The 53,076-nt window shown below is 69.6% G+C and carries 57 protein-coding genes and 3 pseudogenes (1 of these 60 cut by a window edge); 24 read left to right on the top strand and 36 right to left on the bottom strand.

The window, feature by feature from the left end:
- Positions 1-243: the 3' portion of a toxin Doc gene (locus ACZ7G3_RS31095; protein ID WP_426600746.1), read on the top strand. The gene continues 144 nt to the left of window position 1, outside the view; 243 of the gene's 387 nt are visible here — the last part of the coding sequence; its start codon lies off the left edge, out of view; its stop codon occupies positions 241-243.
- A gap of 93 nt (positions 244-336) precedes the next feature.
- Here ACZ7G3_RS31095 and ACZ7G3_RS31090 read toward each other — a convergent pair whose 3' ends face one another.
- The 3 genes from ACZ7G3_RS31090 to ACZ7G3_RS31080 form a co-directional block, all read right to left on the bottom strand.
- A complete protein-coding gene (locus tag ACZ7G3_RS31090) occupies positions 337-1,434 on the bottom strand; it encodes a hypothetical protein (protein ID WP_470929596.1) in 1,098 nt (365 codons plus the stop codon).
- A gap of 278 nt (positions 1,435-1,712) precedes the next feature.
- A complete protein-coding gene (locus ACZ7G3_RS31085; RefSeq protein WP_470929594.1) occupies positions 1,713-2,378 on the bottom strand; it encodes a response regulator in 666 nt (221 codons plus the stop codon).
- Between the two features lie 13 nt (positions 2,379-2,391).
- Positions 2,392-4,173, bottom strand: coding sequence for a sensor histidine kinase (locus ACZ7G3_RS31080; protein WP_470929592.1), 1,782 nt, complete (start codon positions 4,171-4,173; stop codon positions 2,392-2,394).
- 134 nt (positions 4,174-4,307) lie between these two features.
- Between ACZ7G3_RS31080 and ACZ7G3_RS31075 the strand changes: the two genes are divergently transcribed.
- Both ACZ7G3_RS31075 and ACZ7G3_RS31070 read left to right on the top strand, forming a co-directional pair.
- Complete coding sequence (locus tag ACZ7G3_RS31075; protein WP_470929590.1) at positions 4,308-5,276, top strand: ABC transporter ATP-binding protein; 969 nt, start codon at positions 4,308-4,310, stop codon at positions 5,274-5,276.
- Positions 5,277-5,282: 6 nt separating this feature from the next.
- Entirely contained in the window at positions 5,283-6,077 is a 795-nt protein-coding gene (locus ACZ7G3_RS31070; RefSeq protein ID WP_470929588.1) for an ABC-2 transporter permease, read from the top strand.
- 414 nt (positions 6,078-6,491) lie between these two features.
- On the opposite strand, the gene ACZ7G3_RS31065 is transcribed toward ACZ7G3_RS31070, so the two are convergent.
- The 4 genes from ACZ7G3_RS31065 to ACZ7G3_RS31050 all read right to left on the bottom strand — a co-directional run bounded on the left by ACZ7G3_RS31065 (position 6,492) and on the right by ACZ7G3_RS31050 (position 9,219).
- Positions 6,492-7,076, bottom strand: coding sequence for a hypothetical protein (locus tag ACZ7G3_RS31065; protein WP_470929586.1), 585 nt, complete (start codon positions 7,074-7,076; stop codon positions 6,492-6,494).
- Positions 7,077-7,246: 170 nt separating this feature from the next.
- Positions 7,247-7,861: a hypothetical protein gene (locus tag ACZ7G3_RS31060; RefSeq protein ID WP_470929584.1), complete on the bottom strand. Its 615-nt coding sequence runs from the start codon at positions 7,859-7,861 to the stop codon at positions 7,247-7,249.
- Between the two features lie 390 nt (positions 7,862-8,251).
- Positions 8,252-8,665 (bottom strand): winged helix-turn-helix transcriptional regulator, encoded by a 414-nt coding sequence (locus tag ACZ7G3_RS31055; RefSeq protein ID WP_470929582.1) that lies wholly within the window; start codon positions 8,663-8,665, stop codon positions 8,252-8,254.
- 209 nt (positions 8,666-8,874) lie between these two features.
- Entirely contained in the window at positions 8,875-9,219 is a 345-nt protein-coding gene (locus ACZ7G3_RS31050; RefSeq protein WP_470929580.1) for a hypothetical protein, read from the bottom strand.
- Between the two features lie 325 nt (positions 9,220-9,544).
- Between ACZ7G3_RS31050 and ACZ7G3_RS31045 the strand changes: the two are divergent.
- A pseudogene (locus tag ACZ7G3_RS31045) lies at positions 9,545-10,036 on the top strand (Tn3 family transposase); the annotation flags it as partial.
- A gap of 290 nt (positions 10,037-10,326) precedes the next feature.
- On the opposite strand, the gene ACZ7G3_RS31040 reads toward ACZ7G3_RS31045, so the two are convergent.
- Together ACZ7G3_RS31040 and ACZ7G3_RS31035 are read right to left on the bottom strand one after the other, a co-directional pair.
- A complete protein-coding gene (locus tag ACZ7G3_RS31040; protein WP_470929578.1) occupies positions 10,327-11,145 on the bottom strand; it encodes a hypothetical protein in 819 nt (272 codons plus the stop codon).
- Entirely contained in the window at positions 11,142-11,684 is a 543-nt protein-coding gene (locus tag ACZ7G3_RS31035) for a SigE family RNA polymerase sigma factor (RefSeq protein WP_470929576.1), read from the bottom strand. The genes ACZ7G3_RS31040 and ACZ7G3_RS31035 overlap by 4 nt, the downstream gene beginning before the upstream one ends.
- Here ACZ7G3_RS31035 and ACZ7G3_RS31030 point away from each other — a divergent pair.
- Positions 11,683-12,591, top strand: coding sequence for a recombinase family protein (locus ACZ7G3_RS31030; RefSeq protein WP_470929574.1), 909 nt, complete (start codon positions 11,683-11,685; stop codon positions 12,589-12,591). The two genes, ACZ7G3_RS31035 and ACZ7G3_RS31030, sit on opposite strands and share 2 nt — an antisense overlap.
- 762 nt (positions 12,592-13,353) lie before the next feature.
- Positions 13,354-13,563, top strand: a complete 210-nt coding sequence (locus tag ACZ7G3_RS31025; RefSeq protein WP_470929572.1) for a hypothetical protein — start codon at positions 13,354-13,356, stop codon at positions 13,561-13,563.
- A 165-nt stretch (positions 13,564-13,728) separates the two neighbouring features.
- Here ACZ7G3_RS31025 and ACZ7G3_RS31020 read toward each other — a convergent pair whose 3' ends face one another.
- Positions 13,729-14,595 (bottom strand): helix-turn-helix transcriptional regulator, encoded by an 867-nt coding sequence (locus ACZ7G3_RS31020; protein WP_470929570.1) that lies wholly within the window; start codon positions 14,593-14,595, stop codon positions 13,729-13,731.
- A gap of 147 nt (positions 14,596-14,742) precedes the next feature.
- On the opposite strand from ACZ7G3_RS31020, the gene ACZ7G3_RS31015 reads away from it, so the two are divergent.
- Positions 14,743-15,786 carry an SDR family NAD(P)-dependent oxidoreductase gene (locus ACZ7G3_RS31015; protein ID WP_470929568.1) on the top strand — a complete coding sequence of 348 codons (1,044 nt, stop codon included), beginning with the start codon at positions 14,743-14,745 and terminating at the stop codon, positions 15,784-15,786.
- Positions 15,787-15,948: 162 nt separating this feature from the next.
- Here ACZ7G3_RS31015 and ACZ7G3_RS31010 read toward each other — a convergent pair whose 3' ends face one another.
- A complete protein-coding gene (locus ACZ7G3_RS31010; protein WP_470929566.1) occupies positions 15,949-16,158 on the bottom strand; it encodes a hypothetical protein in 210 nt (69 codons plus the stop codon).
- Between the two features lie 203 nt (positions 16,159-16,361).
- Here ACZ7G3_RS31010 and ACZ7G3_RS31005 point away from each other — a divergent pair, with 203 nt between their 5' ends.
- The 3 genes from ACZ7G3_RS31005 to ACZ7G3_RS30995 all read left to right on the top strand — a co-directional run bounded on the left by ACZ7G3_RS31005 (position 16,362) and on the right by ACZ7G3_RS30995 (position 19,457).
- On the top strand, positions 16,362-17,591 hold the full coding sequence (locus ACZ7G3_RS31005) for a GH25 family lysozyme (RefSeq protein ID WP_470929564.1): 1,230 nt from the start codon (positions 16,362-16,364) through the stop codon (positions 17,589-17,591).
- A 56-nt stretch (positions 17,592-17,647) separates the two neighbouring features.
- Positions 17,648-18,655, top strand: a complete 1,008-nt coding sequence (locus tag ACZ7G3_RS31000; protein ID WP_470929562.1) for a peptidoglycan-binding domain-containing protein — start codon at positions 17,648-17,650, stop codon at positions 18,653-18,655.
- Between the two features lie 367 nt (positions 18,656-19,022).
- Positions 19,023-19,457, top strand: a complete 435-nt coding sequence (locus ACZ7G3_RS30995) for an Rrf2 family transcriptional regulator (protein WP_470929560.1) — start codon at positions 19,023-19,025, stop codon at positions 19,455-19,457.
- 71 nt (positions 19,458-19,528) lie between these two features.
- Here the strand turns inward: ACZ7G3_RS30995 and ACZ7G3_RS30990 are convergent, their stop codons facing one another.
- The 3 genes from ACZ7G3_RS30990 to ACZ7G3_RS30980 form a co-directional block, all read right to left on the bottom strand.
- Positions 19,529-19,657 carry a hypothetical protein gene (locus tag ACZ7G3_RS30990; protein ID WP_470929558.1) on the bottom strand — a complete coding sequence of 43 codons (129 nt, stop codon included), beginning with the start codon at positions 19,655-19,657 and terminating at the stop codon, positions 19,529-19,531.
- A gap of 130 nt (positions 19,658-19,787) precedes the next feature.
- On the bottom strand, positions 19,788-20,945 hold the full coding sequence (locus ACZ7G3_RS30985) for a ParB/RepB/Spo0J family partition protein (protein ID WP_470929556.1): 1,158 nt from the start codon (positions 20,943-20,945) through the stop codon (positions 19,788-19,790).
- Positions 20,942-22,105: a ParA family protein gene (locus ACZ7G3_RS30980; RefSeq protein WP_426600694.1), complete on the bottom strand. Its 1,164-nt coding sequence runs from the start codon at positions 22,103-22,105 to the stop codon at positions 20,942-20,944. Before ACZ7G3_RS30980 ends, ACZ7G3_RS30985 begins: the two co-directional genes overlap by 4 nt.
- Before the next feature lie 422 nt (positions 22,106-22,527).
- Here ACZ7G3_RS30980 and ACZ7G3_RS30975 point away from each other — a divergent pair, with 422 nt between their 5' ends.
- Positions 22,528-23,175 (top strand): maleylpyruvate isomerase family mycothiol-dependent enzyme, encoded by a 648-nt coding sequence (locus ACZ7G3_RS30975; protein ID WP_470929554.1) that lies wholly within the window; start codon positions 22,528-22,530, stop codon positions 23,173-23,175.
- A 604-nt stretch (positions 23,176-23,779) separates the two neighbouring features.
- On the opposite strand, the gene ACZ7G3_RS30970 is transcribed toward ACZ7G3_RS30975, so the two are convergent.
- The 6 genes from ACZ7G3_RS30970 to ACZ7G3_RS30945 all read right to left on the bottom strand — a co-directional run bounded on the left by ACZ7G3_RS30970 (position 23,780) and on the right by ACZ7G3_RS30945 (position 28,897).
- Entirely contained in the window at positions 23,780-24,316 is a 537-nt protein-coding gene (locus ACZ7G3_RS30970) for a hypothetical protein (protein WP_470929552.1), read from the bottom strand.
- Between the two features lie 14 nt (positions 24,317-24,330).
- Positions 24,331-24,987: a hypothetical protein gene (locus ACZ7G3_RS30965; RefSeq protein ID WP_470929550.1), complete on the bottom strand. Its 657-nt coding sequence runs from the start codon at positions 24,985-24,987 to the stop codon at positions 24,331-24,333.
- A gap of 908 nt (positions 24,988-25,895) precedes the next feature.
- Positions 25,896-26,756 carry a MerR family transcriptional regulator gene (locus ACZ7G3_RS30960; RefSeq protein WP_470929548.1) on the bottom strand — a complete coding sequence of 287 codons (861 nt, stop codon included), beginning with the start codon at positions 26,754-26,756 and terminating at the stop codon, positions 25,896-25,898.
- A 50-nt stretch (positions 26,757-26,806) separates the two neighbouring features.
- A complete protein-coding gene (locus tag ACZ7G3_RS30955) occupies positions 26,807-27,040 on the bottom strand; it encodes a hypothetical protein (protein WP_470929546.1) in 234 nt (77 codons plus the stop codon).
- A gap of 91 nt (positions 27,041-27,131) precedes the next feature.
- Complete coding sequence (locus ACZ7G3_RS30950) at positions 27,132-28,178, bottom strand: hypothetical protein (protein ID WP_470929545.1); 1,047 nt, start codon at positions 28,176-28,178, stop codon at positions 27,132-27,134.
- A gap of 263 nt (positions 28,179-28,441) precedes the next feature.
- A complete protein-coding gene (locus ACZ7G3_RS30945) occupies positions 28,442-28,897 on the bottom strand; it encodes a hypothetical protein (protein ID WP_470929543.1) in 456 nt (151 codons plus the stop codon).
- 28 nt (positions 28,898-28,925) lie between these two features.
- On the opposite strand from ACZ7G3_RS30945, the gene ACZ7G3_RS30940 reads away from it, so the two are divergent.
- Positions 28,926-29,162, top strand: a complete 237-nt coding sequence (locus ACZ7G3_RS30940; RefSeq protein ID WP_470929541.1) for a hypothetical protein — start codon at positions 28,926-28,928, stop codon at positions 29,160-29,162.
- Positions 29,163-29,327: 165 nt separating this feature from the next.
- Here ACZ7G3_RS30940 and ACZ7G3_RS30935 read toward each other — a convergent pair whose 3' ends face one another.
- The gene (locus tag ACZ7G3_RS30935; protein ID WP_470929539.1) at positions 29,328-29,705 is read right to left on the bottom strand and encodes a winged helix-turn-helix transcriptional regulator; all 378 of its coding nucleotides are present in this window, start codon (positions 29,703-29,705) and stop codon (positions 29,328-29,330) included.
- A 133-nt stretch (positions 29,706-29,838) separates the two neighbouring features.
- On the opposite strand from ACZ7G3_RS30935, the gene ACZ7G3_RS30930 reads away from it, so the two are divergent.
- A complete protein-coding gene (locus tag ACZ7G3_RS30930) occupies positions 29,839-30,714 on the top strand; it encodes an NAD(P)-dependent oxidoreductase (RefSeq protein ID WP_470929537.1) in 876 nt (291 codons plus the stop codon).
- A gap of 192 nt (positions 30,715-30,906) precedes the next feature.
- Here ACZ7G3_RS30930 and ACZ7G3_RS30925 read toward each other — a convergent pair whose 3' ends face one another.
- The 4 genes from ACZ7G3_RS30925 to ACZ7G3_RS30910 all read right to left on the bottom strand — a co-directional run bounded on the left by ACZ7G3_RS30925 (position 30,907) and on the right by ACZ7G3_RS30910 (position 34,549).
- On the bottom strand, positions 30,907-31,620 hold the full coding sequence (locus ACZ7G3_RS30925) for an SAM-dependent methyltransferase (RefSeq protein WP_470929535.1): 714 nt from the start codon (positions 31,618-31,620) through the stop codon (positions 30,907-30,909).
- A gap of 115 nt (positions 31,621-31,735) precedes the next feature.
- Complete coding sequence (locus tag ACZ7G3_RS30920) at positions 31,736-31,948, bottom strand: hypothetical protein (protein ID WP_470929533.1); 213 nt, start codon at positions 31,946-31,948, stop codon at positions 31,736-31,738.
- Between the two features lie 613 nt (positions 31,949-32,561).
- On the bottom strand, positions 32,562-33,314 hold the full coding sequence (locus ACZ7G3_RS30915; RefSeq protein ID WP_470929531.1) for a phosphotransferase family protein: 753 nt from the start codon (positions 33,312-33,314) through the stop codon (positions 32,562-32,564).
- A 362-nt stretch (positions 33,315-33,676) separates the two neighbouring features.
- Positions 33,677-34,549, bottom strand: coding sequence for an aldo/keto reductase family oxidoreductase (locus ACZ7G3_RS30910; RefSeq protein WP_470929529.1), 873 nt, complete (start codon positions 34,547-34,549; stop codon positions 33,677-33,679).
- A 165-nt stretch (positions 34,550-34,714) separates the two neighbouring features.
- Between ACZ7G3_RS30910 and ACZ7G3_RS30905 the strand changes: the two genes are divergently transcribed.
- From ACZ7G3_RS30905 to ACZ7G3_RS30895, 3 genes and pseudogenes are all read left to right on the top strand, one after another.
- Positions 34,715-35,152 carry a winged helix-turn-helix transcriptional regulator gene (locus ACZ7G3_RS30905; RefSeq protein ID WP_470929646.1) on the top strand — a complete coding sequence of 146 codons (438 nt, stop codon included), beginning with the start codon at positions 34,715-34,717 and terminating at the stop codon, positions 35,150-35,152.
- Between the two features lie 27 nt (positions 35,153-35,179).
- Positions 35,180-35,569: pseudogene (locus tag ACZ7G3_RS30900) on the top strand (histidine phosphatase family protein); the annotation flags it as partial.
- Positions 35,570-35,835: 266 nt separating this feature from the next.
- Positions 35,836-38,826 (top strand): Tn3 family transposase, encoded by a 2,991-nt coding sequence (locus ACZ7G3_RS30895; RefSeq protein WP_470929527.1) that lies wholly within the window; start codon positions 35,836-35,838, stop codon positions 38,824-38,826.
- 164 nt (positions 38,827-38,990) lie between these two features.
- Here ACZ7G3_RS30895 and ACZ7G3_RS30890 read toward each other — a convergent pair whose 3' ends face one another.
- Genes ACZ7G3_RS30890 through ACZ7G3_RS30880 form a run of 3 tightly spaced genes read right to left on the bottom strand, consistent with a single transcriptional unit; the run spans position 38,991 to position 41,295 of the window.
- Positions 38,991-40,001 (bottom strand): ABC-2 transporter permease, encoded by a 1,011-nt coding sequence (locus tag ACZ7G3_RS30890; RefSeq protein ID WP_470929525.1) that lies wholly within the window; start codon positions 39,999-40,001, stop codon positions 38,991-38,993.
- Entirely contained in the window at positions 39,998-40,894 is an 897-nt protein-coding gene (locus tag ACZ7G3_RS30885; RefSeq protein WP_453528188.1) for an ABC transporter ATP-binding protein, read from the bottom strand. The genes ACZ7G3_RS30890 and ACZ7G3_RS30885 overlap by 4 nt, the downstream gene beginning before the upstream one ends.
- Entirely contained in the window at positions 40,891-41,295 is a 405-nt protein-coding gene (locus ACZ7G3_RS30880) for a GntR family transcriptional regulator (RefSeq protein ID WP_371231839.1), read from the bottom strand. The genes ACZ7G3_RS30885 and ACZ7G3_RS30880 overlap by 4 nt, the downstream gene beginning before the upstream one ends.
- Before the next feature lie 290 nt (positions 41,296-41,585).
- Here ACZ7G3_RS30880 and ACZ7G3_RS30875 point away from each other — a divergent pair, with 290 nt between their 5' ends.
- From ACZ7G3_RS30875 to ACZ7G3_RS30865, 3 genes are read left to right on the top strand one after another with little or no spacing between them, the layout of a single operon-like run.
- Positions 41,586-41,948 (top strand): recombinase family protein, encoded by a 363-nt coding sequence (locus tag ACZ7G3_RS30875; RefSeq protein WP_470929522.1) that lies wholly within the window; start codon positions 41,586-41,588, stop codon positions 41,946-41,948.
- Positions 41,949-41,953: 5 nt separating this feature from the next.
- Entirely contained in the window at positions 41,954-42,232 is a 279-nt protein-coding gene (locus tag ACZ7G3_RS30870; RefSeq protein ID WP_470929520.1) for a hypothetical protein, read from the top strand.
- 12 nt (positions 42,233-42,244) lie between these two features.
- The gene (locus ACZ7G3_RS30865; RefSeq protein ID WP_470929518.1) at positions 42,245-43,120 is read left to right on the top strand and encodes an IS5 family transposase; all 876 of its coding nucleotides are present in this window, start codon (positions 42,245-42,247) and stop codon (positions 43,118-43,120) included.
- Here the strand turns inward: ACZ7G3_RS30865 and ACZ7G3_RS30860 are convergent.
- Both ACZ7G3_RS30860 and ACZ7G3_RS30855 read right to left on the bottom strand, forming a co-directional pair.
- Positions 43,075-43,560 carry an NUDIX domain-containing protein gene (locus ACZ7G3_RS30860; RefSeq protein WP_470929516.1) on the bottom strand — a complete coding sequence of 162 codons (486 nt, stop codon included), beginning with the start codon at positions 43,558-43,560 and terminating at the stop codon, positions 43,075-43,077. The two genes, ACZ7G3_RS30865 and ACZ7G3_RS30860, sit on opposite strands and share 46 nt — an antisense overlap.
- Positions 43,561-43,982: 422 nt before the next feature.
- On the bottom strand, positions 43,983-44,135 hold the full coding sequence (locus tag ACZ7G3_RS30855; RefSeq protein ID WP_470929514.1) for a hypothetical protein: 153 nt from the start codon (positions 44,133-44,135) through the stop codon (positions 43,983-43,985).
- 252 nt (positions 44,136-44,387) lie between these two features.
- Between ACZ7G3_RS30855 and ACZ7G3_RS30850 the strand changes: the two genes are divergently transcribed.
- Genes ACZ7G3_RS30850 through ACZ7G3_RS30840 form a run of 3 tightly spaced genes read left to right on the top strand, consistent with a single transcriptional unit; the run spans position 44,388 to position 46,153 of the window.
- Entirely contained in the window at positions 44,388-45,182 is a 795-nt protein-coding gene (locus tag ACZ7G3_RS30850) for an SDR family NAD(P)-dependent oxidoreductase (protein WP_470929512.1), read from the top strand.
- A gap of 40 nt (positions 45,183-45,222) precedes the next feature.
- On the top strand, positions 45,223-45,822 hold the full coding sequence (locus ACZ7G3_RS30845; RefSeq protein ID WP_426600677.1) for a TetR/AcrR family transcriptional regulator: 600 nt from the start codon (positions 45,223-45,225) through the stop codon (positions 45,820-45,822).
- Positions 45,823-45,865: 43 nt separating this feature from the next.
- Entirely contained in the window at positions 45,866-46,153 is a 288-nt protein-coding gene (locus ACZ7G3_RS30840) for a hypothetical protein (protein ID WP_470929650.1), read from the top strand.
- 1 nt (position 46,154) lies between these two features.
- Here the strand turns inward: ACZ7G3_RS30840 and ACZ7G3_RS30835 are convergent.
- From ACZ7G3_RS30835 to ACZ7G3_RS30820, 4 genes and pseudogenes are all read right to left on the bottom strand, one after another.
- Positions 46,155-46,388: pseudogene (locus ACZ7G3_RS30835) on the bottom strand (hypothetical protein); the annotation flags it as partial.
- Positions 46,388-46,618, bottom strand: coding sequence for a hypothetical protein (locus ACZ7G3_RS30830; RefSeq protein WP_470929510.1), 231 nt, complete (start codon positions 46,616-46,618; stop codon positions 46,388-46,390). The pseudogene ACZ7G3_RS30835 and the gene ACZ7G3_RS30830, both read right to left, overlap by 1 nt.
- Before the next feature lie 313 nt (positions 46,619-46,931).
- Complete coding sequence (locus ACZ7G3_RS30825) at positions 46,932-47,840, bottom strand: NAD-dependent epimerase/dehydratase family protein (protein WP_470929508.1); 909 nt, start codon at positions 47,838-47,840, stop codon at positions 46,932-46,934.
- Between the two features lie 34 nt (positions 47,841-47,874).
- Positions 47,875-48,372: a nuclear transport factor 2-like protein gene (locus tag ACZ7G3_RS30820; protein WP_470929506.1), complete on the bottom strand. Its 498-nt coding sequence runs from the start codon at positions 48,370-48,372 to the stop codon at positions 47,875-47,877.
- A gap of 1,192 nt (positions 48,373-49,564) precedes the next feature.
- On the opposite strand from ACZ7G3_RS30820, the gene ACZ7G3_RS30815 reads away from it, so the two are divergent.
- Complete coding sequence (locus tag ACZ7G3_RS30815; RefSeq protein WP_470929504.1) at positions 49,565-49,714, top strand: hypothetical protein; 150 nt, start codon at positions 49,565-49,567, stop codon at positions 49,712-49,714.
- Between the two features lie 510 nt (positions 49,715-50,224).
- Here the strand turns inward: ACZ7G3_RS30815 and ACZ7G3_RS30810 are convergent.
- Together ACZ7G3_RS30810 and ACZ7G3_RS30805 are read right to left on the bottom strand one after the other, a co-directional pair.
- Complete coding sequence (locus tag ACZ7G3_RS30810) at positions 50,225-51,103, bottom strand: cyclase family protein (RefSeq protein WP_426526573.1); 879 nt, start codon at positions 51,101-51,103, stop codon at positions 50,225-50,227.
- Positions 51,104-51,339: 236 nt separating this feature from the next.
- On the bottom strand, positions 51,340-52,272 hold the full coding sequence (locus ACZ7G3_RS30805) for an aldo/keto reductase (protein ID WP_470929502.1): 933 nt from the start codon (positions 52,270-52,272) through the stop codon (positions 51,340-51,342).
- A gap of 84 nt (positions 52,273-52,356) precedes the next feature.
- On the opposite strand from ACZ7G3_RS30805, the gene ACZ7G3_RS30800 reads away from it, so the two are divergent.
- Positions 52,357-52,998, top strand: coding sequence for a TetR/AcrR family transcriptional regulator (locus ACZ7G3_RS30800; RefSeq protein ID WP_470929500.1), 642 nt, complete (start codon positions 52,357-52,359; stop codon positions 52,996-52,998).
- Positions 52,999-53,076 lie beyond the last annotated feature (78 nt).

Below are 53,076 nucleotides of genomic sequence, written 5' to 3'. Positions count from 1 at the left end.
CACCCGGACGCATTCTGGCGTGCGGCCGTGATGCTGGAGGAGTGCGTCGTACTCCGGCCGCTGCCCGCGCGCAACGAGCTGTACGGCTTCGGCGTGGCCGTGGCCTACCTCGGCATCCACGGGGAGCGGGTGAACACCAAGTTCGAGGCCTGGCGGGACCTGATCGCCGACATCGCCGCCCTGCGCCTCGACTCCTTCGCCGTCGCCGAACGGCTGCGCTCACTGCGCCTGCCGACGGCCTGACCCCGCTGTCGGCCGACTCGCAGCCCCTGCAGGTCGGGGATGTGGCGCCGCTCGCGAAGACGGGCGGCAGGCCGGCCGGCCGGCCCGGCCGCCTCAGTGGAGGGGAGCCCGCCAAGCTACCAGTCCCGGTCGGCCCGCCTCCGCGAAACCCACCGCGAACGGCTTGTCGTCGTCGTCCGTCACCAGGTGGATGCTGCACTCCGTCACGCTGTCGCCCGGCGGGATCATCCGGGCGACCCAGTCGGAGGGACAGCCGGGGATCTTCGTGTCGAGGACGAAGGGGGTCTTCCCCTGTATCTGCCGACCGCCCTCGGTGAGCAGGCGGACGTGGTCGGCTTGGTCGGCGTAGAGGTCTTTCGGTCCGGTGTTGGTGTAGGTGACCGACACGTAGTACGGGACGCCGCGTCGCTCGTTCTCGTTGAGGCCGAGGTCCAGGCCCGCCAGGTCGGCCGCGCTGCCCCGGCGTACGGAAGCCAGCGTGGCGGGCAGTTCGAGGACGCCGTCCTCGCGGGCGTCCCACCGGACGCGGACGATGTCGCCCGGCTCCGCCAGCTCTGCGGACGCCGCCTCGATGCCGCCCTCGACGGGCCAGGTGTCGACCGCCCCGCCCTCGTCGAGGTAGCCGTCGGCGTTGTACGTCAGCGACAGCACGCCGACGCCTTCGGGCAACGCGTAGGTCACGCAGGTGTTGTACGAGTCGCCGGGCGCCAGCGTCTTCGGCGCGGTGTCCGCGCAGGGCAGGTCGCCCCCGCCCGGCCTGCCGCCGCTGACGTAGACCTTCTCCCCACGCGCCCAGTCGGTGCCGTTCAGGGCGAAGTCGCTGTCCACCATGTAGGCGGCGGGGATTTCCTTCCGGCCGGTGTTGGTGACCTCGAAGGCGAGGTAGTGGGGAACCATGCCCTTCAGTTCCTCGTCCACGCGCGCCCCCCGCATGTCCTCCTTCGAACCCCGGACCAGGCTCTTGACCGCAATCCTGACCTTGTACGACCGGTGGTCGGTGTCCGTGTGGACGACGTCCCGTGCGCCGGTCCGCACCGGCAGGTCCGTCCAGGAGGCAGGCCTCTCCGCGGCTCGCTCCACGGCCCCGCCCGTGGCCTGTTCCCCCGCGCCCTGTTCCCCCGCGCACCCTGCGAGGAGGGATATCGCCACCGCGCCCATGGCAGCCTTCCTGAGGTAGCTGGACAGGCGCATGGACTCCCCTTGCCGCACGATGATCCGGATCCGCCGGAGGACTGACGCATCGTAGGACGTCACCACGGAGGCGGAGACGGCGGGCCCGGTGCGGTCGCCGGCATGGGTACCGGTGGGCTCTCGTGTGAATCCCGCCAATGTGGCGTCACCGTCGAGCAGGCCGCCGAGGGCGCGACCCGGCTCGCCCGCTTCGTGAGGGAGCGGACGCGGGGCCACGGCCGGAGCTGAGCTGCGGGCCGATGCACCGCAGTTGACGGTGCGCCGGCCGGCCGTACCGGCTACTCCAGGTCGTCTTTGTTCACCAGCCCCGCCTCGTAGGCGATGATCGCCGCCTGCACCCGGTTGCGGACACCGAGCCGGCTGAGGATGGCGCTGACGTACGCCTTGATCGTGCCCTCGACCAGATGCAGCCGCTCGGCGATCTGCGCGTTGGACAGACCGGCGCCGAGCATCCCCAGCACTTCCTGCTCCCGCTTGGTCAGCAGCGCGGTGCGGTCCCCGGAGGCCTCCGCGCGCGGCGCGGGGGCCCGGCGCAGCTCCGTCATCAGCCGCCGTGCCACCAGCGGGGAGAGACAGGCACCGCCGGACGCCACGGCCCGCACCCCGGAGATCAGGTCACGCGGGTCGGAGGCCTTCAGCAGAAAGCCGGCCACGCCCTGGTCGAGGGCGCGCTCGATGTACTTGTCCTCGCCGAAGGTGGTCAGGACGACCACGGCGCTGTCCGGGTTGGTGGCCCTCAGCTCCCCGGCGGCGGCCAGGCCGTCCATCTCCGGCATGCGGATGTCGAGCAGGATCACGTCCGGCCGGTGCCTGCGGGACAGCTCCACCGCCTCACGGCCGTCCCCGGCCTCGGCCACGACCTCGATGTCCGGTTCGGTGGTCAGGATGGAGCGGACCCCGGCCCTGATAATGGCCTCGTCGTCGGCGAGCAGTACGCGAATCATCCCAACTCCGTTGTCACAGGGTGTCCTTGGCCACCAGCGCATCATCCTTGAAGCACAGGCGGTACAGCGTGTCCGTGAAGCTCAGGACGCTGTCGGCCGCCCGGTAGTACTCACACGCGGCCCCCTGGGGAGCGGGGGGCTCGGCGACGACCGGTGGCGGCTTGCGGATGCGCCGCTCGGGCAGGACCGAGGCCAGCTCCTGGCGTGACTCGCCCAGCCGCATCCGGCCGTAGTCCTCGGAGGAGAGCGCGGTCATCACCGAGGTGAAGACGTAGAGGCCGGCCAGCGCCAGCACCAGCGCCGCACCGAGCAGCACCGGCAGCAGCGCGGCCCGCCGCGCGTTGCGCCGCACCCGCGCCCTGGCTCGCGCCAGCGCCGTCCGGGAGGGACTGCGCCGCGACCGCGCACCCTCGGCGGTCGAGTCCAGGAGCTCCTCCGCCACCGGCCCGAGGACGTCCGGGACGTCCCGCGTGCGGTCGGCACCCGGCCCTGTCGCGTTCGTGCCGGTCCTTGTCGCGTTCATGTCGGGCCCTGTCGCGTTCGTGCCGGGCCCTGTCGCGTTCGTGCCGGGCCCTTCCGGGTCCTCGCCGCGGGTGTCCCCCACCGGCAGCGCGCGAGCGGACGGCTCGTGCGGGAGTTCCGCGCGGACCTCGAAGCCGCCCCTGCGGGGACCCGCCCGCAGGGTGCCGCCGGCCAGCCGGACGCGTTCGTCGAGGCCGATCAGGCCCATCCGGCTGCCGGGCGCCGCGGGCTCGCCCCCGCCGGACGGCAGTTCGTTGAAAACGGACACCACGGTGTCGTCCGCCCGGTGGCTCAGCCGTACGGTGATCGGCGCGCCCGCCGCATGCTTGGTCGCGTTGGTCAGCGCCTCCTGCACCACGCGGTACGCGGCGAGTTCGGTCAGCAGCGGTGGCCGCCGCAGGTCCCCGCCGTCCTCCCGGAACCGCACCGGCATCCCGGGCCGCTCGAAGCGCCGCACCAGGTCGGCGATCGACTCGTGGGCGGGCCGCAGCGAGGGCGTGGAGTCCTCCCGCAGCAGCCCGATGACCTCGTGCAGCCGCTCGGTGGCCATGGTGCACCGCTCCCGCAGCTGCGTCATGGTCTGCCGCTGCTCGTCCGTCAGGCTCCGGGCCAGCTCGAGACCGCCGGACAGCAGGGCCATCACGCTCAGCTCATGGCCCAGCGAGTCATGGATGTCCTGGGCGATCCGGGCCCGCTCCTTGAGCCGGGCCTGTTCGGCCACGAAGCGGCCCTTCCACTCCAGTTGTTCGGCGCGTTCCCAGCCGGCCCGGGTCAGATCGGAGCGCTGGCGCCACCAGTCGCCCGCCCACCAGGGCAGGACGCAGGTGAAGAACTCGGTGAGGAGGAGGCTCAGCCAGTCCTTGGGCTGGGCGAACAGATTCACCAGGAGCAACCCGGCGGCCGCCACCCCGAGGAACACCGCGTGCGCCTGCCAGAGCCGGGTGACCCGGCGGCCCGCCAGGAAGCTCAGCACCACCGTCGCCCCCGCCATCCACAGGTTGGAGCCGAGGACGACGTAGAACAGCACGATCGATCCGGCCAGCACCAGCGACAGCAGGGGCAGGGCCCGGCGCACCGCGACCGCCGCCGTGATCAGCAGGGCGACGGCCGTCCAGCCGACCGGTGAGGCGGCGAGCCCTTCGAGGTTGATCGCGGAAGGGGCCAGCAGCACCAGGAGCAGCGGCAGGTCGCCGCGCCGGGTGAACGGCCGCTCGACGCCGAGCCGGTGGATCACATGGTCCGCTCGCCGTCGGAGGGCCTGTATCAGGTGCATTCCCGCACGCTACAAGAGCGGGCGCGGGACACGGACCTGCCGAAAGTCCAGTCACATCGTTGCCGAACGCCAGATGTTCCCGGGGGCCGCCGCTCCTAGTTTCGTGCTGTGACTGCGGAAGGAGCAGGCAGGAAATGATCACTGTGGACCGACTGACCAAGAGGTATGGGGACAAGACGGCTGTGTCCGACCTCTCGTTCGGGATCAATCCGGGAAAGGTGACGGGTTTCCTCGGACCGAACGGGGCGGGCAAGTCGACGACCATGCGCATGATCGTCGGTCTCGACGAGCCGACGGCGGGCCGCGCACTCGTCCATGGCAAGCCGTATGCGCGGCTGAAGCACCCCTTGCGGGAGGTGGGCGCCCTGCTCGACGCACGGGCCGGGCATCCGGGCCGCTCCGCCCACCACCATCTGCTCGGCATGGCGCGCAGCAACGGCATCCCGGCCTCCCGGGTGAAGCAGGTGCTGGAGACCGTCGGCCTCGCCGAGGTCGCCGAGAAGCGGATCGGCTCGTTCTCGCTCGGCATGGGCCAGCGGCTCGGCATCGCCGCCGCGCTGCTCGGCGACCCCAAGGTGCTGCTGTTCGACGAGCCCGTCAACGGCCTGGACCCCGACGGGGTGCGCTGGGTGCGGGAGCTGATGCGGGAGCTGGCCGCGGAGGGCCGCACGGTCTTCGTCTCCAGCCATCTGATGAGCGAGATGCAGGAGACCGCCGACCACGTGGTGGTCATCGGCCGCGGCAAGGTCATCGCCGACGCCCCGGTCGAGGAGGTCATCGCGGGCAGTTCACTGAACGCCGTCCGGGTGCGCACCCCCCAGCCGGACGTGCTGCGGCGCGAACTGCTCCGGCTCGGCATGAGCGTGGAGCGCGGCGCCGACAGCGCCCCCGGGGAACTCATGGTCGTCGGCGGCACCCTGGAGGAGATCGGCGACCTGGCCTTCCAGCACCGCGTCCCGGTCCACGAACTGAGCCTGCGCAAGGCCAGCCTTGAGCAGGCGTACATGGAACTCACCGCCGACAGCGTGGAGTACGGCTCGCCCTCCCTCTCCCCCGCAGCCGAAGCACCCGTACACCAAGCCCCGGATCACCAGGAAGCGTAAGCAGACATGACAGCGACAACGGCCCCCAGGCTCGTCGGACCCGTCTCCGGCGGTGGATTCAAAGGCGCCCTCGCCTTCGAGTGGACGAAGCTGTGGAGCGTGCGCGCGACGTGGTGGAACCTGCTCGTCGGGCTGGTGCTCACCGTGGGATTCGCAGTGATCGTCGGCATGTCCGCCGACGCGAGCGCCAAGAAGGGCGTGGACGTCACCATGCCCGCCCCGCACCACGCCTCCCAGGCGTTCCTGATCTCCCAGCTGACCGTGGTGGTGCTCGCCACGCTCGCGCTGACCAGCGAGTACTCCAGCGGCTCGATCCGCACCACGCTCCAGAGCGTGCCCCGGCGGAGTCGGATGCTGCTGTCCAAGACGCTCGTCGTCACCTCGGTCGTGGCCGTGACGGGCTTCGTCCTCAGCGTGCTGGCCAGCCTGGCAGCCGCCTCCTTCATGGGGGAGCACGGCGCGTACACCGGCGGTGAGCTGATCGGCACCGCCTTCGGCACGAGCGCCTATCTCGCCCTGCTCGCGACCCTGTGCATCGGCGTGGGCACGGTGCTGCGCAGCGCCGCCGGCACCATCACCACACTCATCATGATGCTGCTGGCGCTGCCTCAGCTCATGGGTGTCGTCGGCGCCAAGTGGCTGGAGACCGCCGGCGACCACATGCCCAGCGAGGCGGGCACCGTGCTGATGACGCAGGAGACCGACCCCTACAGCGGCGGCACCGCGCTCGTGGTGCTGATCCTGTGGGCACTCGCCGCGGCCGTGGGCGGCTACGCCGTGCTGCGCCGCCGCGACGCCTGACCGCTCCCCGGGCCGACGGCCACCCCCCGCCCACCGGCCCGCGGTACCCCCGACGTCGGCCGCCGGACCGTTGAACGGTCCGGCGGCCGACGTCGTTCGCGTGACCGGTGACAACCGCGTGATACGTCCCCCCTAGCGGCCGTGGCGACATGGGGAGCACCTGCTGTCCGTTGCTGTCCGACTCCTCGGAGGTTCCCGCACGCGTCACCGCACCACCGTGTCCGTGACCCTGGCCGGCTGTGCCCTCGCCGTCGGCTGGGGACGAGGTTCTGCCGGACGGTCGACGACTGCTGATCGGTCGAGACCCGACCCTGGTGGGTGGGGCGGGCCCGCCGGGCCGCGATCGGCGTCGGCGGTGAGACCGTGCCGAGCTCGGTCGAGGTCATGGGTTGCCGAAGAGGCTGACCAGCAGCTTCACGCCTCGACGATGATGGTGCCTATGGTCGATTCCGGTCCGGGCCCCTCCGGACGGTCGATCTTCCACCAGCCCAGCACGTCCTCGTACTCCGGCTGTGAGACCGCACGTCCTTCGGCGGTCATCAGGCGTCCCTGATACGCCTGGGCGTAACGTGCTCGAACCGAGTAGACGCCTGGCTCGTCGGGAACAACGAGGTCGCACGACACATTCACCCACTCCGCCGGACCTGGGTTGTCCTCCGCCAGCGCCTCGACGTGCGTGCCGGCATTGACGACCTTCAAGCCGCCCCCGCTGCGCTGCTTGCCGTTCCATACCGACGTCTGGGCTCGCTCCTGGCCCGCCAGACCGACGATCACCTGGTTGACGGCGTTGCCACACTCCGAGCAATCATGCAGCACGTCGAAACTGACCTGGTGCGAGCCTCCTTCGCGGACGTGTACCACGTCGGCCTGGCCATCGATCTTCACGTTGCGGATCTTGAACCGAAATCCCGTCCCGCCCCCGTAGGGCTCGACCATCTCGGCGCCGGGAGTGCGAGCCGTGGTTCCGTGGACATCGCCGTGACTCAACTTGTCGGTCATAGGCCAAGTAAACAGGTGGCCACTGACAAGGGCGGGCCCGGCCTCCCACGCGGTCGACACGTCAGCGTCCGAGCGGAACACGGCTTCTGAGCCGTCGTACAGGCGTCGTACGGTACGACGGCTCAGTCGGTGTCCGACGGCTGACAGAGCGTCGGGGGCCGACGGCGGTCTCACGCCGCCGCAGGTGCCCTCTCGGCCGCGGAACGGCGTCTCCAGTACGCGACGGTCAGCACGCCCAGCAGCGGCCCCCACAGGATCAGCGGCGCGTAGCAGAAGTAGAACCAGGCGGCTTCCCAGCCGCCGGCTCGGCTGGGGTAGTCGGCCGGCAGGTCACTGCCTCGGATGGTGGTGCCCCTGATCTCGGAGGCGATGAACAGCAGGGTGAACAGGAGAGTGAGGCCTGCGGCCCCGATGGCCGCCGGGAGAACGGCTGCCCTTCGCGGGACCCGGCGGCCGCGGAGGAACGGGACCCAACGTGGGAACACCTCGCCCCAGCGGGCGACCAGACCGATCGCGGTGAACGCGAAGACTTCGGAAAGGACCGACAGGGAGACGACGTACGCCCGTTCGCCGAGTCCGAGACCGTCACCGGACGCGGCCGGGAGCCGCCAGATGCTGGAAGGAAGGACGGTCAGCGGAACGGCGTAGGCCACCAGCCGCATCCGTTGTGACACTCCGGCAACGGGCTCGTGGGCCGCCCGCCATGCGGCGCGTAGTCGTCCTGGGCGGATGGGGGTGGGGGTGGGGGTGGGGGTGGGTTCTTTGGTGTGCAGGAGCTGCTGCATGGGCGGTCCTCGGCTGGTCCTCGGCTCGGCTGGTCCTCGGCTCGGCTGGTCCTCGGCTCGGCTGGTCCTCGGCTTCGGTGAACTGCTGTTCGGCCCGTTCAGTAATGAAGATCCCAGTCACGGGGGCCCGGAGCGTCACTCCGAGAGCTGACTCGGCTCCGTCCGACGGCCGACGAGGTGGTGCGACCTGCGGATGACTGCGGTGCCCGTTTGCCGCTTGTTCCCGCGACCAGCATGTTTCACCAGGAGCGTCCCGACGCCGCCCCGGCAGGAGACCCAGTGCCTTGCAGACTCATCGGCACCACACGTCCGTGGAGCGAGGTGCCTTCCACACCCCGTCGACAAGCGACGTCACTACTGCCTGAGTGGCTGTGACCCTCGCTCTTCGTGTCACGTCTGTCGGGCCTCGGCGAGCCGGTTGCTGCGGTCGATCTCCGGCTTGTGCGTCTCGGCCCAGACCCGCAGCGCGGAGAGCGGCCTTTCGAGGGACAGGCCGAGCTCGGTGAGCCGGTAGTGGACGGCGGGCGGCACTGTGGGTTCCACACGGCGCGCGACCAGGCCGTCACGCACCAGACTCTGCAGCGTGACGGACAGCATCTTCTGCGAGATGCCCGGAATGCCACGCCGGAGTTCCGCGAACCGGAGCTCGCCGGGATCCGTCTCGGCCAACACCTTGACCACCATCGACGTCCACTTGGTGCCGATACGGTCGAGCAACTGACGGGTCGGGCAGCGCGGGTCCAGCAGATCACCGCGCTCACCGGAGTGCCGACTGGGTTCGTCGCTGGGCGTGGACGTGGTCACCCGGGGCTCACCACCTGCGGGGGAAAGTTGTTCCGGCCGGGTCGACTTGTCGGCCCCGGTGACGCGGTGGACGGTGAGGTGCTGCCGGGGGCGAGTAGAGCGAGGCGGAGGTGGGGCAATCGTCCCGCTGCTCGGCGGACAGACGGCGGAGGACGGGGTGGCCGCGCCCCGAGGGTCGCGGCCCCCCGCTGCGGGTCAGCGGCGCCGGTTCAGCACCGCACCAGGCCGAGGAACCTCTGTCCCAGGAGGTAGGACGGGTGGACCCACTGGGTGGCCTCCTGCCCGGGCTGCAGCGTGTGGCACTTCACCGGGGTGTCCGCCGACTGGCGCAGGAACGTGGGCAGCACCCGCTGCTCGGTGTCGCAGTTGTTCGTCATGGAGACGCCGAAGTACCCGAACACCTCGTTCATGGTCACGGTCTTCACGCAGTCCGGCACCGGGTCGTCCGCGGCCGAGGCCGGCTGAGCGGCTCCGCCGAGCGCGAGCGCGCCGGCGGCCACGGCCAGTGCGGCACCGACGCCGGCGCCACGGAGTCTCCTGCTCGATTTGCCCATGTTCACTCCCTGTGTCTGGACGGAGCCTCAATTCCACAAGCGGCCCGGACCCGGGAGCAACGGCGTATAGAAACCTCGGAAGAGGTGTCCTTCGCGGCCGGGGCGCCGACGCGGTCACGCGTGAGACGGCCGCGGAGCGCGGCCTCGTCCCGCCCGGCGAAGGGTTTGTCACCGGTCGGCGACAGGAGGGGGTGGCACCGGCGCCCCCTCACCACAAGAGCCCAAGTGGTGTCAGGACTCAGGTTCTGGTCCAACTTCTGTGGCGAGGTGGCAGTGAGTGTTACGCCGAGTACGTGAACATTTGGATGCGGCCCGAGCGCTCCGCCTACGGACCGACGCCGGTCTACGGCCGCGCAAAGGGGCGGCGTTCGCGGAGTACGGCCGGATCGACAAGACCATGCACCTGTTGGCCCTGGTCGGCCCGATGGACGACACCTACCGGCGGCTGATGAACCGGCAGCTGACCGTGCAGGAGTCCCGGCACCGGCTCGCCCGCGCGATCCGCCACGGCGGCCGCGGACAGATCCGCCAGGCGTACCGGGACGGCCAGGAGGACCAACTCGCCGCCCTCGGCCTGGTCCTCAACGCCGTCGTGCTGTGGAACACCCGCTACGTGGACGCCGCCGTCTCTCAGCTCCGCGCGGAGGGCCACGACATCAAGGACGAGGACTTGGCCCGCCTGTCCCCGCTGAAGAACGCGCACATCAACTTCCTGGGCCGCTACCTGTTCAGCATCGCCTCCTCCGGCCCCGCCCAGGGCCTGCGGCCCCTGCGCGACCCGGACGAGGTCGAGCCCGACGACGGGGACGAGGACTGATCCGCGCGTACCGGCCGCGCTGCGCCCGAGGGCCGGGTCAGGCCGTGCAGCGGCGCCACGGCTTGTCGTAGTGTGCGACATCCCGTGAGTTCTCCTGAGCGGCGAACAGCTGCCGTTCCTCAGCATCGAGTTCGTGGACAGGCGTACCCGCAGGTGCCGGTGCCGGCTGGAACCTCGCGTGCCCTTCTCGATGTCCTGGTGCATAGGAACGACGCACTTCGTAACGTGGTGCCCGTCGGGGTTGTTGCCGTGGTTTTTCTGCCCCTCGGGGCGTTGGTCTCCCGCTTGATCTACTTCGTGACCTTGATCCCCTCCAACTCGGTGGACTTCGGCGCCAGGATGGCGAACCAGTCGTAGGGGGAGTGCTTGAGGCTGTGGATGACCGGAACGTCGGCGTTCGCCTCGGTGTCCGCGGACGTACGGCCGACCTTGGTAGACGTGCCGTCCTTCCAGGTGCAGGTGACCTCCCGGGCGGTCTTGGCGACCTGGCCAAACACCAGGCGCGCGGTGGCCGTGCCGTTCCCTGGGAGCAGCGGGAGCGAGACCGTCCCGTGCTCGCCGCCGGTCAGGACGTCGTCCTCGGGTAGCACCAGGTTCCCGATCTCAGTGGTCTTCGCCTCTTCACCGGTGACCCGGTGCACGAAGTGCGCGACCTTGCCCACCAGTTCGGAGGCTGTGGAGACGTCCGGGTGCTCGCCGAACTTCGCCATGGCCGCCAGGGTGGCCTGGGCCTCCGCCGTGTCCGCCGGAGCCTTCCACACGTCGATGTACACCCTCCACGGCACTCCCGCGTCGGTGCCGCTCGCCAGGGTCGTCCGCATGTGCGGCTCGGATGCCTCCGCGCTGGCGACCGGCTGGCTCGCCGACGACACCCCCCGTTCCCCGTCACCGGACAGCCCGTTCAGTGCCAGAGCCCCCGTGGAGCCGGCCACGACCAGGGTGGTGGTCGCCACGACTGCCCAGCGACGGGCCCTGCGGCGGCGGCCGCCGCGAATCAGCGCCTGGGCGGGGGCTGTGCCGATCCTCACCTCGTCGGCGGCTTCGGCCAGCAGGAAGGCGATGTCGTGCTGTGTCATGTTGTGGCTCGTCTCCCAGTCCGCGCTCTTCACGTTCGTCCTCCCTGCGTCACTTTCTCCGCCAGTCCCGAAACGGCGCGCAGCTTCGCGATCCCCTTGGCTGCGTTGCTCTTCACCGTGCCGACCGAACAGCCCATCGCCTCGGCCGTCTGTGTCTCCGTGAGGTCCTCCCAGTAACGTAGGACTACTGCTTCCCGCTGCCGTGCCGGCAATTGGGCCAGCGCCTTCAGCAGCGTGTGACGGTCGTCGGCCTGGGCGATCCGGTCACCGGTGTCGGCCACCTCGTGTGTCAGGCCCGCGTCCCCGCTCCTGGGCAACAGGAACTCCCGCAGCTTCCTTCGATATCTGCGGGCATGCGCGTTGATCATCACTCGTCGCACATACGCCTCAGGGGCGTCGGCCAAGGCGACCCTGTGCCAGGCCACATAGACCTGCTCCAGCGTCGACTGGACCAGATCCTCCGCAGCGTGCTGCTCACCCGTGAGCAGAAATGCCGTGCGCATCAGGCGCGGCCAGCTACCGACGACGAAATCGTGGAACTCTCGGTCCCCGCCCTGCTTTCGAACCCCCATGAGCACCTCCCTCCTAGATGTTCAAAAGAGTCCATACGAAGCCGAGACCGTTGCCTCACCACGGAATCTTCTTCCGCTTCGCACAAACGATCGTTTGCCCGAGCAGGATCAATCACGAGTCGCCGGACCCGCACGGATCCCGGATTCAGTCTCAGAACCCGTTCTCACCCAGAAGCGGGTCGACCCTCGGGCAGGAACTCGACACCCAACTCGACGCGCTCGCGGGGCACGGCATCCCCAGGGACAAGATCTTCAGCCAGAAGATCAGCACCCGAGTCCGCGTACGGCCGAAGTTCGAGGAGGCACGGAGGACCGCACGGGAGGTCAAAGCGCACGCCCCGCACTGCCGGGTCATCTTCACCGCGTACGAGATGAAGCGCTCGGCCGCGACGCCGCCGAACCCACCGCGCTCGCCGACCCCCTCACCGCCCACGGCCCAATCCTGGAGACGCTCGCCAGGCCCCTGCCCGGCATCTACGACCCCACCGGGCCCGGCAAGCTGCTGTTCACGTTCTTCGCCGCGATGGCGGAGACCGAGCCGGAGAACACCCGGGAGTCCACGCTCGAAGGGCTCGACACCGCGGCACACAAGGCCAAGCACGACGGCCGGCCGCCCGTCATCACCGACGACATGCTCCACACCGTGCTCCACCGCCGCCCGGGCGGCGAGTCCGTCGAGCAGATCCAGCCCGACCTGATCACCCCCACCGGCAAGCGCGAGGGACAGAACCCCTCGGTGGCCAGCATCTACCGGACGCTCGCCGAGCACGCCAAGTCCGAGGCGTACCCCGAAGCCGTCGAGCAGGCTCACGCCGACATTGCGGCCCTCACCGGCCCCGAAGTTCCAGAAGCCCGTACGGAAACCAAGGCCTGGAAGGCGGGAGCCGGCTACCCGCGAGCCCGGTGACCTTGGCCAGGAAGGCGGCGTTCGCGGCCACGTCGTGACCGAGGACGACCGAGTGGTGCGGCAGCTCCGCCAGGCGCTGGGCGACGTTCTCGCGGGCGGCCACGGTGCCGCCGCCGAGGGCCAGGGCAGGACGTCCACGCCACCCCGCTCGTTGGACCGGACGAACACGCGGTCGTTGGCGAGGAGGCCGAGGCGGTGGCGGGAGGCCAGGGCGAGAGCGGTCGTCGTCTTGCCCGCGCCTTGCCGCCGAAGGTGAGGACCGTGCGCCCCGTCCTGGGCGACGGCGGAGGCGTGCAGCACGGCCCAACCGTCCCGCAGCAGCAGGCCCCGCACCATCTCCCGGGCCAGGCGGGCGGTCACCGTGGCGACGTCCTCGGTGCGGCAGCCGACGACGTCCAGCCGCGGCACCCTCGGCTCCGACCGGTAGGCGAGCGCGCTCTCCGGCGACACGGCCCGGACCACTCCCCCGGACGCGTCCGCCGCAAGGAGCAGTTGGGACCGCGCGTACGTGGTGCGGTCGAGGTAGTCCAGGGAACGGAACTTTTTCAACTCGTGAACCCCGTTGGGGCAGACCCATCTTCATGGTCTACGAGCCGCTCACCTGCATAGACGCCCCTTGCGGGACCACGATCCGACGGGCACGCTTCTGTGACGGGCATTCAGCCCGACCGCGTAGCGGGACCTCCCGCCCCTCAAAGCCTGGCCGGGCAACAGAGCGGCAGATCCCCACGCGGGCCACCACACCAGAAAGGGTGACCAGTCATGCACGACGACACTAGCAAGACCGGCAGCGACGACAAGCAGGACGAGCCGGAGAACCGCAAGCAGGACGAGCCGGAGACCCGCAAGCAGCGGGCCCGCCGGCGAATTCGGGAGTGGCAGATCCGGCAGCACCTCGCCCGCGGCCTGGCCTACGGCGTCGGCTCCGGCGCCGTGAGCCTGCTCGTCGTCTGGGTGCAGACCCGGTACTGACGCCGGACTCCGGGCGGGCCCCTTTTCCGGGCGTTGGGGGCGGCATGGGGAGCAGTGCCGTGAGCCTGCTTGTCATGTGGTGGCACTCGGTGGAACGCCGGAGTGATTCGGCGTCAGCGGTGAGGTCGCCCGTCCGGCGTGGCGAGTCCGCCCAGCAGCCGCCGGTCAGGGGAGCGCGGTGGCGGTACGGCCGCCTGTGACGCGAAGAAGGTCCAGTTTCCCCGCGTCGATGCTTCCGCTCGCTGCCGTGTAGGTGACCATGCGCAGGTCTGCGCCGGGGACGATGAGGACGTCGCAGTCGAGCAGGATGTCGCCGATCTCCGGATGCCGGATCGTCTTGCGGTCCGTCGTGTGCTGGGCGGCGGCCGTCTGCGTGGCCCAGTGCTGGGCGAACGCATCGGATACTTCTCGCAGTTCCCGCACGAGACGATCGAGCTGGGTGTCCCGGGGATAGCGGGACACGGCGTCCTTGAGGTCGGCGACGATCGACTCCGCGAAGGCGTCCTGTCCGCGCTCGGATCGGACGGGAAGCATCGAGGCGTGTGCGGCGCCGTCGCCGAAGAGTGCACGGGCGAGGTTCCGTTCGGCGGCCGGGAGGGCGGCGGGGTCGCCGTGCAGGGCGCTCCACGTGGTGTTCCACCACACCAGGGTCCAGTCGGCGGTGAACACCCCGATCGGTACGTCGCCCAGGCGCGCGGCGAGCCGTTGGATGCCCGGGGGCACATGGGTGCTGACCGTCCCGTCCTGGGGCGGCAGGAGCCCGGCGCTTCGGTACAGCTGGTCGCGCTCGGCGTGGGAGAGCTGAAGGGCCCGGCCGAGGGCGCCGACGACCTGGGCCGAGGGATGCTTCGCGCGTCCCTGTTCCAGGCGCAGGACGTAGTCGACGGAGAGCCCGGCCAGCTGTGCGAGCTCCTCACGGCGCAGTCCCGGGGCACGACGGCCGTCCGTCGTCGTGAAGCCGGCGTCGGCCGGGGACAGCCGGTCGCGCCAGGCGCGCAGGAGGGCGGCGAAATCGGAGCGGGGGGAGGCCATGGGGTCATTCTCGCCGCGCTGCGCCGGATGAGCCTGGGTACTGCCAGTCCTAGTGACGGGGACGGCACTGGCCGGCGGTGGCGCCACCGGCGAACGTGGCGATGCGCCCGAGCCGGGCCCATCGTCCGACCAGTTGAGGAGCCTTCCATGCAGCACACCATCGTGATGACGGGCGCGAGCCGCGGGATCGGCCGCGTCGCCGCGGAGCACATCCTGCGCCGGTCTCCGGACGCGCACCTCCTGGTCGTGGCCCGCGGCTCCTCCGGCGCGCGGCTCGCCGCGGAGCTCGGCGCGGGCGGGCACCCGGTCTCGCACGTCTCGGCGGACCTCGGCTCGCTGGCCGCCGTCCGCTCGGCCGCCGACGAGATCCGCGCCCGGCTCGACCGCGCCGACCTGCCGCCGCTGCGCGGCTTCGTGGGCAACGCCGGCATGCAGTACACGAACGCGCTGACCGAGGGACCCGACGGGTTCGAGGCCACCTTCGCCGTCAACGTGCTCGCCAACCACCTGTTCGTCCGACTGCTCCAGGACCGTTTCACCGCTCCCGCCCGGATCGTGATCACCGCCAGCGACACCCACTTCGGCGACTTCAAGCACAACATGGGCATGGTGCCCGGCCCGGCCTGGACGACCCCGGACGTCCTCGCCCGCACGGGCGCCTTCCCCAAGCCGGACACCGCGGCCGGCGGGCGTACCGCGTACTCGACGAGCAAGCTGGCCACGATCTACCTGGTTCACGAGTACGCGCGCCGGCTGCCGGCCGGGATCGACGCCGTCGCCTACAACCCGGGGTTCGTTCCCGGCACCGGCCTCGCCCGCAACGCAGGACCCGTCTCCCGGTTCGCGATGCGCCGCATCATGCCGGTGATGACCCTCACCCCGTTCGCCACCAGCCGCAGCGCCGCGGGCCGCTGCCTCGCCGACGTCGTCCTCGGCACGATCCACGCACCGACCGGCTCCTACGTCGACCGCAGCCGTGCGGCCCGCTCCTCGCAGGAGTCCTACGACCCGCAGCGCGAAGGCGAGCTCTGGGAGGCCGCCGAGCGGTTCACCGCGGCACACGCAGCCAGGGCGGACACGTTCCCGGGCGACGTGACCAGGACAGGCGACGTGACCAGGACAGGCGACGTGACCAGGACAGGCGACGTGACCAGGACAGGCGACGTGACCAGGACAACACCAGCGTCCTGACCTTCCGGCTGAGCAAGAGAGCTGCCCGTGCCCGACCGGTGTGCCTGCCGGCCTGTCTGAGCGCGAGGGCGTGTGCGAAGGGGTCGTCTCCGGGGAAACTCACGGACGCGGCCCGTTCGAGGCGGTGGTGGAGGACCTCGTAGAGCTCTCCGAGCGTGACGGTCATGAGGCGGCCCCGCCACTGTCCTGCCGGACGGTCACGAGGAGTTCCGTGGCGGCTGCCGCGTGGCCGGCCACGCGGTTGAGCCGCTCCGCGTCGTCCGCGCATTCCGGTACGGAAGCCAGCCGTCGCAACGCCGCTCCGACATGGCGCAGCAGCGCCCCGAGTTCGTGTCGTGCCGCGTTCGCGTGCTGGTCACACTCCACGCCCATTAATGCACCGTCCCTTGCTTGCCCGCGCATAGCCGCAGGTCAGCGACGTGCATAAGGCGTCATCCATGAATGAATCAGCTGACCGGCCGGAAGTGCAGGAGCCGCCCCGGAAGTCGGGGCAGGGTTGAGCCATCCCCCACTCGGTCGTTCGACCACTTCTTTCCGCGCCTTCATGGCCTCTCGAAGGAGATCCGCCTGTGTCCATGCGCCCTTCACGCGCCCTGCGGCTGGCAGCGATCGGTATCGCCACCGCCTCCCTCACGAGCGGCGCGCTGCTGACCACCGCACCCCAGAGCGCCGCCGCGCCGCCGAGCTCGTACACCGTCAAGGGCGTCGACACCAGCCACCACAACCACGACGCGACGGGGAAGGGCATCGACTGGAAACGTGTCGCCCAGAAGAACGCATTCGCCTTCCTGAAGGCGACGCAGGGCTCCCGCTACAAGGACCCCTGGTTCGCACGTGACTTCAAGGCCGTTTCCGCGACGCCGCTGCTGCGGGCCCCGTACCACTTCTTCGACCCGAAGAGCCCCCGGGACGGCGCCGCCCAGGCCGACCACTTCATCCGCACCGCACGCGCCGCCGGATACAGCGGGACGAAGGCGGGAGAACTGCCCCCGGTGCTCGACGTCGAGAGCGTGCGGGTGAACGGGAAGGAGGTGTGCCCCAAGGCCCTGCGCGCCGGCCAGCTCGACGTCTTCCTGAAGCGGGTGAAGACGGCGTTCAAGGTGACGCCCATCGTCTACACCCGCGCCTCGTTCGTGAACGACTGCATGGGAGGCAAGGGGCAGGTCTTCAAGGACTATCCGCTGTGGCTCGCCCGGTACGGCAGTGGCGCCCGCGAACCGCAGCCCGTACCGGGAGCCGGCTCCTGGACGTTCTGGCAGTACACCGAGAGCGAGCGCGTCCCCGGCATGCCGGGCGCCAGGAACACCGTGGGCACCGCCGACCGGAACGTCTACCGCGGCACCCTCGCCCAGCTGCGCGCCATGGCCAACCTCGGCAGCACGCCTACTCCCCCTCAGCCGGAGGCGTCCTGGCCCACGGTGAAGTCGGGGCAGCGCGGTGTCGACGTGACCACCGTGCAGCTGCTGCTGACGGCCCGCGGCCACGCGACCAAGGCGGACGGCGTCTTCGGGGCCGGGACGGCGGCGAAGGTCAAGGCCTTCCAGAAGACACAGCGCCTGAAGGCCGACGGAGTCGTCGGCCGGGCGACATGGACCCGGCTCGTCGTCACCGTCAAGACCGGCTCGAAGGGCGCGGCGGTCAAGGCCCTCCAGCACCAGCTCACCGCCAACGGCCACACCGTCAACACCGACGGCAGCTTCGGCGCGGCAACCACCACCGCGGTCAAGGCCTTCCAGAAGACACACCGCCTGCCTGCCGACGGCATCGTCGGCCGGGCCACCTGGGCTGCCCTGGTGGCCCGATGAAGCCCTCAGCCACGCCCTACCGGAAAAACTTCGTCCATAACGTAAGGAAGCACACCATGCGTACCGCGACACACAGGATCCGTCTCATCGCCTCCGCGGCCCTGCTCACCACCGCCCTCTCGACCGGTGCCGCGGCGACAGCCTCGCCCCATGCACCAGCCTCCGCAGCCACGGCCGTGGCACCCGCGGCCGTGGCACCCGCAGCCGCCGCTCAGGCGTCCTGGCCCACGGTGAAGTCGGGGCAGCGCGGTGTCGACGTGACCACCGTGCAGCTGCTGCTGACGGCCCGCGGCCACGCGACCAAGGCGGACGGCGTCTTCGGGGCGGGCACTGCGGCCAAGGTCAAGGCCTTCCAGAAGACACAGCGCCTGAAGGCCGACGGAGTCGTCGGCCGGGCGACATGGACCCGGCTCGTCGTCACCGTCAAGACCGGCTCGAAGGGCGCGGCGGTCAAGGCCCTCCAGCACCAGCTCACCGCCAACGGCCACACCGTCAACACCGACGGCGTCTTCGGTGCCGGGACGGCAGCGAAGGTCAAGGCCTTCCAGAAGGCACACCGCCTGAAGGCCGACGGCATCGCCGGCCCGGCCACCTGGGCCGCGCTCGTCCGCGGAGGTGGCAGCGGTGGCGGGAGCGGCACGCCCGGAGGCGGCGGAAAGCTCAGCGACGCCCAGGCGTCGGCCAAGCTGAAGGCGGCCGGTATCAGCCGCGTCTCCAGCGGGAACTGCACCGACCGCAACCGCAGGAACTGCACCAGCCTGCAGGGCATCCGTGTCGGTACCGTCAACGGCGTCATCTCCCTGAAGAAGAAGAGCGGCTGCAAGGTCGTCGTCACCGGCGGTACGGAAACCGGCCACGCCGGTGGTAAGTACAGCCACTGGAACGGCTACAAGATCGACATCAGCCACACCCCCTGCGTCACCAACTACATCCAGAGCCACGCCAAGAAGCACCACAAGCGCGGCGACGGCGCCTGGGTGTGGCGCGTGACGTCCGGCGGCAAGACGGTTGTCGACTACGCCGACGAGCGCCGGGCGAACCACTGGGACATCACGTACTACTGACCGCCGAACGGGACCCGCCGCTGTAGCCGGGCGTGTCGGCTCCCGGGTCCGGCGGCGGAGGGAGGGGAGGCTCCCGGTGGCCGCCGGCGCAGGCGGGGAGCCTCCTGTGCGGCCTGAAGGCGTGCAGCGTGTGGTTCCGCTCGGCGCCCGGATGCAGCGGCGTCGCAGCTCGGTCGCGGCTCCCAGTCCGCGCGATCCCCCGGTGACCAGGGCAACCTTGCCCATGAGTGGCTTGCTCATTCTTCTCACCTCGTTGATTGACCTTCCCGCCTGTCGCAACATTAATTGTTACGACAGGCGGTTGCGACCTTAACTGTTACGAATGAACTGTCGTAACATGTAGCGTTGCGGCCGGGAGGAGGAGCCCATGAGCGCCAACAGCAGGCTGACCATCGCCGCCCACGCGCTGGCCTGGATCGGCCTCTACCAGCGCCAGGGCCATGAGGTCGCCACCTCCGAGCAGATCGCGACCAGCGCGAACACCAACCCGGTGGTGATCAGACGGCTGCTCGGCGAGCTGCGCAGGGCCGGGCTCGTGGAGTCCCGGCGGGGCGTGGGCGCGGGCTGGTCGCTGGCGCGCGAGCTGGGGTCGATGACCCTGCTCGACGTGTACGAGGCAGTGGAACCCGGCCCGCTGTTCGCGATGCACCGCACCACGCCGGACCAGGGATGCGTGGTGGGTCACGGCATCCAGCCGGTAATGCGGAGCATCTACGAGGGCATCGAGGAGACCCTGAGACACGAGCTGGCCCGCGTCACGCTCGAGAACGTACTCCGGGACGTACTCGCGGCACCTCGCTAGCCTCCCCGTGATGCCCTGACAGCACCAGAATCCCCATCCATGCCCAGGCCGGCGGGCAGCCCGGCAACCAGTCACGCCGAAGACCGGTGCGGTATCAGGCCGTGTCCTGCGAGCTCGTACGAGCTCGTAATGGGCAGTGCGTCGAGCCGGATGTCGTTCTCGTGGGCACCGAGGAGGTCGGCGAGCTCCCGGCTGGTCATGCCCGTGCTGCGGAGGCGGGGGCCCACCCACGGGTTCCGGCCGCCCGCTTCACGGCAGTCGCCCCATGGCCCCGCTCGCTCCCGCTCCCCTGTCACAGGGGAAGGCGATCGGGACCATGGGGCAGCTCTGCTATCGGGCTCCCAGCTCGGCCAGCAGGGCCTCGTACTCGTCCGGGTACTGCTCCCGCAGGATGTCCAGCCACATCCGGGCCCCTTGAACGAACGTCTCGTGCTTCATCTTCTGGTGGAGATGGCGAACGCAGTAGAAGGCGTCGTCGTAAGGGAGCCGCTTCGGCTGCGCCGGCTGCGCCGCTTCGGCGTGCGCCGTCCCGGGTTCGACCGAGCTGGTGCGGGGTTCCGGGATGGACTCGGGAGCCTGCTCACGCCCGGTGGGCGGCGTGGGGAGGCCGGGCCGAAGCGAAGCGGCAGGCGAAGTGGCCGGGGGAGCGGCTGGGGGAGCGGCCGGGGCTGGGGGAGCAGCCGGGCCGGTGGACGCCTCCGGGATTATCACGCCGTGATAATCGGCGGGTCCCGCTGAACGCTCGACGACCTCGCGCGCCGCCTGAGCCTCCGCCTTGATACGGGCCGCTTCCGCCCGTTGGTCGGCCTTGGCCTTCTGCTCCTCGGCGGACAGCCTGCCGAGGTTGCGGACGTGCTCCACCTTCCGCGTTCCGGTCACCAGGTCCTTCTGGAGCTCGGGAGTGAGCTTCAGCAGGGACAGCTTGCTGGAGATCGTGTTCTGCGGGATGCCCAGCCGCTTGGCCGCCTTGGTCTGGGAACCGTAGTAGTCGACCAGGGCCTTGAGGGCGTGGGCCTCCTCCAGGTCCGTCATGTCGTCGCGGTGGTAGTTCGCGACGAAGGCGGCCTCGAGGAGGGCTTCGTCGGTGGCGACCCGTCCGTTGTCGACGCGGACCGGGATGGTGGCCATTCCGACGCGGCGAGCGGCCTCGAGGCGCCGGTGGCCGTCGACGACGATGTACTTCGCTCCGTCGTCGAGGTCATGGGAGCGATCCGACCGGTTGCGCAGGTAGGCATCGACCGTGGCAACGGCGATGGGGATGATGATGCCGACCTCGCGGACGCTCTGCACCGTGTCGTCGAGGTTGCGCAGGTGATTGCGCGGGTTGTCGGGGTTGTCGCTGATGAGGGTGACCGGCAGCTCGGTGATGGCCGCCGTGGTCGACTCCTCACCTGCGATGGTCTGGTCGATGAGGTTCCGTCGGGAGGACCGGGCGCCGCGGGCCGCGCCGAACGCGGGTGCCGATCCCAAGGTGTCGGCCTTGCTCACCGGGTGGCTCCCCTCGCTACTTGCCGCATGGCTTCCGCCTGGTCGCTGTGGGGCGCGTAGGACAGCAGCGGCATCCGCTTGCGGACCGCTTCGCGCTGTTCCTTCAGGTCACCGATGACGGCGAGGACCTTCGGGTCGCCGAGCGACTTCCAGTTGTCCAGGGACGAGGTGGCGACGTAACCGCGGCGGGAGTCGTACAGGTTGACGACCAGGCCGAGGTAGTCGATCTCGAGGGAGAGGTCTTCGCAGAGGTCTTCGATCTGCTGGGCGAGCATGCCGTAGGCGGTGGCGGAGGAGTCCTCGGCGAGTACGGGGATGACGACCCCGGAGCCGCCGGCGGCTTCGCCTCGGCGTCGGCGCCCGTAGTAGAGGGCGGCGTCCATGGCGATACCGAGGCTGGGCGGGCAGTCGACGATGATGACGTCGTAGTCGGCTTCCAGGGGGCGCAGGGCCAGCTCGAGCGCGGCCTCCTTCTGGAACCCGCGCTTCTGCGTGGCCACGACGGCGATCTTCGCGTCGAGGAGGAAGCCGTCGAAGCAGGCGGGCAGTACATGCAGACGCTTTCCGAACCGCGGATCCTCTATCTCCACGACGAGGTCGCGCAGATCTCCTCCGCCGTCGCCACACATGTGGGAGACCAGGCTGTCGTGGTCGGGTTCGATCTGCGGGACTCCGAGCTGTTCGCTGAGGTGGCCCTGCGGGTCGAAGTCGACGACGAGGACGCGCTTGCCCGCCTCGGCGTAGGCCTCACCGATACCGGCGGAGATGGCCGTCTTGCCGACCCCGCCCTTCTGGTTGCCGACGATCTTCCGTTCGGGCTCGGTTCCGCGAGCGCCGTGCCGGGGGGAGGGGTTCGCGTCGAGCCAGTCACGGACCGACTGGGCAAGGCCCTGGGTGTAGGAGACGCCACGGGCGGTGCAGGTCTCCTTGAACTGCTCGTACAACCCTGGCGGAAGCCATGTGGAGAACGACTTCGCACCAGCGGTGTCCACTTCGGCGCCGCCGCTCGTACTGCCGCGCCAGTCGTTGATGGCCGCCTCGACGGCGTCCTGGATGTCCAGGCTGAGTTCGGCGGCGCGGACCTTGAGTGCTTGCTGGAGCGCGGAGGGCAGCTTGGACGCTACCTTTTCCCGGTCTCCGTCGGGGTATGGGAAAGCCATGACGTCAGCATACTGACTTCTGTAGGTGTGTTGGCACCCGCTGTGCAGGTTCTGACGGGGTTTCACCCGTTGGGCGTCCGGAACGTCCGGAGAGCATCCGAGACACCTCGCCCACGGCGACCCGGCTCCTGGCCCGCCTGGACCATCTGGACCATCTGGACCATCTGGACCGTCTGGTCGCTCGTCTCGGGCACCCCTGGCTGGCCATGACGCCTTCGGCGAAGGCGCGACGGCCGTGTTCCGTTCGTCCGCCTGCCGGTGCCGTGGCCCGATCGTGTGGTCGTGTGGTCGTGTGGAGATCACGCGGAAGGCGGCGCGGGACGTGGTGGCGCAGGTGGAGGGGTGCTTTTCGCGATGAGTTTTGCGGTGATCGTGAGTCTGTGTCTCTACGAGGGCAACAAGCCGATCATCGAGGAGAGACGATGGCCATGGGAAATCCCGAGCGTGTCAGAGATGTATGGCCGATCGTGCACGCGGAGCGTGCGGCACTGGTCCGCGACCTTGAGGGTCTCGATGACAAGCAGTGGGAGCAGCCGTCACTGTGCGAGGAGTGGACGGTGCATGACGTCGTTGCCCACCTGGTCGACTCGGCCCGCACGACGCGTCTCGGCTTCGTGGTCGGCCTGGCCCGGGCACGGTTCGACTTCCACCGCCAGAACGCTGACGGTGTGACGCGCCAGCGCGGTGCCTCACCGCTGGAGACGTTGGCGCGGCTTCGTCAGGTGACCTCGCGGACGTCGACCCCTCCGGCGCCCCTTGACAGCCGGATCGCCGAGGTGGTCGTCCACGGTGAGGACATCCGCCGCCCGTTGGGACTCACCCGCCTCTATCCCCGGGATGCCGTCGTCAGAGCGCTTCGCCTGCAGTCTCACACCCCGGTGTCTTTCGGCGGCGCCAAGGAACTCGTGGCCCCTCTCCGCCTCACGGCAACCGACGCCGATGTATCGATGGGCGATGGTCCGGAAGTGACCGGGCCTGCGCTTTCACTGCTTCTCGCAATCATGGGACGGCGGGTGGCGCTCAACGACCTGGACGGCCGGGGAGTGGGTGCGCTGAGGCAGCCGACCTGACGATCCGCCACCCGCTTCTCACCGAGAAGACCCGTCGCTGGGCACGGCATCGACGTGGTGGGCCTTCACTGCGGCGGGACAGACGGGCGTCCGAGCAGATGGGCGTCCGAGCAGATGGGCGCCCGACGCGGATTATCACGCCGTGATAATTGCCGTCCGACGCGCGCCGCGCCGCGCCCCGTGCAACACGACGACCGCTGCCGCTGCCGCTGCGTCCTGGTCCGCGGCGTCTCACCACCACACAGCGGTGTGCTGCGAAGTGCTGAGCATCTGCTGCCGTTCCTACGGACGGGAATGAACATGGGGTGGACAGGAAGCCCACCGGGGGGAGCACCCGGGGGAGTCCGCCGGGAGGAGTCCACCGGGGGAGCACCTCGGCCGGATTATCACGCCGTGATACCTGCTGGCGCTGCCTCGTTCCTCCAGCGGCCAGTGCCAGGCGAGCGTGCAGGGTGCGCGCCAGGTCGTACGCGGTGTGCGCGAAGGTCAAGAGATCGGTCCTCTGTGGTGCGGACGCCAGTGAGACGGTAAGCTTTCTCCGGAAACCTAGACACATTGAGGCCCCCGCTCCGGCGGGGGCCTCAATGTTGTGCCGGTTGGCAGCTCAGGAACGGGACGGCCTTCGGCGTGACCGGCTGCGCGCCGTCGAAAGGCTCAGTACCTCTGCGGACTCGTTGTCCGCGGGCTTGGCCGACACCGTTTTGGAGTGACCGGGCGAGCTCCTGCGGCCCAGACGCTTCTCCTTCTTCTCCTTCTCGGCCTGGGCGACGGCAGCGTCGTAACGCTCTTGGTAGTCGTCAACGTCGAGACGGTCGGCGGGGTCGAGCGTCCCGATCGCCTCCAGGTGCTCGGGAACGCTGCGTGCGCCGCTGATCATCGGGTTGAGAAGGTAGATGCCCTTGGCCTGGCGGAACACGAGCTTGGAGAGGATCAGGGCTTGCAGGCCCCTCCCCACCATGGAGCGGTGCACGTCCAGGGCCTCGGCCAACTCCTCTTCAGTGACCAGGCAGCGCCCTCCCGGCTCCTGGGTCCCGATGAGCCTGAAGAGCACTCGGTAGGCAATCCCTGGCATCGCCGGCATGTAGGCGAAACCGTTGAAAGTGCCGTACGTCAGCTCCGGCGGTTCCGGGTTGGCAGACACCGCAGTCCTCATCCTCACGCCTCCGGCTTCTTCTTCGTACGCGCACGCTTGCGCGTCCTTGACGATGGTTTGGGCAAGCTCGCACCAGGAAGAGCCATGCCTCTGAACTCCTCCGGGACGGCTGGGTCGAGCACAAGCTCGTTGAGCAGGCTCAGCTGTTCCACCTGGACTTTGGCGCTCTTGGCCGCCGCCCCCCTGACCGGCTTCTCGATCAGTCGGTAGCCTCCCCGAAGAGTCACCGCGGGCTGAAGCTGGATCGACCCCTTCTTCGGCGAGTACGCCAGCCCCAGCCTCTTCAGTTTGGTCTGGGCCCGTGACACCTGCGCGGGATCCATGTCCAGCTCGGCCGCGATCTCGCTCTGCTTGAGCTCGACAGCTCCTCCGACTTCCTGACTCCCCATCATGTAGAGCAGTACGCACAGGGTCACGTTGTCGCCCCTGAAGTACCTGGCTGCCCAGCGCAGGAACTCCAGGCTGTCCTGGGCGAAGTACTTGCCGATGAAGTCGCCGGCGGTGACCGGGGGCTTGACTTGCGCCGTGTGGCCGACGGGCAACTCGACGAGGTTCTTCCTCGGACCGAGATTCCGGGCGTAGGGGCTGTTGGGACTCGGTGCGCGAGGTGGAGACGTGCCAGGGACCCTGCGAGGGCCCTCGTGAGGCTGTGCTGCCATGGCGCTGCGTGCTCCTCAAGATCGAAACCTAGACGCACGGCACAGTAGTGATTGCGCAGATAGATAGCAACGACGCGACCTATCTGCGCGTTACGCGTGTCGAACATGATTCCTGAGTCATGTTCACGGCGACTCGGACACCTTCCGCGAGATTGCGCATCTAGGTCGCAATGAATACGGAGAACCTTGACGCCCGGCACAACTTCCGCAAGCCCAAAATGACTTGGGAGTCATCTTCCGAGAGTCCGCCATGCCCTCTGACCTGGGGCGATGCAAACGTCTCTAATATCTATAAGGTGCGGCTCCGTGCATGGCGCGCCCTTCTGCGGTTCATGTCGAGCGTCGCCTGTTCGACAGCGTCACGTTGCTGAGGGCCTGTGGCACCAGGGAAAGCCCTTCGGCCAACAGCCCTTCTCCGTCCGGTACTTGCAGCACTCCGCCTGCCCCTTCGACCTGCACCACCGAAAGCAAGCCACAGCGCTGCCTGCAGTCGAGGGGCCAGGCGCGCGTGTGTCTCAGCAACCTGGTTCCGGTCCCAGCCACGCTTCCGTCTTGAAGGCCCCGACACCTCGGTCGGCCGCCTGCGGCGAGTTACCACCCCGTCGGGGCACCGCAAGCCCGCCAGGGCTGAGGAGCTACCGACCCTGGGCGACTGTCAACCGTTTCTACTTCGAGGTTCGTCAGGACAAGCAGGGCGTGCAGGAGGCGGGTTGCATGGGCGGGTTCGGTACGGAGCTTGGTGAGGGTCCCCGCCAGTTCTTGAGGTGGGCGATGCCGTGCTCGTCCTGCGCGCGTCCAAGGACGAGGACGCGGTTGGCGTCCTTGAGCCGCCGGGAGCACCGGGGTTACGCTCGCGCCCCACCAATCCGGGCTGCTCTTGCCCGGCTCGCTCCGGGCGCCGATTCCACTCAGCAGGTCCGTGGGTCCCTGTCTGCGTCCTGATCGGCCGAGTGGCACAGTTCCATGACACGTTCCTCGTAGCGGACGCGGGCCGGGGAGAAGTCGTACGGCATCTTGCCGAGGGCTTCCATCACACTCATCCTTGCCCCGTCCTCTTCCTCGCCGGCGTGCTCGTCCTCCTGGTCGAGGAGGACGTCGAGGGCCTCTTCCAGGCCGGATCTTTCGATAGCGGCTGCCAGGGCGGTCTCGTGATCACATCGCTGGACAGCCAGGTCTTCGATGCGAGGGTCGTCGGGGGACATGGTGTCGTCCAGGGCCGCCTCGGCCTCGGCCAGTCGGTCCTCCTCGGCCCGCAGCTCGTGGTGGGTGGCCAGGACGATGAACCGGTCGGCCTGGATAGCGGCGCCCAGGGGGCCGAAGACGCGCTCCGTGACCAGGAGGCTATCGAGGTCGGCGGAGCGCAGGGACCCGGGCGGCAGATCGCGCAGGCGGCCGGTGACCAACGGTGAGAGCAGGCCCAGGGGGCTGCCCACCTCACGGAGCCGGTGCACGGCGGCCCGCTGAGCCTCGATGACGGCCGCCTGGGAAGCGAGGGACTCCTCCAGACGGGCCAGGGACTGCTCGATGCCGGTGGTGCCCTTGAAGGCGGCGTGGATGTCATCCAGGGAGATACCCGCATCGGCCATCCTGCGGATCCACAGCAGGCGGATCATGTCGTCGTATCCGTAGCGGCGGCGGTCATCGCTGCCGCGTTCCGGTTCGGGGAGGAGCCCGATGGCATGGTAGTGGCGGATGGCGCGGGGTGTGGTCCCGGCGAACGCGGCGGCATCGCCGATCTTGACCCGGCGGGGAATCGCAGGAAGGAACATGCGCGGGAACCTTTCGATGTCGTGCTCGCCGCCTACTGGACCACATGCCGCTACGGCACATGCAAACCCCGCTGCCGTAGCGCGCCCCGCGCTTCCGCACCATCAAGGTCGTACGGACCGCTGCACGGGCGGAGAAAACCGCTCATCCGCTCAAGGCCCTTCTCGGCAAGGGCGAGTTCATCGCACTTGGCCCGGACCTCCGCCAGCTGATGGGCCAGCTGTTCTTCGAGTTCGTCCAGTTCCGCATGGCGCGCGGTAATCCGCTCCAGCAGTTCGGGATCCACACACCGGATCGTAGAAGGCCGTCCGCTCGCCGAGGGCTCAGGAGATCTCCTGCCAGGGCGGTATCGGGAGGCACTTGGTGAAAGCTGCTGGTCATGCCGCAGATACGGAACGGGTCCGGAGCCAGTACGAGCGGGTAGCGGCAATCAGCGCGACCCCGTAGACGGCGAACGCGACCATGCCGATCCAGGCGACCAGCAGCGCATCGCTCGAGGACGGGAAGTCGCCGCGCCGCATGGTGACCACACCGGCCGTGGCCAGGGTCGCGTAGCCGACCCCGAACACCCCGTACGGAGCCAGGGTGGCGGCACCGATGAAGGCCGGGGTGAGGGGAAGCCAGCGGGGGACCTGCCGGCCGCGCAGCCACAGTGTCCAACGGGGGAAGACCTGGCCCCACGGGCGGACCAGGCCCCACAGCAGGAAGACGCCGAGCGCGGCCAGCAGCACGGTGGCGTCCAGGCCCCAGGACTCCAGGGTGAGCCAGATTCCCGACGCGCCGTTGCGCTCGGAGATCGCGAGCATCTCCTCTCCGGCAACCCCGGCGAAGGTACCGCCCGACGCCCAGACGAGCTTCATCGCCACGTAGGGGAGAAAGGCCACCGTCCCCGCGCAAGCGGCGAGTTGAACCGTCCTGGAGCCGGCCGACGGGGCTGCCGCGACGGCCTCGTCGGTCCCGTCGGCCCCTGCGGACCGGTAGCGGACGGGCCGGGCAGTGGCCGCGAGGAGCAGGACCCCGGCGGCGGCCAGAGCGTGGTTCGCAGCGGCCACCCCGCTGTCCACTCCCTGACCGAATACCAGGGTGATGACGTCCATCAGCAGCCCGAACGCGGCGATCCCGGCCAGCACGCAGGCCACCCACAGCAGCACACGCAACATCGGTCGCAGCCCTGACCGGAGCACCGCACCACAAGCCACCGCCGCCAGCGATCCCACCGCCACGACCCCCCAGCCCAGCGCGGAAGGTCCCGGGGCTTCGCCCAGGTAGAACAGCGGCGTCCCGCTCAACGCGCATGCCAGGCCGAAGCAGGCATAGACCACCGCCCACACCATGGCGGCCCGGCCCACCCAGCACGGCCCCCACGTGCGCCAAGGCGCCCTCGTCGCCCACGTCGTCCATGTCGTCCATGTCGTACGGTCCATGCACCGAACATCGCACCGACCTCAGCGGCACGACATCTACCGCCAGAACGATCCGCCTCCCCCTGTCGGGTGAGCGACCTCCTGTACGTCGCACCGGCCTGTTCCAGGCACCTTCCGGAAGGCGCCGACGCCCGACCCGCGACACTTGCCGGGGGCCGTGCTGCTCCAGTGGTCCTCGGTCGGACCGCCGGAGCAGCACCACGGGCCGGATTATCACGCCGTGATACTTGCTTGGGCTCGGCAGATCCGTGGCTGCTGGGAACTCAGGCGTTCCTGCCGACGGTTGGGGCGTCGTCATGGAGTTGGCTGCTCAACCGCCGCCTCTTCCTGGAGTCTCCCTGGAGCACGTATGCGGAGCCGCTGCCGGAGACGGCGATGATGGCGGGGTGAATCCCCGCGACCTCGAACTCACGCTTGCCGCCGCTCGCGCGGTCGGCCCTTGCCCGCCCGGCGAGGAGGCCGCCTGGACCGAGCAGGTACGCGCCCGGGCGGTCCACCTCTACACCCTCGCCGACACGGTCGGGTAAGACCTCCAGCGGCTCGACTCCGCGAAGCAGTTCACGGCGACCCTGCTGTCGGTGCACGTCGAGGCCACCAGCACCCGAGGCATCCTCGTTCTGCGCAACACGTCCGGCGAACTCGAGCGCCTGCGCACCGATCGTGGGGACAGCGAAGCCGGCCGGGCGATGACCGAGCGCGCCCGGGCCCTGGTCGGGCACCGGCTGCGGGTACCGGCTCAACGAGCAGATGGCCTCCGACGCCAGGCTTCAGGTCCGTACCGTCGTCCACCTCGCCGACTACGGACCGGACACCGACCCGATCCACGAGAACAGCGCGAAGGAGAACGTGCTGGCCGCCGCCGAGGGCGACAAGGAGTCCGCCCGCCGAGCCTGGCTCGAGGCCGGTCTTCCCGACACCGGCTCGGTGTCCGTACGTCAGCTTGCTGAGGCCCTGGCTCAGCTGCCCGCCGCTGACACGCCGTAGCGCGTGCCTCGCCCGGCCGGCAGCCCCTTTCGGCCGTGCCATCGCCGGGTGCCGGAAAGTCATGTTCGGCGCGGCACGGCTCCGTCCTGCCCCGGCCTACATGTCGAAGATGGCGGAGACGCTGTGACGGAGCACCCCGGGAGCAGGACGGCTCAAGGCCCGCTTCTATCGCCGAACTGTCGCGCCAACGTCGCCGGAGACCCTTTCCGCCCCGATCCGTCGCATGCGTTCGGTGCCCCATTCTCCCAAGGAGGCCAGGGCCGCGTTGAGCGAGACGCCGTGCTCCGTCAAGGAGTACTCGACCTTCGGCGGCACCTCGCGGTACACCTCGCGATGTACGAGCCCGTCTTCTTCCATCTCGCGCAGGTGCTGAATCAGCATCTTCTCGCTGACACCGGGCAGACCGCGGCGAAGCTCGGCGAACCGGCGGGTCCCGTGGTGCTGCAGCTCCCAGAGGATGAGCGACTTCCACTTCCCGGCGACCACGTCCATCGCCGCGTCGATGCCACAGAAATAGGGGCCACGTCGCGCTGCAGTCGCCATCCGCCCTCCAAGGGGTGCTCCAAGGGATGCTTACTCACAGGTGAGTACCTGACTAATTAGTCCGTACTGGTCAACCCTACTGGCTGCGGAGAAGATCGAACGGAAGGAACGAACACGAGGGAGAGCGCCGGAAATGACAACTGACAACAGCGTCCAGGTGAGTGTTCTCGGGCTGGGGGCGATGGGCAGCGCTCTCGCGGACGCCCTGGTGAAGGCCGGCTACGCGACCACATGCTGGAACCGCTCACCGGGGAAGGCGGACCACCTCGTCGCGCAGGGGGCCAAGGCCGCCGACACGGCCGGCGACGCGGTCCGGGCCGGCCGAGTGGTGATCGCATGCCTGCTGGACCACGCGTCGGTCCACGAGGTGCTCGATCCGCTCTCCGGCGAACTGGCCGGACGAACCCTGGTCAACGTGACGACGACGTCACCCGCTCAGTCACGGGAGATGGCCGACTGGGCCGCCCAAGCCGGAATCGCGTATCTGGACGGCGGCATCATGGCCGTACCGCACATGATCGGCCGGCCCGGGGCATCGGTCCTCTACAGCGGATCAGCCGAGGTGTTCGATCAGTACAAGCCGCTGCTCGACCTGTGGGGAACCAGCAGCTACTTCGGTGAGGACGCCGGGCTGGCGTCCCTGTACGACCTCGCCCTGCTCGCGGGCATGTACGTCATGTTCGCCGGATTCATGCACGGCGCCGCCATGGTCGCCCCGGCCGGCGTGACGGCGACGGAGTTCGCCGCGCACGCCACACCTTGGCTGACCGCCATGACCGGCGGCTTCGAAGGATTCGCCGCAGTCATCGACGGCGGGGACTACACCGTCGAAGGGCAACAGAGCCTCCGGTTCTCCGACCTCACTGACATCCTGGCCGCCAGTTCCGACCAAGGCATCAGCACCGAGGTCGTCACCATGGTCCAGCGGCTCATCCAGCGTCAGATCGATGCAGGCCATGGGGAGGAAGGCTTCGCCCGGATCATCGAGAGCATCAAGCAGCCGGGCTGACAAGTCATCTCGATCGTCGTCCGTGCCGGTGAGTCCGCGGCAGCGGACGGGGGTGCGGCAGCGGACGAGGGTGCGGATCAGGGCGCGGATCAGGGTGCGGATCAGGGTGCGGGCGATGCCGGGGTAGGCCGGGAGGTGGCCGGCCTTGCCTTCGTGGCGTCGGTGGAGGCGTCGGCATCCGGCGATCGGCGGTCAGGCCTGCCGGCCCGTGCGGAACGCGGTCACCAGGAGTGTGCCGGCGGCGCGGGGCCCGGCCCCGCCGGGAAGTGTCTCGGTGCCGATCCGGATAAACCCGGCCTCGTCGAGGAGCTTGGTCCACACCTGTTCCTGGAGGACCCAGCGGCGCATGGTGGCCGCCCCGCCCTCCGGCGTCTTCGCACTGATCTCGGTGTGCTCCACGCCGGCGTGGGCGGGCTCGCCGCCGAGGTGGTGGGCGAGGGTGGAGAACACGAGACGGCCGCCGGGGCGCAGCGCGGTGGCAGCCGCCGGGAGCAGCGTGCGGGGCTCGGTGAAGTCCACGGCGCCGAAGACGCTGTAGAGGACGTCGTAGGTGCCGGCCGTCGCGTGCAGGTGCCGCGTCACTTCGGAGTGGACCAGGCGCAGCCGTGAAGCGAGGTGGCCGTGGCCGTAAAGGTCTTCGGCCATGGCGTGCTGGGCGGGTGAGGAGTCGACGGCGACGATGCGGGCGGGCCGGTGGTGGACGGCCAGGTGGGCGGCGTGCCGGGCGGCACCGGCGCCGAGGTCGCCGACGTGGCGTCCGGTGATGTCGCCGAGGGTTTCGGCTCCGGGACCGCTGTCCTGGCCCCAGCTCCAGAAGAAGCGGTCGGGCACGATGCGGTCGGTGGCGTGACGGGTGCGGCCGTAGTGGTGCCAGAGGTCTGCGGTGGGGATGGTCACCCTGCTCATCCTGGGGGGCGCCGCCGGCCGGCGGGGCGGTTCGGGGGAATCCCGCCCGGGGGTGTGCCGAGGGGCCCCGGCCGGGCGGCCGGGGGCCCAGGTCATCGTGCCGGGTCAGTGGGAGTCACTGCCCGGCTGGCAGGGGCCGCACCTGGCGGCGTCCGCCCACAGCGGCAGGCCGACCTCCCCAGCCGTCCGCGGCGAGCAGGTCCGCCGTGCGCAGGACCGAGCCGTCGTCCTTGACGTCGACCTCGGGCACGTGGTGGAGGCAGTGCCCGCCGTTGAAGCGCTCGCACAGCTCGAAGTAGCCGACCGTGTCGAGGATGACGGTGTGCACGCCGACGTCGACGAGCGTGCTCGGGGCGAGCCCGAGGCCTTCGCCCGCCCCGGTGCCGCATCGCGGTCAGCAGGTAGGCGTAGCCCGGGCCGAGGACCCGGGCCGAGGACCCTGGCCGCCATGACGGAGTCGTAGGGGTGGTCCCGCATGAGGAGTCCGACCTGCTTGTCCCACAGGGCGGGCGGCACGACCTCGCGGGCGGACCGGGCCGTGCCGGTCGTCGGGTCGGTGGCCACAGGGGGTGCGGCGACGGTTGCCATGTTGCCTCCGGTGGACGGTGCCCCGCGGTTCGGGGCGAGGCGTCAGCACACCGCGACGGCCGGTCGCCCGGTGGTCATCTGCCGGACGGCGCAACGGTTTCGCACGAGGTGCAAGCGGTCTCGACGCAGGTCCGCAGCCCCCTTACCGTGGGACGCCCCCGGTAGTGCGGCGTGGGAGGGTCCAGTGCCCGGAGACCCGCTCTGGAACAGCACGACGGCACGGCAGTTGTCCGCGCAGCGACGTCCCGGAGCCCTGATCCAAGGGCAGGCGAACGCCCAGGGGATGGCCTGCTCGATGCCTCGGAACGCATGCGCGGCAGTCGGGCCCGCGCGGCAGTCGGGCCCGCGCAGCCTCACATACGGGATCTCAGCACGTCGACCTCACAGCCCGGCGCGAACGGGTCGAAGCCGTGCTCGACCAGCCAGCGAACCGCCAGCAGGCTTCGCAACGACCACCACGCGTGGATCACATCGAGGTCGATGTCGATGTCGGTGCCGTAGCCGGCGACGACGTCGTCGAGGTGCTCCTCGTGCCCGAGCGTGAAGGTGGCGAGGTCGTACAGGGCATCACCCTGGCCCGCCTCGGACCAGTCGATGATGCCCGTGACGTCGTCGCCGTCGACGAAGACGTGCGCGATCTGCAGGTCGCCGTGCGTGAACGCCGGAGTCCACGGCCGGAGCGCGGCCTCGGCGACCTGGCGGTTGCGGGTGACCAGGTCGGCGGGCAGGAGGCCGTTCGTCACGAGCAGCTCGCACTCGTCGCCGAGTTCCGCCTCCAGCGCGACGATGCTCCGGCCGGCCCGGCCGGGCCGGGGCGGCAGCGGCGCGTCGTGCAGCTTCCGGATGGCGGCGCCCGCCGCGGCCCACGCCGCCGACGACCCGGTCGACGGCCCGCCCAGGCGCCCAAGCGTCGTCCCCGGGAGTGCGGCGATCGCGAGCACGGGCGGCTTGCGCCACAGGACCTCCGGGGTCGGGACCGGTGCGAGGGACATCGCCTCGACCTCGACGTCGATGCGCGCCTGGTCGGCGTCCACCTTCAGGAACACGTCGCCGACGCGCAGGGTCGCGCGCTCGGAATGGGCGACAACGACTTCGACCTCGTCCATGGGCGACCAGTATCCCGGGGGGGGCGATCGCCGACGTCGCCGAAGCCGTGGATGCGGTCTGGCCGGAGCCCCGCGAGCGCGGGCGAAGCCGGCCTCAGGGGTGGTGTCGTGCGACGTCGAGGTCTTCCGGACGGGCTCGGTGTAGGAACCTCCTTCCTCGGGAGACCCCGACGCCTACCCGGCCACCGACGCGGGGTGAGCTGCCACCGCCGGTGTGACACAGGTTCCTGATGATCCGAAGTCAGCCGGATGAGGGGCGAATCGTCCTGCTTCGGCCCTGGTCACGCGAAGGCGACCGGGGCCGAGACGTGAACGGTGGCTTCGGTCGTGGCTTGTGGGCCGGCCGTTCTGCTCCGGGGCATTCAGCGGCCGATGTCGTCCAGCTCGGTCAAGTCCTCATGAGAGAGGGAGAGTTCCGCGCCGGTGATGTTCTCGCGCAGGTGAGCTGTCGATGAGGTGCCGGCGATGAGCAGGATGTTCGGTGATCGCCGCAGCAGCCAGGCCAGTGCGACGGACATCGGTGTCGCCTCCAGTCGAGCGGCTACCGCCGAGAGCGCCGAGGACTGGAGCGGGGTAAAGCCCCCGAGGGGGAAGAAGGGCACGTACGCGACGCCTTCGGTGGCGAGCCGGTCGATGAGCTTGTCGTCGTGGCGGTGGGCGAGGTTGTACATGTTCTGCACGCACACGATCGGCGCGATGCTCTGTGCCTCGGTGACCTGTTCCTCGGTGGCGTTGCTGACCCCGAGGTGGCGGATCAGGCCCTGCTGCTGAAGTTCCACGAGCGTCTCGAACGCCTCGGCGAGCGAGCCGGGCTGAGGACCTTCGGCGTTGCCGAGCCGGAGGTTGACCAGGTCGAGTACGTCGAGCCGGAGGGACGTGAGATTGTCGTGGACCTGGCGGCGCAGATCCTCGGGTCGCCGGGCCACGGGCCAGCCACCCTGTTCGTCGCGGGTCGCGCCCACCTTGGTCACGATGTGCAGCGACTCGGGATAGGGGTGCAGCGCCTCGCGGATCAACTCGTTGGTGACGCGTGGTCCGTAGGCGTCGCTGGTGTCGATGTGTGTGATACCGAGGTCGACCGCTTCACGCAGAACGGCCAGGGCACCCTCGCGATCGGCGGGCGGCCCCATGACCCACGGGCCGGCCAGTTGCATGGCGCCGTAGCCGAACCGGGTGACGGTCAGGTCACCCAGAGGCCAGGTGCCGCCGGGAAGAGAGAGGGAGGGGGTGCTCATTCTGTTGCCTTTCGTCGTGCACTTGGGGGTTGGCTGGGGGGTGTGGCTGGGGGGTGGCGTCTGCTGCCTCCCTGACTCAGCATTGGAGAGAAACTTCCTGCCGGGAAGTAGGCACTTGGAAGTGCGTAACCCACCCATCGGTGAGAGGTGCGATCAGTGACGACGATGAAGGCGGCCCAGAAGAGGGCTCAGGCCAAGGTGGAGTACAACGCGTTCCTGGCAGGGTGCCCCAGCCGGCAGCTGCTCGACCGAATCTCGGACAAGTGGGTCGTCCTGATCCTCTGTGCGCTGGGTGGCGACACCAGCCCTGGCGAGCCCGGTGCAGCACGCGCAGACGCTCCGAAGGCGATGCGTTACTCCGAGATCTCCCGTCTTCTGGCCGGGGTCAGCCAGAAGATGCTGACCCAGACGCTACGGTCGCTGGAGCACGACGGTCTGCTCACCCGTACCGTGAAGCCAACCGTCCCGGTCACCGTCTCCTACGAGCTGACCGACCTCGGCCTCTCGCTCCACCACATGACGCGCGGGCTCAGGAACTGGGCGCAGACGCACATGGCCGAGGTCCTCGCCAACCGCGAGAACCACGACGCCCGCACCTCCTGACGCCTCACATCCAACCGTTCAGCAGCTCTGCGTTCCCGGCCCTGCCCACCCTCAACTGCGAAGAGCCGGCATGCCTCGCAGCTGACGCCCGCCGGCGTCCGTGCGGCGGTCTCCCTCGCCCAGGCGTCGCGGGCCCGGATCCCGGAGGGCGCCGAGGCGGAGCTGTTCTCCTCGGAGCTGCAGCGCACCCGGCGGACGGCCGATGAGGTGGCCGACGAGGTGGCCGAGCTGTTCGGCGTGAAGCCGGTCCTGGATCGCAGGCTGGGGGAGAGGGAGTCCTACGGCGAGGCGGGAGGAAGGCCGCAGGAGTGGCTCGACCGGCGCTTCCTCCCACCGCCGGCTGTCCCCACCGAGCGCTCCCCTGGCCGAAGCGGCCTGGAAGCTGCAGGGACAGCGGGAAGTGTCACCGGCCGGGCTCAACGAGTTCTGCCCGAGTGGGGTCTCACCTCGCGGCGCAGCGGAAGCTGCCCGCGTCGTTCGTGTCGCCATGGCCCTTGTAGCGCGCGGCGAAGGGGTACATGCACAGCGGCCTTTTCAGGCCCCGGTCTCCTAGCTCAGACACCGGCCGCAAGGTAACCGGCGGGTAGCTTCCGCGTCGTCAGACAGCCCGTTTCCCCGGTCCCGGACCCCTCGTTGGGCCGATCGAGTGACTCGATCGAGGGTTGGCATGGGGAGGGGCGGGCGTGCGTCAGGAGTGGTCGCCGGAAGAACTTCTGGCGAGCTGGACGCTGGTGGACGGCGACTGGAAGTTGGTGGCCAACAAGACCGGGGCGACGCGGCTCGGCTTCAGTCTGCTACTGAAGTTCTTCGAGCTGGAGGGCCGGTTCCCGGATCTTCTGGAAGAGGTCCCGCAGGTCGCAGTGGAGTACGTGGCTGGGCTGGTGAAGGTCCCGTCCGCCGACTTCGCGAAGTACTCCCTGACGGGACGGACCGCCGAGTACCACCGCGCGCAGGTACGGGAGGCTCTGGGGTTCCGGCCCGCGACGTTGGAGGACGAAGAGCAGCTCACCGTGTGGCTGGCCAAGGAGGTCTGTCCGGTCGAGATGGTGGAGGACCGTCAGCGGGAGGCCCTGCTGGTCGAGTGCCGGGCACGGAGCATCGAACCGCCGGGCCGGACCCGGATCGAGAAGGTACTTGTCGCGGCCCGCAACCGATGGGAGGCCGCGTTCTGCGCGCGGGCCATCGAGCGCCTGGGCGAGGTCGGGGTGGGCCGGCTGCTGGAGCTGGTGGCGGAGGACAACGAGGAGGGCGCTGCGCTGCTGGCTCTCCTCAAGCGGGACCCGGGCGCGGTCGGCCTGGAGTCGCTGCTGACGGAGATCAACAAACTGAATGACGTGCGGAAACTCGGCCTGCCCGAGGGACTGTTCGCGGACTGCTCGGAGAAGCTGCTGGCCGCGTGGCGGGCGCGGGCGATCAAAATGTATCCCTCGGACTTCCGTGACACCGCCGAGGACGTGCGGATCACGCTGCTCGCGGCGCTGTGCTCGTCCCGGCAGGCGGAGATCACCGATGCCCTGGTGGACCTGCTGATCGCCCTGGTGCAGAAGATCAACGCCCGTGCCGAGCTCCGGGTGGAGAGGCAGCTCACGGCGGAGCTGAAGAAGGTCCGCGGCAAGGAGGGCATCCTCTTCCGGCTGGCGGACGCGGCGATCGGCAAGCCGGACGAGATCGTGCGCACGGCCCTGTACCCGGTGGTCGGGGAGAAGACGCTGCGCGACCTGGTCGCCGAGGCGAAGGCGAACGAGAAGGTCTTCAAGGCCAAGGTCCGCACCACGCTGCGCTCGTCGTACAGCAACTACTACCGGCAGATGCTGCCGCCGCTGCTGCGGACGCTGGGCTTCAAGTGCAACAACACCGCCTACCGGCCGGTGATGGACGCCCTCACGCTTCTGGCGAAGTACGCCGGGGTCGACGGCAAGACGCGCTTCTACGACGCCGCGGACACGGTGCCGATGGACGGCGTCGTACGCAAGGACTGGCGCGAGGCCGTCGTGGACGACAAGGGCAAGGTCGAGCGGATCCCGTACGAGCTGTGCGTCCTGGTCGCGCTGCGGGATGCGATCCGCCGCCGCGAGATCTACATCGAGGGCGGCCTGCGCTGGCGCAACCCGGAGGACGACCTGCCCGGCGACTTCGAGGCCACCCGTACCGTGCACTACGCGGCGATCCGCCAGCCCACGGACCCTGAGGCGTTCATCACCGACCTGAAGCGGCGGATGACGGATGCTCTGGACCGGCTGTCCGGGGCGCTCGCGGACGGCTCGGCGGGCGGGGTGAAGTTCACCACCCGGCACGGGGAGCCGTGGATCAAGGTTCCGAAGCTGGAGAAGCTGGACGAGCCCATCGGCCTCCAGGCGCTCAAGGACGAGGTCGTACGCCGCTGGGGGGTGCTCGATCTGCTGGACGTGCTGAAGAACGCCGACTTCCTCACCGGCTTCACCGACGAGTTCGCCTCAGTCGCCGCCTACGAGCGCATCGACCGGGATGTCCTCCAGCGCCGCCTGCTGCTCGCTCTGTTCGCGCTGGGCACGAACATGGGGATCCGCGCCATCGTGGCGACCGGCGAGCACGGCGAGAGCGAGGCGGCGCTGCGGCACGTGCGCCGGCACTTCATCACCGTCGACAACCTGCGGGCTGCGGTGCGGAAGCTGGTGAACGCCACCTTCGCCGTCCGGGACACCGCCTGGTGGGGGCAGGGCACCGCATGTGCGTCGGACTCGAAGAAGTTCGGATCCTGGTCGTCGAACTTCATGACCGAGTACCACGCCCGCTACGGCGGCAACGGCGTGATGATCTACTGGCACGTCGAGAAGAAGAACGTCTGCATCTATTCCCAGCTCAAGTCCTGCTCGTCCTCCGAGGTCGCGGCGATGATCGAGGGCCTGCTGCGGCACTGCACGGACGCCGAGATCGAGTCGAACTACGTCGACACGCACGGCGCCAGCGTGGTCGGGTTCGCCTTCACCGAGCTGCTCAACTTCCGCCTGCTGCCCCGGTTGAAGAACATCGGCAGCATCCGCCTGTACCGCCCGGACGACGACCCGACCGGCTGGTCGGCGCTCGGCGCCTCCCTGACCCGGACCGTCAGATGGAACCTGATCGAGCAGCAGTACGACCAGATGGTCAAGTACGCCACTGCGCTCCGGCTGGGGACGGCGGAGGCGGAGCAGGTCCTGCGCCGCTTCACCCGCGGCGGGCCCAAGCACCCCACGTACGCCGCGCTCGAAGAACTCGGCCGCGCGGTTCGTACGGTCTTCGCCTGCGACTACCTCGCCACTCCCGGCCTGCGCCGGGAAATCCACGGCGGGCTTCAGGTCGCGGAGAACTGGAACTCGGCGAACACCGTGCTCCACTACGGCAAGGACGGCGCGCTCACCGGCCCGGACAAGGAACACGCCGAGACCTCTATGCTCGCCCTGCACCTGCTCCAGTCCGCGCTCGTGCACGTCAACACGCTGCTGCTTCAGCAGGTCCTCGCTGAACCGGCCTGGGCGAAGAAGCTCTCGGACGAGGACCGGCGCGGGCTCACCGCGCTGTTCTGGTCCAACATCAACCCATACGGCACCTTCCGCCTGGAGATGGACAAGCGGCTCGACCTCGCGCCGCTTCTCTCGGTGCCCCGTCCCCGCACCCCGGCGGACGCCTCCGACCAGGCCCTGGCGGAGCCGAGGTGAACCCCGTGCCGACGGGCCGGGGCCTGTACCGGCCTTGGGGGCCAACGGGACAGCCGATCTCGGCGAGATTTATCTTGAATGGTGAGACGACTTGCCGACGCCGTGAGGGGCAGCCGGGTCCCGGCTGTCCCTCACGGGTGCTCCCGTAGCGGGACTGGCGTCTGTCAGGTCACGCGGCGGCGGATCCACCAGGCGCAGAACCCGGTCAGGGCCAGGGCGAGGCCGAGGTAGAGCCCGGTCTCGGCCCATTGAAGGGCCCAGAAGTTCCCGGCGGGCTGGTACGTCACCTGCTGCTTGTAGCCCAGGGCGCCGAGGTCGGCGACGCAGCCTTCGACCTGCTGCAGAGGGGGCGGGCCCGACTCGGTGCGCAGACAGTCGGCGAAGGACGACGGCACGGGGGCCGGTTGACCGGCGGCGTTCAGCGTCTGCTGGGAGGTGACCCAGGATCCGGGCACTTCTTCGAGGTGCACGATGATCTGCTCGGTGCCGTCCTGGATGCTGACGGGGGCGCCGTCGGGCTCGATCGTCAGGGTGGTCCGGTCCGCGGCGGCCAGGTGGGACCGGATCCACATTGGCACGGCGATCTGGACGGCGGTGTAGAGGGCGAACGTGGTGGCCATCGCGGGCAGGGTGCGGCGGATGACCAGGCCGAGGGCGACGCCTAGGACGAAGGCGAAGGCGGCGTGGGCCATGGGGACGACACCTCGTGCGGCGAAGGCCACGGGGTCGAGCCGTGGGAAGTACGTGTCCGTCGCGCCGCCGCCGTTGATGGCCCGGTCGATGGGGCTGCTCCACCAGCTCACCGCGAGGCTGGTCAGTCCGGCAGCGGTCATGGAGGCCGCCGCACCGAGGCCCAGCTTGGTCGCCAGCCAGCGGGTGCGGGTGACGCCCTGGTTCCACGCGAGGTAGTGGGTGCCGGTCTCCAGTTCACGGGAGATCAACGGCGCGCCCCAGAACATCCCGATGACCGCCGGCACGGCGAGCACGACCAGCAGTCCGGTGTAGTAGAGGGTCTGGTCCGCACTGGAGACCTGGTCCACCAGGCTGCTGCCGGCCGTCCGGTAGAGATCGGCCAGCTGCGGGCCGGAGACCGCGAGTGTGGCGGCGAGGAGGGCCACGACGGCGAACAGCACGGCGGCCTGGGTGCGGAACTGGCGCCAGGTCAGCCAGATCATCGGAGTACCTCCAGTGCGGGCCGAGTGTCACGCACCGCATCGGCGGGTCGGGTCATGTAGGCCAGGACGATGTCTTCCAGACCGAGCGGGCTGACGGTCCAGGTCGGATCGTGGACCGCGGTGTCCGTGCGTACCAGGAGGGTGGTCTGCCGGTCGGTGTGGCTGGCGGTGATGACGTGCTGGCCAGCCGGGAGCGTGTCCGGGTCCCGGCGCGGTCCGGTGAGCCGGTGGTGGCAGGCGACCAGGTCGTCGATGTCGCCGGCCACCTGCACCCGGGAGTCGACCAGGACGATGACGTAGTCGCAGGTCCGTTCCACGTCGGAGACCAGGTGGGAGGAGAGCACGACGCTCAGCTCGTGCTCGGCGACGGCCTCCATCAGGTCCTGCATGAACTCCCGTCGGGCGAGCGGGTCCAGGGCCGCGACCGGCTCGTCCAGGATGAGCAGTTCCGGGCGCTTGGCGATGCCCAGGGTGAGAGCGAGCTGCGCGCGCTGGCCGCCGGACAGCTTGCCGGCTCGCTGCTTGAGGTCCAGGCCGAGGCGACGGATCCGGTCACGCGCCACGGCGTCGTCCCAGTTCGGGTTGAGGCGTTTGCCGAGGTCGAGGTGGTCGGCGACGCTCAGCGCGGCGTAGGTCGGGGTGTCCTGGGCGACGAAGCCGACCTTGGCCAGCTGTTCCACCCCTGCGGCGGGACGGCCGCCGCACACCTCGATGGTGCCGGCCGTCGGGGTGAGCATGCCGGAGGCCAGGTTCAATAAGGTCGACTTGCCGGCGCCGTTGGGGCCGACCAGGCCGACCACCCGGCCGGCGGGGATGTCCAGGTCGCAGTTCTGCAGCGCCCAGCGCTGTTTGTACCTCTTGCCCAGGCCCTGGGCTCGCAAGACGGCGCTCACGCTACGTCCTCTCCGGCGGCGTTGCGAAATGTGTTCATGAACAGCGCCTCGATGCTCTCGTCGTCGAGCCCGGCCAGGCGGGCCTTGGTCAGCCAGCGCTGCAGGTCCTTGCGGAGCGGTCCGTGCGCGGCGAGCGTGCCGTCGGCCAGCGTCCGGGTCACGAACGTCCCGACGCCGGGACGGGCGGCCACCAGGCCGTCGTGCTCCAGCTCTCGGTACGCCTTGAGCACCGTGTTCGGGTTGACCGCCATCTGCTTCGCCACGTCCTTGACGGTCGGCAGCCGGTCCCCCTCGTTCAGCAGGCCCAGGCGCAGTGCGTGCCTCACCTGCTGGACCAATTGCTGGTACGGGGACAGGCCCGACCGGCTGTTCAGGTGGAACTCAATCACCGGTTCCTCCATTTATCTAGTTGACTAGCACTATAGCTCCTTGCGTCGACCATTCGGCAAGGCGTGCACTGCAGGCGCCAGCCGCCCGGCGCCGAGGGGAGCCAGCCGCGGAATCCTGGCGCTCGCCAGACCTCGCTCGGGTGTCAAGAAACGATCGAATGACGACAGGGGTGGCGGGCATCCAATGAACCCGGGGTTTTCGGGGCCTCGCGGCGACTCGGATCCAATGAGATCCGATGGCGACTGATGACAGGGTTTGATGACAGTTCAGGTCCGATGCGCCGACAGAAGTGGGGGACAGCGTGGCCAACCTGGTCTACAAGCGGGTGTCGACCGACCAGCAGTCGACCGACCGTCAGAATCTCGTCCTCGCCGAGGCCGGGATCGACGACCCGGTGACGTTCGAGGAAGAGACCGGCACCTCCAGCCGCCTCCACCCGCTCCAGCGCCCGAAGTTCGGCGAACTGCTCACGTACGCGCGACCGGGCGACACCGTGCACATCTCCGAGATGTTCCGCCTCGTACGCGGCACCCAACACGTCCTCGACGTGCTCGACGTCCTTCACCGCGACCGCCTCGCCCTGCGCATCCATGACGGCGCGTTCTCCGCGATGGACCTCACCGCCCGCCCCCCCCGCGCACCGGCGAGCTGCTGTCCACCGTGAAGTTCATGGTGCAGACCCTCGCCGCCGCCGGCGAACTCCAACGCGACCTCCAGCGCGAGCTGGCCTACGACGGGCTGCGCGCCGCCGAGGCCAAGGGCGTGAAGGGCGGGCGCCGCCCCGCCGTGGCAGCCGCCCAGACCACCGATGTACGCACCGCGTACCTGGAAGGCCGCTCCATCGCGGCCCTCGCCCGTGACCACGGCGTCAGTCGCGGCGCCATCCGTACCGCCGTCGCCGACCTCCTGCCCGAGGGCCTGTTGCGAAAGTCGATCTTGGTCGTGTAATGATCACGTGCTGTGGCACGTGGAGACCTGACGGACGAACAGTGGGCCAGGCTGGAACTGCTCTTGCCGAAGGGCAAGAAGTCCGGCCGCCCGCCGATATGGCCCAGGCGGCAGCTGATCGACGGCATACGGTGGCGGACCAGGGCCGGGACGCCGTGGAGGGATGTGCCCGAGCGGTATGGGCCGTGGGACCGGGTCTACGACCTGTTCAGGCGCTGGCAGCGGGACGGCATCTGGAAGCAGATCTTCACCCAGCTTCAGGCCCAGGCGGACGCGAAGGACCTGTTCACTTGGGATGTGAGCGTCGACTCGACGGTGTGTCGGGCTCACCAGCACGCCGCCGGGGCGGTGAAAAGGGGGATCTCCAGAAGGAGCCACCCGGTGGTGTTGAGACCGAGCCGGACGACCATGGGCTCGGGCGTTCACGGGGGCGGGCTGACCACCAAGCTCCATCTCGCGGTCGAGCAAGGGCAGAAGCCCATGTCGATCTTGATCACGGCAGGTCAGCGTGGGGATTCCCCGCAGTTCGAACCGGTCCTGGAGAACATTCGGGTGCCCCGGCAGGGGCTGGGGCGTCCACGCAAACGGCCCGACAAGGTGCGTGCCGACAAGGCGTACGGCTCCCGGAAGAACCGCGCCTATCTACGCCGACGCGGGATCCGCTGCACGATCCCGGAGAAGAAGGACCAGATCCGCAACCGCAGGAAGCTCGGCTCCCGCGGCGGCCGGCCGCCGAAGTTCGACAAGGCTGACTACCGCGAGCGCCATGCAGTCGAGTGCGGCATCAATCGCCTCAAACGCCACCGGGCCGTGGCCATGAGGTACGACAAACTCGCCGTCCGTTACGAGGCCACCGTCCTCGTTGCAGCCATCAACGAGTGGCTGTGACCAGTACCTTCAGCCTGCTCAAGTATGCGGAGCGCGTCGGCAGCTGCTGGTGACAGCACAGTGTCGTCCTGCAAGTCCGCCAGAGGAATCCATACCACCGCATCGGTGGAGCCGTCGATCTCCGTCACCGCCGGCGCCCCGCCCTTGAGGGCAACGACGTAGAACAATGCCGTGAGGCTCCAGCTCACTCCATTTCGCCGGACCGCGTAAGTCCGCGCGTCGAGCAGTCGAGCATCAGCGAGTTCAAGCCCTGTCTCCTCAAGGAGCTCACGGGACAAGGCCTCCACAGGCTGTTCGCCCGGGTCGATTCCGCCGCCTGGCATGTGCCACAGACCGGGTGTGAAGACTGGCGAGGAGTCCGACAGCCGGATCATCAGCAGCCGATTGTCCTCCACCGCGATTGCATACACCGAAACACGGGTCTGTACATGAGCGCCCACGGTTCCCGCCCCTCCCTACACGAAAGCCGACAGGTAGAAACCCTAGCGTCACCAAGATCGACTTTCGCAACAGGCCCGAGTACACCGTCGTCGACCTGGACGCCCCGGCTCCGGAGCTGCCAGTCCTCCTCGACATGCCGGGCAAGGTCGCCGACTTCCTACGCGCGGCCGACCTGGAGCCCGTCGAGCGCGCCGTGCTCGACCAGGGCGTGACCGTACGGCGAGGCCAGGGCTACACCCTGCGCGTCAGCGCCGCGCCCGCGATCCACCGCCAGCTTCTCGCCCGTTGTCAGCCCCTCGACGGCACCCCAACGCCCCGGCGATCCCGGCACAGCGCAAGGCCCACCGCGAGTATGAGAACCGCGTCAACACACTCGGGTGAGTGACACCCGACCAACCTGTGGCCTGAGCTTCACTCGTCGCTACTTTGCGGCTGGTGTCTGAGCTAGGACACCGGGGCCTTTCATGCCGGTCTCTCCGGTCGGTCCCTCGCCGACGCCGAGCAGCGTCGTGGGCTTCTTCTTCTCGACCCAGCCTCTCCGCCGGGGGCCGGGCGGGTAAGTCGCATTGGTCATGTGCGCTTCCTCCTCGGGACGACGGAGCGACGCTCCGACCGTGAGGTGCACCGTATGCCATCCTGGCACCAAGTGCCAGGATGGCATACGGTACCCGTGAAGGTCGCGGACCTCGGGCCGCTCGGCGAGTCGCGGGAGCGTGTCGCAGGAGCGTTCAGGTCGGTTCAGGACAGTTCAGGCAGGTTCAGATCTGTTCAGGCCGCTTCAGGCCGGTTCAGGTCCAACCCACTTACAGGAGAAGGCGGGAAAGCTATGGACACCACTGGAGCGGTAGTCGTGACCGGGGCGAGTGCGGGCATCGGTGCGGAGTTCGCACGACAGCTCGCGGCGCGTGGCCATGACACCGTGCTCGTCGCCCGCCGTGCCGAGCGTCTTGAGGCGCTGGCCTCGGAGCTGTCCGGCCACGGTGCTCGCGCCACGGCCCTGCCGATGGATCTGACGGAACCGGGGGCGGGACGAGCGCTGCGTGCCGAGATCGACCGGCTCGGGATCGATGTCGCCGGAGTGATCAACAACGCGGGTTTCGCCAACCACGGGTTCTTCCGCGACGAGCAGCTCGACCGGCTCAAGGCCGAGATCGCGCTCGACGTCCTCGGGGTCGTGGAGATCAGTCATGCCTTCCTCCCGCGCCTTCGCGAGCGGGGAGAGGGCTTCCTGATCAACATCGCGAGCATGGCCGCGTACAACGCGAGCCCCACCATGGCCGTCTACGGCGCGTCCAAGGCGTTCGTGCTCAGTTTCACCGAGGCGCTCTGGTACGAGGAGCTGGGCTCGGGGGTGAAGGTCTTCGCCGTCTCGCCAGGGGCGACGCAGACGGAGTTCTTCGACGTGGCCGGGGAGAGCGCGAGCGGCAACGCCCGGCGGATGACGGCGTCGGCGGTCGTCCGGACCGCGCTGGGCGCACTCGACCGCCGCGATCCGAAGCCGAGCGTCATCGTCGGGGGCGGGAACCGGGCCGCCGCTGGTGGCTCGCGTCTGCTCGGCCGCCGTCGGATGACACGAACCATCGGACGGATGATGACCCGCGCCATGGCGCAGCGCCGATGACCCCCGAAAGGCCGTCGTAACGCGTGGCTATGCTGGTCGCATGACGGAGAGCGCAGGTTCGGTGGAGCGGCTGTGGGACCGGACCCGTCGTTCCGTCCAGGCGGAGATCATCCAGGTCGCCATGGACCTGTTCCTCCAAAAGGGGTTCGAGCAGACCACGATCGACGAGATCGTCGCGGTGGCGGGCGTGTCCCGGCGCTCGTTCTTCCGCTACTTCGGAACGAAGGAGGACATCGTCCTCGGCGGCCTCGCCGATGAAGGCACGCGGGTGAGTGCCGAACTCGCGAAGCATCCCGATGACGAGGACCTCTGGACAGCGCTGCGCTCCGCGATCCTGGCCGTCGGAGACGCGGAGGCGGACGAGGAACGCACGCTCGCGGTCGCACGGATGATGTACGGCAGCCCGTCCCTGCGCGCCCGCAGCATCGAGAAGCACCTGCGCTGGCAGTCCGACCTCGTCCCCGAGGTACGCCGACGTCTCGGCCCGCCCGAGGAAACGGCCGACCTGCGTGCCGCGGCCGTCGTGGCAAGTGCGATCACGTGTCTCGACGTCGCCGGAGAAGCCTGGACCCGAGCCGGCGCGGACCGGCCGCTCGCCGTCTACTTCACCGAAGCACTCGACGCCGTACATGGCCGCTGATTCGGACGGCGCGGGTGACAGGGGCGGGTTCGACGGTCCCGCCATGCCCGGCCGCCGTCCAGGGCTGGGCTGGGGCAGGCGGGCTGGGCTGGGGCGGGCCGGCCCGCTGAGCGTGAAGCCCTTCGCCAGGTCGCGCCAGAAGGGCAGCACCACGATCGGCGTGATGGCCTCGACGAGGTCGGCGCCGCTCGGTGTGGCCCGGCCCTCCGAGCCGGCGTACGAGCCGGCATCGAGCGCGCTCGCGGGGGCGAGGGCGGCGTCGAGCGGCGGACCGAACGCGCCCTCGTGCGTGATCCACGGCGTCCGCGGTGACCACCAGTCCCCGCAGTAAAGGCCGTGACCCAGTACAGGAGGCGTACGCGTTCGACTTCGTCGGCGTACTCGCGCAGCTGGGGGCCGGCGGCGCTGCCGGGGATCGGCTCACCGACCTCGGGGTCGACGGAGACGACGACCAGGGCGCGGGCCAGGGCGTGGATCTCCGCCTCGCTGGTGAGGTTCTCCAGCTGCTTGGCGGCGGAGTCGGAGAACGCGACCCGGGCCCGGCGCCGGCTGTGCTGCGGGGGCATCAGGCGACGGCCGGGCCCTGCCGAGCGAGGCGGGCGAGGTGGGCCTCGCGCAGCTCCTCCCAGGGGGTGCACTGCTCGGGGTCGGGCAGGCCGTTGGTGGCGATGTCCTCCAGGACGGCGGCGAACCGGTCGGCGTCGGCGCGGGTCTTGGCCGCGTACGCGCGGACCGCGTCGGCGGCCGCGGGCTCCAGCTGCCGGGCGGTGTCGGCGGGGGCCGGCTGTTCGCTCATCGAGGGCTCCAGAGGAGCAGAACTGGTGTTGCTCACCACGGTATCGCTGGGCCATGGGGCCGGGGACCGCTCCGGCTGAATTGGGCATCGGTTGCGCTCCGTAGCCACAGCCGAAGGGGTGTCGCGCTGTTCGGTGCGAGGCCGAAATCCGGGAGCCAGTGTCCCGTGTCGCCGAACTTTGACCGCGTGCCATCGAACCTTGACAGAAGCGAGTTCGTGTCATCGAGGATCGATCGCGCTGGTCAAAGCCCTGACAGCGATCACCCGGCCCCATCCTTGACCGCGCCACCACATCACCGACGTGCCGACCGCCTCACGGCAAGGGCATTTCCTGCTCAATCCAGTGCGTGATCGATGGGCGCGAGGGACGCCAGCCAAGGTCGTGAGCCCGGGTGGCACGTACGCGACTGTTGGCGCCGAGGGCGTACCGGGAGAAACCCTCCCCCCACGCGGCCGCAGCGGAACCCAGATCCCACGGCTCCACCGGCCCCAAGCCCAGCCGACGGGCGATCGCCTCACCGATATCGGCGAACGAGGCGTCCTCGCCGCCCTCCACGAAGTAGAGGCCCGTGGCCGCGGGGTCGGTGAGCGCCAGGTGATACAGGTCGGCCATGTCATCGAGGTGCACCGTCGACCAGCGGTTCAGACCGCGTCCGACGACGCGGACGGTCTTGCCGGCCTGGGCCTGTGTGACCAGCGGCGGGATCAGCACGGTCTGCGGGCGCGGTCCCGTGCCGTTGCCGTAGATCAGTGAGTTGCACAGCACCACCGAACGCACTTCCGCCGCGGCGGCATCGACGACGGAGCGGTCGATGGCGTACCGGGCCCGCCGGATCTCGTGGTCCCCCGGGCTGAAAGGCTGCGCGTCGTCGAAGACCACCTCGGATTCGTACTGGCCCTGGGCGTCATCACCGATGACGCTGGTCCCGCTGGTGTGGATCAACACCTTGCCCGAACCCCGCAGGGCGTCGACGAAGGCGGCCACAGCGCCGCGGTGATCGCTGTGCGCGGCATTGATGACCGCGTCGGCGCGGTCGGCCTCTCGCTTGAGCAGCGCCGCGTCGTCGAGGTCCCCGACGACCGGTGCGATGCCGGCGGCGGCGAGAGCATCGACCACGCCGGGCGTGCGGGTCAAGCCGCGCACCGTGTGCCCCTCTCGGATCAGACGGCGGGCTACGGCTCCGCCGATATAGCCGCTGGCACCTGTGAGAAAGACGTCCATGATGACTCCTGACGATGTTGGGGCGGTGGGGGTGTCAGCTGCGGAAGCGGCCTGCGGCGCGCAGGGCTTGATCCAGCGGCAGGCGCTGCTGTTGGTCGCCGAACTCGCAGATGCGAGTGATGTGCCCCTCGTGGACCGTCACCTGGAGGCAACGTGAAATGCGCACCGGGGTGCCGTTTTCCAATTCGCCCGAAGCGGTGGCGGCCAGAGCGAAGCCGTGGTGGTCGACGTGGAGGGACCAGATGCGGTCGGCGTGGTTTCTCATGAGGTCGGCGGTCGCACGGAGCATCCGCAGCATCGCACCCGCGAACTCCTTGCCGGGAAGTGACACGGTCTCGTGATCGAAGCTGTGCCAGACCTCCACGGTCTCCGCGAAGAGCAGATCGAACTCGGGGTCGACCTGCGTCAGGCTGTATGTCCCGGTGAACCGATTGGCGACTTGGCGCACAGCGGCCAAACAGGCGGACGACTCGGAGTCCTGCTCCTCGGGCCGGCTCGCAACGGCTGCGGCTATGTCACTGCTGGTCATCATTGCCCTCTCGTACCTACCCCAACGCAGTTAGGGGCGCTCGAGAACCAGCGTCCGCGTAACCGCGCCAATGTGCGAAGGCGCCTTGCTGCTATGGCAAAAATTGCCGATCGGGTGGTCTCAGGTAGCGCGGGGGCACATGTCCCTGGGCCGAACATGGGGCCCTGACCTGCCCATCCCCGCCGGTCTATTCCCACAAGGCCAGAGGAAGCGCACTCGACACTGTCCTCAACGTGGCTCTCGTGGGCTCGCCCGCCCACTGCCACGACCGCACCTGCCACCTCCCGTGACCTGCGCCACTCAAACTACGATGGCACGCGCTCAAATTTCGATGGCACAGGACAGCCAGCCCCGTAATCACGGGCTCGACTGGCAGCGTGACACACGGGCGTGACAGTGTGACAGTCACCCTTGGTGATCAGCAGGTGGGGCGGGCGCGTGTCCTCTGACCTCCAACCTGGACCGGTTGTCACCCAAGTCGGACCGGTTGGCCTCAGAAGCCGTTGTCGTACCGATCACGGTGGGCGTGAGTTCGAGACCGTCGACTCGGTCGGGTGTTCTCGTGGCCGCCCGGGCATGGAAGCGGGGCCTCCCGTACAGCTCGTGGGTGTCTAATCCAAACGAGTAACAGGAGGCCCCTGGTGCTGCAGCTTCCGTGCCGACGCCGGTGGCGTCCAACTCGGTGTCTCCGTCGTGTGATTGTCTCGCTCACCGGTTCGGGAACGCCGCGGACCGGCCGCAGCGGGACCAGGGCGGCCTCACCGTCCGGGAAGCCGTGAACCGGATGCTCGGTCTCGACCGGATGTGAGGGCCTCTTGGCTCACCGGCCAGTCCGGGCAAGCCCGCCCTTGGACCTCAGCACATGGTCAGCTGCTCATGCTCGGGCAGGTCGAGGTTCGTGGCCCGGCCTCCGGCCATCACTGCAGCCAGTCCCCGGGCCTCCTGGGCACTTCTGGCCAAGGCGTGCAAGCGCTGCATTCCGGGTGAGGAAGCGACCAGGCTGGGGCAGGGCCGTACTACCGCCCGACCGGTCAGCTTGTGCGGGGCGGCAGCTGTCGCCGCATCGCACGATGCGCGCGCTGCCCCCGAGCCTGCCGCGCCCCGTCGTGCCGTCCGAGCGGGTGGGGCGCGCGGCGGGAACGCCGGTGGCGGGCCAAGGAACTGCTGCAAGCGCTGGGAATCTTCCCGGAAGGCGATGCCTGATCAGTTGTGGAGGCTGACCCGCCCGGGCAACCAGCACCACAGGCTCAGGCGGGGCAACCTCTTGGATTTTCAGAACCACCACCTGGTGGGGATCGAATCGGTCCAGGACGAGCGGCGGCAGGTGGGGGTGCTGGCCGGCTGAGGGCATCGTGAGGCGAAGCGGCTGTTGGAGCCGGAAACATACAGGGCTCGGGGGGCGCCAAAGAAGAACGAGGCTGGCACATCCACCCACGAGCATCGTCTACCAGGACCTCACAGCCCGCATCTGTAAAAGAACACGGGCCTTGACCCCTGATCTTGGACACGCGAGACACTGGATCCTGAGGGTCTGAGAACGGACATCTCGTGGTCACGAAGCATTACCCGCAGGAGTTGGGTATCCCCGCCGCCGTGGTCGCCGTGGTCGCCGAATTCGCCGGGCACCCGTTGACCGGGCCGGCCTGCCGTTCTTCACCCCGAAGACGGCGACGACCGACCACGTCTATTCCACTTCGTCACACCCCTCGCCGCCTACGGACGGGCCGCGCCTCGGCCGTGCCGACTCGAAGTCGCTACCGTGTCATGAGGTTCGTGCTGCCTGACGCTGCAACATCAGCGTGAGGCAGCCCCGTTGCTCCCCCGCCTCGGGCGCGGGGAGGGCGCCGACGCTCGGTCAGAACATCGCGATGGGGTTGACCGGTACGCCGGTCAGGCCGTGGATGCGGGGCGGGGCGACGGTGAGCAGGAAGCTGTAGCGATGCAGCCGCCGGCACATTCGCGCGAGGTCATCGAGCCGGGGCACGTCGATCAGCGGCATCGCCATCCGGCCGAGCGCCACCTCGTGCAGCGGGGAGGGTTCGTCCGGATTCAGGGGAGGATGCGCGTCGCCCCTGTCCGGGGCGACGACGGCGACCCCTCGGCGGTGCATCCACCGGACCGCGTCCATGCTGATCCCCGGGCTCGGTACGTCATGGGGCCCGCCTCCCGTCCAGCCGAGTCGGACCACCAGCGCGTCACCGGAGCCCACCACGACTCCCTGCCGCTTCTCGGCCTGTTCGAAGTCGTGCGACGTCACCGCGTAGGCAGGGGGGAGGGGTCCCTCGGCCGCGAGGTCGAGCAGGACCCCACGGGTCACCAACCCGGCGGCGAAAGCAGTCGTCGACGCGTGCGTGATGCCGAAGGGGGTGACGACCTCCTCCCTCGGGCGGCCCGGATAGACCTGGCCGTCGGTCGACCAGTGTGCGAGTGCGTCGAGGTGCGTCGAGCTCCAGTGGTGGTTGTAGATCACCGACAGATCGGCCGCCACTGGTCCGCCGGTGTGGGACACCATCTGCTGCACCGGCGACGCGTTGGCCGTCTCGGGCGCGAACGGGCTGAAGAACATCGCGCTCGGCTCGATCGGCTGTGCCAGTGACACCCACTGGCCGGTCCGCGCCTCCGCGGCGGCCCTGGCGCGCACCTCGTCGGTGATCAGGTTGAGGGTGCCGAGTTCGTCGTCCGCTCCCCAGCGGCCCCAGTTGTCCGGCAGGTCCGTCTCATGCGTATCGGCCATGTCGATGGCCCCTTTCGTTCTTCCTGATGTGCTCGGACTGCGAGGGTCCGCGCGAAGGCACGTACGCGCGGTGGACGCGCGGCCCCGTCGAGGGCCGCGACGTCGTGGAGCGGTGCTTCGACCGGTCGAAGCGGTGGCGGGGCAGCGTCACCCGCTGTGACAGGACCGCCCGTTCCGGCGCGGTAGCCGTCAAGCTCGCGCCACGTCTGACGGGGGCGCGAGCGGACGGGGACCGGTCAGGGGCGCGGAGGGGTGGCCGGCCGGGCGGCGATCGCGTCGAGCGCGGTGATGGCCTCCTCGTCGAGGGTGATCGCGCCGGCTTCCAGGTTGTCTTCGAGGTGGCTGATGGTGGCGGTGCCGGGGATGAGGAGGATCTGGGGGTCGCGGTGCAGCAGCCAGGCCAGGCCGACCTGGGCCGGGGTGCATCCCAGGCGCTGGGCGGCGGCGATCACGGCGGGCTCGTCGGTCACCTTGGCCATGCCGGGGAAGGCGCCGCCGAGGGGGAAGTAGGGCACCCAGGCGAGCTGTTCCTCGGCGCAGAGCCGGAGCAGTTCCTCGTCGTCGCGGGCGACGAGACTGTAGGTGTTCTGCACGCACACGATGCCCGCGGGCAGGGCGCGGCGCGTCACGTCCACGGAGACGCTGCTCAGGCCGATGGCGCCGATCTTGCCGGCGTCGCGCAGGGCGGTCAGCTCCGCGAGCTGGTCGTCGAGGTCGACCTTCTGGTCGTCGGGGAAGGGGATGGTTATCCCGGCGTCCGTGCGGCGGAGGTTGACCACCGGGACCTGCTCCATGCCGAGCGTGGCGAGTTCCGCCTCGACGCCGGCCCGCAGTTCCTCGGGGCGCTGCGCGATCCGGAACGGGAACGGGCCGCCGGGGTCGGGGGTGGCGCCGACCTTGGTGACGACCAGCACGTCGTCCTGGGGGCGCAGCGCCTCGCGGACGAGACCGTTGACGAAGCCGTCGCCGTAGAAGTGGGCCGTGTCCACGTGGTCGACGCCGAGGTCGAACGCGCGGCGCAGCAGGGCGATGGCCGCGGGGCGGTCCTTGTGCAGGCGCTCCAGCTGCATGGCGCCGTAGCCGATGCGGGAGACCGTGCGTCCGGCCAGTCGGCCGGCGCCGCCGGGGCGCGGGGCGGAGACGATGGTGCGGGTGGTTCCAGCGGGCATGGCTTCCTGCTCTCATGAGAGACTGGGCGCATACGGAGGAGCCTCCGTTACTTTCACCGTAGCACTATCGGAGGGGCCTCCGCTTTGTCATCGCCATCACGCCCCCACACCCCGGGCCCGGCCGACCCCGACGGCCGGCCGGTCCGCCGCGACGCGCGGCGCAACCGCGACAAGCTCATCGCCGTCGCCAAGGCGGCCTTCGCCCACACGGAAGGACCGGTCTCCCTGGAGGGCATCGCCCGCCAGGCCGGCGTCGGCATCGGCACCCTCTACCGGCACTTCCCCACCCGCGAAGACCTGGTCGAGGCCGTCTACGCCAGCGAACTCGACGCCGTCACCGCCAGCGCCCCCGCCCTGCTCGACCGGCACCCCGCCGATGTCGCCCTGCGCGCCTGGATCGGTCGCTACGCCGCCTTCATCGCCACCAAACGCGGCATGATGGACACGCTGCTCACCGCCTTCGCCTCCGGGCGTATCGCCGCCCCCTCGCGCGAACGCGTCACCACCACCATCGCCGCGATCCTCGAACGGGGCGCCGCCGCCGGCACTCTCCGGGCGGACGTCAACCCCGACGACGTCGCCACCCTGCTCATCGGCGTGTTCCCCGCCATCATCGAGGGCGCCTCCCAGGAACGGACCGACCGCCTGCTCGACCTCATCGTGGACGTCGTGCGCCGCCCGCAGGGCCCCCAGAGTCCACCGAGGGGAAGCGCGGAAGGGGAGTGAAGGCAGCCCCTGGCAGGACTCCGTGAGGCTGCCGGGCCTGTCTGTGAAGGTGGCAGCGCCGTCACCGGCCGTCACCGG

Source organism: Streptomyces sp. NPDC037271 (assembly GCF_055603605.1).
Note: the sequence above shows the minus strand (reverse complement) of the source record. Positions and strands in the feature narration are given on the sequence as shown.

Excerpts from the sequence above, each read along its gene's own strand:
- ACZ7G3_RS31090 (WP_470929596.1), bottom strand. The coding sequence starts at position 1,434 with ATGCGCCTGTCCAGCTACCTCAGGAAGGCTGCCATGGGCGCGGTGGCG.
- ACZ7G3_RS31085 (WP_470929594.1), bottom strand. The coding sequence starts at position 2,378 with ATGATTCGCGTACTGCTCGCCGACGACGAGGCCATTATCAGGGCCGGG.
- ACZ7G3_RS31080 (WP_470929592.1), bottom strand. The coding sequence starts at position 4,173 with ATGCACCTGATACAGGCCCTCCGACGGCGAGCGGACCATGTGATCCAC.
- ACZ7G3_RS31075 (WP_470929590.1), top strand. The coding sequence starts at position 4,308 with ATGATCACTGTGGACCGACTGACCAAGAGGTATGGGGACAAGACGGCT.
- ACZ7G3_RS31070 (WP_470929588.1), top strand. The coding sequence starts at position 5,283 with ATGACAGCGACAACGGCCCCCAGGCTCGTCGGACCCGTCTCCGGCGGT.
- ACZ7G3_RS31065 (WP_470929586.1), bottom strand. The coding sequence starts at position 7,076 with ATGACCGACAAGTTGAGTCACGGCGATGTCCACGGAACCACGGCTCGC.
- ACZ7G3_RS31060 (WP_470929584.1), bottom strand. The coding sequence starts at position 7,861 with ATGCAGCAGCTCCTGCACACCAAAGAACCCACCCCCACCCCCACCCCC.
- ACZ7G3_RS31050 (WP_470929580.1), bottom strand. The coding sequence starts at position 9,219 with ATGGGCAAATCGAGCAGGAGACTCCGTGGCGCCGGCGTCGGTGCCGCA.
- ACZ7G3_RS31030 (WP_470929574.1), top strand. The coding sequence starts at position 11,683 with ATGAGCACCTCCCTCCTAGATGTTCAAAAGAGTCCATACGAAGCCGAG.
- ACZ7G3_RS31035 (WP_470929576.1), bottom strand. The coding sequence starts at position 11,684 with ATGGGGGTTCGAAAGCAGGGCGGGGACCGAGAGTTCCACGATTTCGTC.
- ACZ7G3_RS31025 (WP_470929572.1), top strand. The coding sequence starts at position 13,354 with ATGCACGACGACACTAGCAAGACCGGCAGCGACGACAAGCAGGACGAG.
- ACZ7G3_RS31020 (WP_470929570.1), bottom strand. The coding sequence starts at position 14,595 with ATGGCCTCCCCCCGCTCCGATTTCGCCGCCCTCCTGCGCGCCTGGCGC.
- ACZ7G3_RS31015 (WP_470929568.1), top strand. The coding sequence starts at position 14,743 with ATGCAGCACACCATCGTGATGACGGGCGCGAGCCGCGGGATCGGCCGC.
- ACZ7G3_RS31010 (WP_470929566.1), bottom strand. The coding sequence starts at position 16,158 with ATGGGCGTGGAGTGTGACCAGCACGCGAACGCGGCACGACACGAACTC.
- ACZ7G3_RS31005 (WP_470929564.1), top strand. The coding sequence starts at position 16,362 with ATGCGCCCTTCACGCGCCCTGCGGCTGGCAGCGATCGGTATCGCCACC.
- ACZ7G3_RS31000 (WP_470929562.1), top strand. The coding sequence starts at position 17,648 with ATGCGTACCGCGACACACAGGATCCGTCTCATCGCCTCCGCGGCCCTG.
- ACZ7G3_RS30995 (WP_470929560.1), top strand. The coding sequence starts at position 19,023 with ATGAGCGCCAACAGCAGGCTGACCATCGCCGCCCACGCGCTGGCCTGG.
- ACZ7G3_RS30990 (WP_470929558.1), bottom strand. The coding sequence starts at position 19,657 with ATGACCAGCCGGGAGCTCGCCGACCTCCTCGGTGCCCACGAGAACGAC.
- ACZ7G3_RS30980 (WP_426600694.1), bottom strand. The coding sequence starts at position 22,105 with ATGGCTTTCCCATACCCCGACGGAGACCGGGAAAAGGTAGCGTCCAAG.
- ACZ7G3_RS30975 (WP_470929554.1), top strand. The coding sequence starts at position 22,528 with ATGGCCATGGGAAATCCCGAGCGTGTCAGAGATGTATGGCCGATCGTG.
- ACZ7G3_RS30965 (WP_470929550.1), bottom strand. The coding sequence starts at position 24,987 with ATGGCAGCACAGCCTCACGAGGGCCCTCGCAGGGTCCCTGGCACGTCT.
- ACZ7G3_RS30960 (WP_470929548.1), bottom strand. The coding sequence starts at position 26,756 with ATGTTCCTTCCTGCGATTCCCCGCCGGGTCAAGATCGGCGATGCCGCC.
- ACZ7G3_RS30950 (WP_470929545.1), bottom strand. The coding sequence starts at position 28,178 with ATGGACCGTACGACATGGACGACATGGACGACGTGGGCGACGAGGGCG.
- ACZ7G3_RS30940 (WP_470929541.1), top strand. The coding sequence starts at position 28,926 with ATGGCCTCCGACGCCAGGCTTCAGGTCCGTACCGTCGTCCACCTCGCC.
- ACZ7G3_RS30935 (WP_470929539.1), bottom strand. The coding sequence starts at position 29,705 with ATGGCGACTGCAGCGCGACGTGGCCCCTATTTCTGTGGCATCGACGCG.
- ACZ7G3_RS30930 (WP_470929537.1), top strand. The coding sequence starts at position 29,839 with ATGACAACTGACAACAGCGTCCAGGTGAGTGTTCTCGGGCTGGGGGCG.
- ACZ7G3_RS30925 (WP_470929535.1), bottom strand. The coding sequence starts at position 31,620 with ATGAGCAGGGTGACCATCCCCACCGCAGACCTCTGGCACCACTACGGC.
- ACZ7G3_RS30915 (WP_470929531.1), bottom strand. The coding sequence starts at position 33,314 with ATGGACGAGGTCGAAGTCGTTGTCGCCCATTCCGAGCGCGCGACCCTG.
- ACZ7G3_RS30910 (WP_470929529.1), bottom strand. The coding sequence starts at position 34,549 with ATGAGCACCCCCTCCCTCTCTCTTCCCGGCGGCACCTGGCCTCTGGGT.
- ACZ7G3_RS30905 (WP_470929646.1), top strand. The coding sequence starts at position 34,715 with ATGAAGGCGGCCCAGAAGAGGGCTCAGGCCAAGGTGGAGTACAACGCG.
- ACZ7G3_RS30890 (WP_470929525.1), bottom strand. The coding sequence starts at position 40,001 with ATGATCTGGCTGACCTGGCGCCAGTTCCGCACCCAGGCCGCCGTGCTG.
- ACZ7G3_RS30880 (WP_371231839.1), bottom strand. The coding sequence starts at position 41,295 with ATGGAGGAACCGGTGATTGAGTTCCACCTGAACAGCCGGTCGGGCCTG.
- ACZ7G3_RS30870 (WP_470929520.1), top strand. The coding sequence starts at position 41,954 with ATGGTGCAGACCCTCGCCGCCGCCGGCGAACTCCAACGCGACCTCCAG.
- ACZ7G3_RS30855 (WP_470929514.1), bottom strand. The coding sequence starts at position 44,135 with ATGACCAATGCGACTTACCCGCCCGGCCCCCGGCGGAGAGGCTGGGTC.
- ACZ7G3_RS30850 (WP_470929512.1), top strand. The coding sequence starts at position 44,388 with ATGGACACCACTGGAGCGGTAGTCGTGACCGGGGCGAGTGCGGGCATC.
- ACZ7G3_RS30845 (WP_426600677.1), top strand. The coding sequence starts at position 45,223 with ATGACGGAGAGCGCAGGTTCGGTGGAGCGGCTGTGGGACCGGACCCGT.
- ACZ7G3_RS30840 (WP_470929650.1), top strand. The coding sequence starts at position 45,866 with ATGCCCGGCCGCCGTCCAGGGCTGGGCTGGGGCAGGCGGGCTGGGCTG.
- ACZ7G3_RS30830 (WP_470929510.1), bottom strand. The coding sequence starts at position 46,618 with ATGAGCGAACAGCCGGCCCCCGCCGACACCGCCCGGCAGCTGGAGCCC.
- ACZ7G3_RS30825 (WP_470929508.1), bottom strand. The coding sequence starts at position 47,840 with ATGGACGTCTTTCTCACAGGTGCCAGCGGCTATATCGGCGGAGCCGTA.
- ACZ7G3_RS30820 (WP_470929506.1), bottom strand. The coding sequence starts at position 48,372 with ATGATGACCAGCAGTGACATAGCCGCAGCCGTTGCGAGCCGGCCCGAG.
- ACZ7G3_RS30815 (WP_470929504.1), top strand. The coding sequence starts at position 49,565 with ATGCCTGATCAGTTGTGGAGGCTGACCCGCCCGGGCAACCAGCACCAC.
- ACZ7G3_RS30810 (WP_426526573.1), bottom strand. The coding sequence starts at position 51,103 with ATGGCCGATACGCATGAGACGGACCTGCCGGACAACTGGGGCCGCTGG.
- ACZ7G3_RS30805 (WP_470929502.1), bottom strand. The coding sequence starts at position 52,272 with ATGCCCGCTGGAACCACCCGCACCATCGTCTCCGCCCCGCGCCCCGGC.